This is a genomic window from Acinetobacter sp. CY73, assembly GCF_059515865.1.
In genome coordinates this window covers 1-57,671 of sequence record NZ_JCAKMZ010000005.1, presented here as the reverse complement: position 1 = coordinate 57,671, position 57,671 = coordinate 1, and the positions used below count along the sequence as shown (strand labels likewise).

Annotated in this window: 47 protein-coding genes and 4 tRNA genes (1 of these 51 running past the window's edge); 32 read left to right on the top strand and 19 right to left on the bottom strand. The window is 38.8% G+C overall.

All coding sequences use genetic code 11. From position 1 onward, the window contains the following. Positions 1-967, bottom strand: the 5' portion of a protein-coding gene (locus tag AC5YD2_RS04210; RefSeq protein ID WP_496125118.1) for a heavy metal sensor histidine kinase. 428 nt of this gene lie to the left of the window's left edge; the window shows 967 of its 1,395 coding nt (coding positions 1-967); the start codon lies at positions 965-967; its stop codon lies off the left edge, out of view. Continuing rightward, positions 964-1,635: a heavy metal response regulator transcription factor gene (locus AC5YD2_RS04205; protein WP_496125117.1), complete on the bottom strand. Its 672-nt coding sequence runs from the start codon at positions 1,633-1,635 to the stop codon at positions 964-966. The genes AC5YD2_RS04210 and AC5YD2_RS04205 overlap by 4 nt, the downstream gene beginning before the upstream one ends. Positions 1,636-1,754: 119 nt before the next feature. On the opposite strand from AC5YD2_RS04205, the gene AC5YD2_RS04200 reads away from it, so the two are divergent. The 5 genes from AC5YD2_RS04200 (at position 1,755) to AC5YD2_RS04180 (ending at position 6,183) form a co-directional block, all read left to right on the top strand. Then, complete coding sequence (locus AC5YD2_RS04200) at positions 1,755-2,234, top strand: heme-binding protein (RefSeq protein ID WP_496125116.1); 480 nt, start codon at positions 1,755-1,757, stop codon at positions 2,232-2,234. 24 nt (positions 2,235-2,258) lie between these two features. After that, entirely contained in the window at positions 2,259-2,657 is a 399-nt protein-coding gene (gene uraH, locus AC5YD2_RS04195; protein ID WP_496125115.1) for a hydroxyisourate hydrolase, read from the top strand. Positions 2,658-3,297: 640 nt separating this feature from the next. Beyond that, entirely contained in the window at positions 3,298-4,506 is a 1,209-nt protein-coding gene (gene ubiH / locus AC5YD2_RS04190) for a 2-octaprenyl-6-methoxyphenyl hydroxylase (RefSeq protein ID WP_496125114.1), read from the top strand. Continuing rightward, entirely contained in the window at positions 4,503-5,747 is a 1,245-nt protein-coding gene (locus AC5YD2_RS04185; RefSeq protein ID WP_496125113.1) for an FAD-dependent monooxygenase, read from the top strand. The genes ubiH and AC5YD2_RS04185 overlap by 4 nt, the downstream gene beginning before the upstream one ends. A 187-nt stretch (positions 5,748-5,934) precedes the next feature. Beyond that, positions 5,935-6,183, top strand: coding sequence for a hypothetical protein (locus AC5YD2_RS04180; protein ID WP_496125112.1), 249 nt, complete (start codon positions 5,935-5,937; stop codon positions 6,181-6,183). 145 nt (positions 6,184-6,328) lie between these two features. On the opposite strand, the gene rsmI is transcribed toward AC5YD2_RS04180, so the two are convergent. Beyond that, positions 6,329-7,177 (bottom strand): 16S rRNA (cytidine(1402)-2'-O)-methyltransferase, encoded by an 849-nt coding sequence (gene rsmI / locus AC5YD2_RS04175; protein WP_496125111.1) that lies wholly within the window; start codon positions 7,175-7,177, stop codon positions 6,329-6,331. A gap of 23 nt (positions 7,178-7,200) precedes the next feature. On the opposite strand from rsmI, the gene AC5YD2_RS04170 reads away from it, so the two are divergent. The 4 genes from AC5YD2_RS04170 (at position 7,201) to AC5YD2_RS04155 (ending at position 10,330) form a co-directional block, all read left to right on the top strand. Then, the gene (locus tag AC5YD2_RS04170) at positions 7,201-8,130 is read left to right on the top strand and encodes a penicillin-binding protein activator (RefSeq protein ID WP_496125110.1); all 930 of its coding nucleotides are present in this window, start codon (positions 7,201-7,203) and stop codon (positions 8,128-8,130) included. Between the two features lie 98 nt (positions 8,131-8,228). Beyond that, a complete protein-coding gene (locus AC5YD2_RS04165) occupies positions 8,229-8,684 on the top strand; it encodes a YraN family protein (RefSeq protein WP_496125109.1) in 456 nt (151 codons plus the stop codon). A gap of 61 nt (positions 8,685-8,745) precedes the next feature. Continuing rightward, positions 8,746-9,450 (top strand): BON domain-containing protein, encoded by a 705-nt coding sequence (locus tag AC5YD2_RS04160; RefSeq protein WP_496125108.1) that lies wholly within the window; start codon positions 8,746-8,748, stop codon positions 9,448-9,450. Next, entirely contained in the window at positions 9,437-10,330 is an 894-nt protein-coding gene (locus tag AC5YD2_RS04155) for an alpha/beta hydrolase (RefSeq protein WP_496125107.1), read from the top strand. Before AC5YD2_RS04160 ends, AC5YD2_RS04155 begins: the two co-directional genes overlap by 14 nt. 75 nt (positions 10,331-10,405) lie before the next feature. Here AC5YD2_RS04155 and nudC read toward each other — a convergent pair whose 3' ends face one another. The 3 genes from nudC to dnaQ all read right to left on the bottom strand — a co-directional run bounded on the left by nudC (position 10,406) and on the right by dnaQ (position 14,470). After that, complete coding sequence (gene nudC / locus AC5YD2_RS04150; RefSeq protein ID WP_496125106.1) at positions 10,406-11,167, bottom strand: NAD(+) diphosphatase; 762 nt, start codon at positions 11,165-11,167, stop codon at positions 10,406-10,408. Next, positions 11,167-12,810, bottom strand: a complete 1,644-nt coding sequence (locus AC5YD2_RS04145) for a chemotaxis protein (RefSeq protein WP_496125105.1) — start codon at positions 12,808-12,810, stop codon at positions 11,167-11,169. The genes nudC and AC5YD2_RS04145 overlap by 1 nt, the downstream gene beginning before the upstream one ends. A gap of 136 nt (positions 12,811-12,946) precedes the next feature. Beyond that, positions 12,947-14,470: a DNA polymerase III subunit epsilon gene (gene dnaQ / locus AC5YD2_RS04140; RefSeq protein ID WP_496125104.1), complete on the bottom strand. Its 1,524-nt coding sequence runs from the start codon at positions 14,468-14,470 to the stop codon at positions 12,947-12,949. 216 nt (positions 14,471-14,686) lie between these two features. Here dnaQ and AC5YD2_RS04135 point away from each other — a divergent pair, with 216 nt between their 5' ends. The 6 genes from AC5YD2_RS04135 (at position 14,687) to AC5YD2_RS04110 (ending at position 25,018) form a co-directional block, all read left to right on the top strand. Further along, on the top strand, positions 14,687-18,127 hold the full coding sequence (locus tag AC5YD2_RS04135) for a lytic transglycosylase (protein ID WP_496125103.1): 3,441 nt from the start codon (positions 14,687-14,689) through the stop codon (positions 18,125-18,127). Between the two features lie 52 nt (positions 18,128-18,179). Next, complete coding sequence (locus tag AC5YD2_RS04130; protein WP_496125102.1) at positions 18,180-20,006, top strand: extracellular solute-binding protein; 1,827 nt, start codon at positions 18,180-18,182, stop codon at positions 20,004-20,006. Positions 20,007-20,034: 28 nt separating this feature from the next. Further along, the gene (locus AC5YD2_RS04125; protein WP_496125101.1) at positions 20,035-21,117 is read left to right on the top strand and encodes a microcin C ABC transporter permease YejB; all 1,083 of its coding nucleotides are present in this window, start codon (positions 20,035-20,037) and stop codon (positions 21,115-21,117) included. Next, positions 21,117-22,130 carry an ABC transporter permease gene (locus tag AC5YD2_RS04120; RefSeq protein ID WP_496125100.1) on the top strand — a complete coding sequence of 338 codons (1,014 nt, stop codon included), beginning with the start codon at positions 21,117-21,119 and terminating at the stop codon, positions 22,128-22,130. Before AC5YD2_RS04125 ends, AC5YD2_RS04120 begins: the two co-directional genes overlap by 1 nt. Beyond that, on the top strand, positions 22,105-23,694 hold the full coding sequence (locus AC5YD2_RS04115; RefSeq protein ID WP_496125099.1) for an ABC transporter ATP-binding protein: 1,590 nt from the start codon (positions 22,105-22,107) through the stop codon (positions 23,692-23,694). Before AC5YD2_RS04120 ends, AC5YD2_RS04115 begins: the two co-directional genes overlap by 26 nt. Before the next feature lie 79 nt (positions 23,695-23,773). Further along, positions 23,774-25,018, top strand: a complete 1,245-nt coding sequence (locus AC5YD2_RS04110; protein WP_496125098.1) for an NADH:flavin oxidoreductase/NADH oxidase family protein — start codon at positions 23,774-23,776, stop codon at positions 25,016-25,018. A 119-nt stretch (positions 25,019-25,137) separates the two neighbouring features. Here the strand turns inward: AC5YD2_RS04110 and AC5YD2_RS04105 are convergent, their stop codons facing one another. Next, complete coding sequence (locus tag AC5YD2_RS04105) at positions 25,138-25,839, bottom strand: glutathione binding-like protein (protein ID WP_496125097.1); 702 nt, start codon at positions 25,837-25,839, stop codon at positions 25,138-25,140. A 245-nt stretch (positions 25,840-26,084) separates the two neighbouring features. Between AC5YD2_RS04105 and AC5YD2_RS04100 the strand changes: the two genes are divergently transcribed. Beyond that, positions 26,085-26,690 carry a YiiX family permuted papain-like enzyme gene (locus AC5YD2_RS04100; protein ID WP_496125096.1) on the top strand — a complete coding sequence of 202 codons (606 nt, stop codon included), beginning with the start codon at positions 26,085-26,087 and terminating at the stop codon, positions 26,688-26,690. A 115-nt stretch (positions 26,691-26,805) separates the two neighbouring features. Then, positions 26,806-27,186 (top strand): Imm41 family immunity protein, encoded by a 381-nt coding sequence (locus tag AC5YD2_RS04095; protein ID WP_496125095.1) that lies wholly within the window; start codon positions 26,806-26,808, stop codon positions 27,184-27,186. Between the two features lie 267 nt (positions 27,187-27,453). Here the strand turns inward: AC5YD2_RS04095 and AC5YD2_RS04090 are convergent. The 5 genes from AC5YD2_RS04090 to AC5YD2_RS04070 all read right to left on the bottom strand — a co-directional run bounded on the left by AC5YD2_RS04090 (position 27,454) and on the right by AC5YD2_RS04070 (position 29,644). Further along, positions 27,454-27,529 (bottom strand) — tRNA-Glu (locus AC5YD2_RS04090). Positions 27,530-27,590: 61 nt separating this feature from the next. Continuing rightward, positions 27,591-27,666 (bottom strand) — tRNA-Glu (locus AC5YD2_RS04085). A 26-nt stretch (positions 27,667-27,692) separates the two neighbouring features. After that, positions 27,693-27,768 (bottom strand) — tRNA-Glu (locus tag AC5YD2_RS04080). 275 nt (positions 27,769-28,043) lie between these two features. Then, positions 28,044-29,456, bottom strand: coding sequence for an amino acid permease (locus tag AC5YD2_RS04075; protein ID WP_496125094.1), 1,413 nt, complete (start codon positions 29,454-29,456; stop codon positions 28,044-28,046). Between the two features lie 112 nt (positions 29,457-29,568). Next, positions 29,569-29,644: transfer RNA gene (locus AC5YD2_RS04070), tRNA-Glu, on the bottom strand. Positions 29,645-29,892: 248 nt separating this feature from the next. On the opposite strand from AC5YD2_RS04070, the gene AC5YD2_RS04065 reads away from it, so the two are divergent. Continuing rightward, positions 29,893-30,366: a YaiI/YqxD family protein gene (locus AC5YD2_RS04065; protein WP_496125093.1), complete on the top strand. Its 474-nt coding sequence runs from the start codon at positions 29,893-29,895 to the stop codon at positions 30,364-30,366. A gap of 138 nt (positions 30,367-30,504) precedes the next feature. Continuing rightward, entirely contained in the window at positions 30,505-31,398 is an 894-nt protein-coding gene (locus AC5YD2_RS04060) for a DMT family transporter (RefSeq protein ID WP_496125092.1), read from the top strand. Between the two features lie 37 nt (positions 31,399-31,435). Here the strand turns inward: AC5YD2_RS04060 and AC5YD2_RS04055 are convergent, their stop codons facing one another. After that, positions 31,436-32,005, bottom strand: a complete 570-nt coding sequence (locus tag AC5YD2_RS04055; protein ID WP_496125091.1) for a PilZ domain-containing protein — start codon at positions 32,003-32,005, stop codon at positions 31,436-31,438. Positions 32,006-32,028: 23 nt separating this feature from the next. On the opposite strand from AC5YD2_RS04055, the gene AC5YD2_RS04050 reads away from it, so the two are divergent. The 3 genes from AC5YD2_RS04050 to AC5YD2_RS04040 all read left to right on the top strand — a co-directional run bounded on the left by AC5YD2_RS04050 (position 32,029) and on the right by AC5YD2_RS04040 (position 36,492). Then, positions 32,029-33,264: a lipoprotein-releasing ABC transporter permease subunit gene (locus AC5YD2_RS04050; protein ID WP_496125090.1), complete on the top strand. Its 1,236-nt coding sequence runs from the start codon at positions 32,029-32,031 to the stop codon at positions 33,262-33,264. Continuing rightward, complete coding sequence (lolD, locus tag AC5YD2_RS04045) at positions 33,257-33,934, top strand: lipoprotein-releasing ABC transporter ATP-binding protein LolD (protein ID WP_496125089.1); 678 nt, start codon at positions 33,257-33,259, stop codon at positions 33,932-33,934. The genes AC5YD2_RS04050 and lolD overlap by 8 nt, the downstream gene beginning before the upstream one ends. A gap of 110 nt (positions 33,935-34,044) precedes the next feature. Beyond that, entirely contained in the window at positions 34,045-36,492 is a 2,448-nt protein-coding gene (locus AC5YD2_RS04040; RefSeq protein ID WP_496125088.1) for a DNA internalization-related competence protein ComEC/Rec2, read from the top strand. A gap of 18 nt (positions 36,493-36,510) precedes the next feature. Here AC5YD2_RS04040 and AC5YD2_RS04035 read toward each other — a convergent pair whose 3' ends face one another. Continuing rightward, positions 36,511-37,503 (bottom strand): lysophospholipid acyltransferase family protein, encoded by a 993-nt coding sequence (locus AC5YD2_RS04035; RefSeq protein WP_496125087.1) that lies wholly within the window; start codon positions 37,501-37,503, stop codon positions 36,511-36,513. Between the two features lie 132 nt (positions 37,504-37,635). Between AC5YD2_RS04035 and sppA the strand changes: the two genes are divergently transcribed. Beyond that, entirely contained in the window at positions 37,636-38,652 is a 1,017-nt protein-coding gene (gene sppA / locus AC5YD2_RS04030) for a signal peptide peptidase SppA (protein ID WP_496125086.1), read from the top strand. Further along, positions 38,649-39,443, top strand: a complete 795-nt coding sequence (locus tag AC5YD2_RS04025; protein WP_496125085.1) for an alpha/beta fold hydrolase — start codon at positions 38,649-38,651, stop codon at positions 39,441-39,443. The genes sppA and AC5YD2_RS04025 overlap by 4 nt, the downstream gene beginning before the upstream one ends. Before the next feature lie 138 nt (positions 39,444-39,581). Here AC5YD2_RS04025 and purN read toward each other — a convergent pair whose 3' ends face one another. Both purN and purM read right to left on the bottom strand, forming a co-directional pair. Then, a complete protein-coding gene (purN, locus tag AC5YD2_RS04020) occupies positions 39,582-40,211 on the bottom strand; it encodes a phosphoribosylglycinamide formyltransferase (RefSeq protein WP_496125084.1) in 630 nt (209 codons plus the stop codon). Between the two features lie 9 nt (positions 40,212-40,220). After that, positions 40,221-41,291 carry a phosphoribosylformylglycinamidine cyclo-ligase gene (gene purM, locus AC5YD2_RS04015; protein ID WP_496125083.1) on the bottom strand — a complete coding sequence of 357 codons (1,071 nt, stop codon included), beginning with the start codon at positions 41,289-41,291 and terminating at the stop codon, positions 40,221-40,223. Positions 41,292-41,425: 134 nt separating this feature from the next. On the opposite strand from purM, the gene cxpE reads away from it, so the two are divergent. The 7 genes from cxpE to AC5YD2_RS03980 all read left to right on the top strand — a co-directional run bounded on the left by cxpE (position 41,426) and on the right by AC5YD2_RS03980 (position 50,902). Then, the gene (gene cxpE / locus AC5YD2_RS04010; protein WP_496125082.1) at positions 41,426-42,646 is read left to right on the top strand and encodes a chloramphenicol efflux transporter CxpE; all 1,221 of its coding nucleotides are present in this window, start codon (positions 41,426-41,428) and stop codon (positions 42,644-42,646) included. Between the two features lie 15 nt (positions 42,647-42,661). Continuing rightward, positions 42,662-43,369, top strand: a complete 708-nt coding sequence (gene hda, locus AC5YD2_RS04005; protein WP_496125081.1) for a DnaA regulatory inactivator Hda — start codon at positions 42,662-42,664, stop codon at positions 43,367-43,369. Between the two features lie 175 nt (positions 43,370-43,544). Then, a complete protein-coding gene (gene rbtA, locus AC5YD2_RS04000) occupies positions 43,545-45,344 on the top strand; it encodes a rhombotarget A (RefSeq protein ID WP_496125080.1) in 1,800 nt (599 codons plus the stop codon). A gap of 34 nt (positions 45,345-45,378) precedes the next feature. Next, on the top strand, positions 45,379-47,778 hold the full coding sequence (locus AC5YD2_RS03995; protein ID WP_496125079.1) for a CSLREA domain-containing protein: 2,400 nt from the start codon (positions 45,379-45,381) through the stop codon (positions 47,776-47,778). A gap of 233 nt (positions 47,779-48,011) precedes the next feature. Beyond that, a complete protein-coding gene (locus AC5YD2_RS03990; protein ID WP_496125078.1) occupies positions 48,012-48,809 on the top strand; it encodes a tellurium resistance protein in 798 nt (265 codons plus the stop codon). A gap of 9 nt (positions 48,810-48,818) precedes the next feature. Beyond that, on the top strand, positions 48,819-49,958 hold the full coding sequence (locus tag AC5YD2_RS03985; RefSeq protein WP_496125077.1) for a toxic anion resistance protein: 1,140 nt from the start codon (positions 48,819-48,821) through the stop codon (positions 49,956-49,958). A 23-nt stretch (positions 49,959-49,981) separates the two neighbouring features. Further along, entirely contained in the window at positions 49,982-50,902 is a 921-nt protein-coding gene (locus tag AC5YD2_RS03980; RefSeq protein WP_496125076.1) for a hypothetical protein, read from the top strand. A gap of 100 nt (positions 50,903-51,002) precedes the next feature. Here AC5YD2_RS03980 and AC5YD2_RS03975 read toward each other — a convergent pair whose 3' ends face one another. The 3 genes from AC5YD2_RS03975 to AC5YD2_RS03965 form a co-directional block, all read right to left on the bottom strand. Continuing rightward, on the bottom strand, positions 51,003-51,611 hold the full coding sequence (locus AC5YD2_RS03975) for a DsbA family protein (protein ID WP_496125075.1): 609 nt from the start codon (positions 51,609-51,611) through the stop codon (positions 51,003-51,005). Between the two features lie 512 nt (positions 51,612-52,123). Further along, complete coding sequence (locus AC5YD2_RS03970) at positions 52,124-53,920, bottom strand: DUF4116 domain-containing protein (RefSeq protein WP_496125074.1); 1,797 nt, start codon at positions 53,918-53,920, stop codon at positions 52,124-52,126. 230 nt (positions 53,921-54,150) lie between these two features. Beyond that, positions 54,151-55,950, bottom strand: a complete 1,800-nt coding sequence (locus AC5YD2_RS03965) for a DUF4116 domain-containing protein (protein WP_496125073.1) — start codon at positions 55,948-55,950, stop codon at positions 54,151-54,153. A 171-nt stretch (positions 55,951-56,121) separates the two neighbouring features. On the opposite strand from AC5YD2_RS03965, the gene ahpF reads away from it, so the two are divergent. Beyond that, positions 56,122-57,671: alkyl hydroperoxide reductase subunit F (gene ahpF / locus AC5YD2_RS03960; protein WP_496125072.1), on the top strand; the 1,550-nt coding region annotated here is incomplete at its 3' end.

Sequence of the window (57,671 nt, the reverse complement as noted above, 5' to 3'; positions counted from 1 at the left end):
GGACCAACTCTTGAATCAGACTGGCTAAGTCAATGTTTTGCTTTTCGATCAGATAATCACTGTGTTCAGAACGCGCAATAAACAACATATTGTCTATCATCTTGCTGAGCCGTTCATATTCCTCCAGATGAGAATACAAAAGCTGTTCCAATTCCTGTTGTGACCGAGATTGCATCAGCATGATTTGTGTTTGCCCGATTAAGTTATTTAAAGGGGTTCTTAATTCATGCGCAATATCTTCAGAAAAACGAGCCAATTGCTCATAATTCATTTGAATTTTTTCCAACATCGCATTCATGGCTGAACGGAGTTTTTCCACTTCAATGCTGGTGCTGTGAGCTTCAAAGCGCTGATGCGATTGAGTACCTTGAATTTGATAGGTTTGTGCAATCAAATCATTTAAAGACTTAAGTAAATAGCCACCCACCCAGCGGCCGAGCAGGCTTGTCATGATAATTCCGAGTACGCTATAGAGGATTAATTTCCATAAATATTGATCTAATGTCGCTTGGGCATCACTCAGTTGTGTGCCGGCAATGAGTTGATACTGCTGCTGATTAAAAATCACAGTTTTATAGGCTAAGCGGGTGGTGGCATTTTCAGATTGATTGTCTAAAAAGCGCATGTTTTTTGATTCGACCATCGCGGGAATATGGACGTTCAGTGGATTAATCTCAATTAAAGCCCGTTGCTGATTTCTTAAGATTAAAAGATTGTCTTCTTTGCCCAGCATATTTTCATACAGCCGAGGATGTTGAACCAGAATTTGAAAACTGTCTTGATCATGTAAAAATATTTCGATGCGTTCAACACGCGCAGTTAAGTTCTGATCGCGTTGTTGAGCCAGCAGATGCTGCATATTGTGATAAGAAAGCAGGCCAATACCCAAAAATACAGCGCAACAAATCATGCTAAAGGCCAGACTTAGACGTGTGGTTAAACTCAAATGCCTTAAGCTTGTTTTCATTTATCGAGACTTAAACGATAACCCATACCTCGAACAGTATGAATTAATTTGGGCTGAAAATGATCATCAATTTTGGCACGTAAACGTCGAATCGCGACATCGACTACATTGGTGTCGGTATCAAAGTTAATGTTCCATACTTCCGAGGCAATTTGTGAGCGGGTGAGTAATTCACCTTGATGCTGCATTAACACCTGTAAAAGTGAAAATTCTTTCGCGCTGAGCTCAATTTTTTGATGGTTCCGATAAACCGTGCGTTCAAGTCGATTTAACATTAAATCTTCAACTTGATAGCATTCAGAGTCGGCTTTTACACTGCGTTTCAATAGGCTTTTGACTCTGGCGAGTAATTCAATATAAGAAAAGGGCTTAATCAAATAATCATCTGCGCCCAGTTCTAAGCCTTTAACCCGATCCAACACATGATCTTTCGCAGTCAGCATCAGTACTGGCATTTGAGAAAAAGTCCTTAAGGTCTTGAGCACTTGCCAACCGTCTATTTCAGGTAACATGACATCCAAAATCACCAGATCAAATTTCTTGTTTTGCAGCAAGGTTAATGCGGTTAATCCATCATGAGCAATACTGGATAAATAACCCGATTCGTTTAAGCCTTTTGCTAGAAATTCAGCAATTTTGGTTTCATCTTCAATAATAAGTATCTGCATCTATAGCATAGTATAGGGTTTTATCTGTTTTTCACATTACCAATCCGTAATCTTATTGTCATGCAATCAGGAGCTTATCTTCGCTAAGCTAAGTTAACTTTGCATTTGGCACCATCAACATGATTAAAAAACTGCTCTGTGCTTCTATGGTTTTATTGAGTTCTGTGAGCTATGGCGCGCCTAAAACTGGCTATGTCATGGATTTGAAGCTGGCCAATCAACTGGCGATAAATGTCATGCAAGCTTGCACCGACAGTGCAAAACCTGCCGCTGTAGTGGTTCTTGATCAGGGAGGCAATGTACTGGCAAGTCAACGGCATGAAACCGTGGGCATACATAATTTAATTGCAGCGCAAAGGAAAGCCTTTACTGCATATTCAAGCAAGGTCAGCACCTTACAATTTATGCGCAATGCGCAAAAGAATCTGGATTCACAGAATTTAACCAGCTTACCTGAATTACTCCTTTTAGGCGGCGGAGTACCGGTTGTTTATAAAACTCAGCTCCTGGGCGCGGTTGGCGTAGCGGGGGCAGGCGGTTCGATTCAGGATGATCAGTGCGCACAACAGGGTGTGGAAATTACACTCAAACAAATCTAATTTAACTTTATGCAGGATGATGATATGAACAAGTTGTTTTTATTCGCGGGTAGTGTATTGATTTCAAGTGGCGTCATGGCGCAAAATCCTTTAAGCGTACATGTGCTTAACTTAGAAAATGGATTGCCTTCAGCTGAAGTCAAAGTGACCTTAGAAGAGCAAAACAATGGCAAGTGGACACAGATTGCAGAAGCTAAAACCAATGCGCAAGGTCGTGTAACCGCATTATTTCCAGAAAATAGAACTTTTGATAACAAGATATATAAAGTCACCTTCAAGACCGGAGACTGGTTTAAGCAAAATAAGCAAACGTCTTTCTTTCCAGAAGTACCTGTCATTTTTCAAACCGATGGTTCAGTCAAGCATTACCATATTCCATTGTTGATCAGTCCTTATGGCTATTCGACTTATCGAGGTAATTAAGTAAAAACCAGTTAAAAACAAACTAAAAAAAAGCTAAAAAAACTCAACAAATAGGAGCTTTAACCTTGATCAGTTAAAGCTTCTTCAAATCAATACTGTTAAAATTATGAATTAAATGATCTTCTGTTTGATCTCTCTACTACTCAGTAACTTATTGACGAATTATTGTTAAATGATCATTCACTGAGCTTGAATATTAAGCCAGTTTCTCATCAATTGTGTGCTGGGTATTTTTCCAGTTTTATATGATCAGTTCTCCAAAAGATATTTCATATGCATTGCAGATTCTGATGATTAGATCTCTTATAAAAGTCGAAGACTGTACAAAATTAGACAATAAAATGAATATATAAAAGCCCCTTACCCTTTTGCGATAAGCTTATGATGATGAGAATTTCCAATATAAAACCTCTCCCTAACCCTCTCCTTTAATAAGGAGAGGGAACTTCCATTATGAATTGAATTTTGGTTAAAATTTGATTTATGCAAGAAGTCTATTGACATCCTATTATAATTGAACCAGTCATGCTGCTTTCACGAATCCATTATAAAAAATCCAAGCCTTGATGTAAGATAAAACCAATACAGGTTTTAAGTATTTCGACAGTTAGAATCGAATACAACAGATAAGGAAGCAAGCATGCAACAAGAGGTCATCATCGTTGGCGGTGGAATGGTCGGACTCAGTTTGGCACTGATGCTGAGCAAAGCCACTATAAAAGTAAAACTACTCGAAGCGATTAAATATCCAGATTATGATGATGAAAATCTTGCTCCATATCATTCAAGTTTTGATGCTCGAAACAGTGCTTTGTCACGCCGCACAGTTCAAATTTATCAAGAACTCGGACTGTGGAATGCATTACAAGAACACGCAACGCCCATTTTAGAAGTCAACATCACAGAACAAGGCAGTTTTGGTAAGGCTCGTTTAAAAGCAGCGCAAGAGAAAGTCGAAAGCTTTGGACAAGTGATTGAGAATGCTTGGCTTGGTCGCGTGCTATTAGCTGAAGTTAAAAAGCAATCAATGATTGAGTTGATTGATGGCGTGCAAGTGACATCACTCACCCAAGATTCAGACCTCGCTTATATCGAAGCGGTTCGTTATGGTCAAAAACTTGAATTACAAACCAAATTAGTCATCGCTGCCGATGGTCGTGATTCATTCTGTCGTAAAGCTTTAGGTATTGGCGCATCAGAACATGACTATGATCAAGTCGCGATCGTAACAACTGTTCAAACATCTAAACCCCATGATCATGTTGGTTTTGAGCGCTTTAGCCCACTAGGGCCACTTGCACTTTTACCATTGCCAGGTGAGTATCGTCGTTCAGTGGTTTGGCCAGTACCAAAGGGAACAGAAAGTGAATGGCTCGGTGAAGAAAATGATCAGCACTTTTTAGATGCCTTGCAACAAACTTATGGTGACCGTGCAGGTAAATTCCAAAAAACAGGCAAACGCTTTAGCTTCGCGTTGTCTCAAGTACTTGCAGAAAAACAAGCGATTGGACGTGTAGTGCTGATGGGTAATGCGGCACATACGATTCATCCAGTCGCAGGGCAGGGCTTTAACTTATGTATGCGCGATGCTCATGTGCTTGTACGATATCTGACAGAACAACTTGAAAAAAATGCTGATTTAGGTGAAGCATCCGTGCTTCAAGCCTATGAACAAGCACGATTGAAAGATCAACAACGCGTGATTAAATTCTGTGATTCCGTGGTTCGTGGCTTCAGTAATCAAAACCTACTTCTTAGATTCATTCGAAACATGGGCTTAATGTGTTTTGAAAATATACCGGGTATAAAGCCACTCGTTGCCAACTATGCGATGGGGTTAAAGTCATGACAAATACTCAATCAGCCTTAAAAGAGGTTGTCATTATTGGTGGTGGCTTGGTGGGTGGCTTAACCGCATTATTGTTGGCTGACGGCGGTGTGCAAGCAACGGTGTTAGATGCTGCGCCAATTTTAGATGAAGCATTGGTACTTCAAATTGCCAATCCGCGTGTGCTGGCTTTAAGTCAAGCAACCATTCATTTACTTAAAACGGTTCAAGTCTGGGACAAAATTCAACGTCACATGCCCTACACAGGCATGCAAGTGTGGAACAAAAATGGTTATGGTGAAATTAACTTTGGTGAAGAGTCTACACAATTTCCAAGTGTTGAAAATAGCTTAGGGTCAATGGTTGAACCGAGTGTGCTCAATCTCGCGATTCAACAACAAATGTTAGCTGTCGTGAAAGACTATCGCACTCAAGTTAAAGTGGTACGGATTGAGCGCGGTGTAAAGTGTTGGATCGTCAAACTTGCTGATGGCACTGAGCTGAAAACCAAGCTACTCATCGGTGCAGATGGTGCAAATTCATTTGTGCGAGAGCAAGCGTATATCGATATAGATGTACTGGATTATAAACAAGCAGGTTTAACCTGTGCGATTCGTACAGCACAACCGCACTTGCATGTGGCACGTCAGATTTTTCTACCTACAGGACCTTTGGCATATTTACCCATGGCGAGTTTAAATGCAGAACAAGAGGGACATTGGCAGTCGATCGTTTGGACTTTGCCAGATGACTATGCGGAAGAGTATGCCAACCTAGATGATGCTGAATTTACAGCATTATTGACACGTGAAAGTCACCACATGTTAGGAGAGGTGTTAGAAGCAACGCCACGTGCACAGTTCCCATTAAAAGCACGAGCAGCACAGCGATATGTTCAAGATGGACTAGCCTTGGTGGGTGATGCAGCGCATGTGATTCATCCACTTGCTGGGCAAGGCGTGAATATTGGCTGTTTAGATGCAGCAATTTTGTGTGATGTGTTATTGCATGATCTTAAGCGAGGCGTTTGGGCACATGAACAGACCTTAAAGCGCTATGAGCATCAACGTAAAATTCAGAATGAAGCCATGATGCATGGCATGTCAGCCATTGGATGGTTGGAAACCACCGAATTATTTCCAGTGGTTTGGGCGAGAAATTTTGGTTTGAAGCAAGTTGAGCAGCTGCCTATTTTTAAAACGCGCTTTATGCAACAAGCTAACGGTTTATCAGTACTTAAAAATACTCGTTATCAAGCCTAATGGGTCGAAAATAAATGTCTGGATTAAATTTGCTCAATCATTAATACTTTTTTACGAATTTGATTGATAAATATACAAATCAAGTGGCTGAGACTCTAGTCGAAATCGTAATAGCTTGCTACATTCCTCATTAAATCGAATCTGATTTATCTGGGTTGCTATGGGTGTCATTAATGGGGAGTTTAAAATGACAGATTCAAATGATTTTGATGATAACGAAGATAACGTTGTTGATGATGATGAATCTCAAGCTGCCGAAAAAGGTGCAGCTATAAGTGATTCAATTGTTTCTGATGCCGATGTTGCTGAAGCAGAAACCTTAACGATCACAGCGAAATTAAAACAGCGTCAAGCTTTAGAAGATGAAGTTGCTGCTTTTTTAGCGCGTGGTGGACAGATCAAAGAAGTTCCTCCAGACGAGAGTGCACGAGATTAAAACAGATAGTCTGTATGGCATGAACGTTTTTAGCGTGCATTAAAAAAGCATCACATCAGTGATGCTTTTTTTCTTGAAAATTTAAATAAAATATCTCAACCAATGAATAGTCATAAAAAAATTTGAGTCAAATGAGATGTAATTTCTAATCATCATCGGCTTGAGCAGTCAATTCTAATGCACGTTGATAGGCAATTTTCTTTTTAATCCCCGTCAAATCAGCCGCAAGTTGTGACGCAGCCTTAACAGATAAATCTTGCAGTAGACGAAGCAATAATTTATCTAACTCTTCTTGCTCCATGTCCTTTTCTTCTGCTGCACCCGCGATCACCAGTACAATCTCACCTTTTTGTTGATTACGATCACTTTCGATAAATGCATGTAATTCAGCCAAAGTCATCTTTTTGATGGTTTCAAATGTCTTGGTAATTTCACGAGCAAAACCTACTGCGCGTTCCCCACCAAATACATCGACCATGTCTTTAACAGAATCCAAGATGCGATGAGGTGCTTCATAAATAATCATGGTATGCATGTTACTTTTCAATTTATTCAACTGAATCAAACGCTGTGATTGCTTAGAAGACAAGAAACCTTCAAAGCTAAAATGGTCACTGGGTAAACCAACTGAACTGAGTGCCGCAATGGCTGCACATGCTCCCGGTACAGGAGTAACACGGATGCCATGCTCTTGTGCGGCACGAACCAGTTTAAAACCTGGATCGCTAATCAATGGCGTGCCTGCATCACTGACAAGCGCAACATTCTCACCATTTTTTAATTTTTCGATAATTATATCAATTTTGTTACTTTCATTGTGATCATGACACGCGGTCAATGGAGTTGCGATATTATAGTGTTTCATTAAAAGAGCAGACTGACGTGTATCTTCAGCTGCAATAAGTGCGACAGACTTTAAAACTTCAATAGCGCGATAGGTCATGTCGTCTAAGTGCCCAATCGGGGTTGCTACTACAAATAACTGAGCACTCATAGGTTTTCTCCATGGTGGATAAATTGAACAATAAAAAAAGTTTGTTTTGCTTAGGATTACTTGGAATGATGATCCAAGCTCAAGCGGAGGTTTTGGTTATTTTACCTGAATCTGGCCCTATGGCGCGAGCAGGTAACAGTATTAAACTGGGGATTGTGTCTGCACAACAGTCATCCAACAGTCAAATCCCCTTAAAATTTGTAAATTCTGACCGTAAAATCATCAAAGATGTGTTGAGATCAAATGTTAATCGAAATACAAAAATGATTATCGGTCCTTTGGCACGTACTGATGTTGAGCGTTTAATTCAAGAAAATCCGAAACGACCCGTGTTGGCACTCAACGAAGTTGAGCTGTCACATCCCAATGTATGGCAGTACAGTCTGTCTAAAGATGCGGATGCAAGCGCATTGGTGAAGGTACTTGAGAAAGATAAAATTAAAAATGTCTATGTGATTCGTGAGCAGGGAACAGAAGCTGAAACCTTGAGTTTTGTAAATGCACTTTATAAAAAATACTCAAGTCATGTGTCGATCGTCGACCAAGTTCCAAAAATAAAATCTAAAGATGGTTTATTACTGTTAGGGAGTAATAGATGGATAAATTCATTAAAAGGATTACCATCTTCTAATCTTTATGTTCAAGCGATTTCGATTGAAGATAGTCAACCGATTCCATTGGGTGTGAAATTTTGTGATGTACCGGCTGTCTATCAAACCAAATGGCCGGATGTGATTAATGTCTATAAACAAAATCCTACCACATTAGCATTCCAGCGTTTATATGCGTTTGGAGGAGATGCATGGCATATTGCAGAGCAATTTGTATTAAACCCGAATGTTAAAAATTTAAGTTTTCAAGGTCGGACGGGTTTAATCAATATTGGCAGTGATCGTGTTGAGCGATTACCTACCTGCTTTGAAAAAACCAAAAAAGGTTTGGTTGCAATCTAAATTTGGGTAAGTGGAGCTTACTATTAATCGCCAACTGAGAGGTCATGGCTTAAGCATTTTTTGAATGAGGTCAACCTAAATAAAAGATTGTGATCATTATGCAAAATCTACAATTAGACAAAACACCTAAACTTCAATCCACGGCTAAACGTTTGGGTGTTTGGGCAGAACAGCAGGCTAAAACAATCTTGATTGAAGAACAATATCAGATTATTGCAACCAATTATCATTCACAGTATGGCGAGATTGATCTCATTGTGATTAAGGATCAAAGCTTAGTTTTTGTTGAAGTCAAAGCACGTAGCCTGACTCGACATGGTACTGCCAATGAAGTTATTACCTTGTCAAAGCAACGCAAAATTATTAAAACGGCACTGGTATTTATTAGTGAAAATGAACGATTTGAACAGTTTTATTATCGTTTTGATGTAATTTGTTTTGATTTCAATCAACAAATTGCAAAAAATCTACAGCAAGACTTTTCTAAGTTGGCGTATGATCAACAGTGGATTGAAAATGCATTTACATTGGATGCAGACTTGATTAATCTATAATTTGTAATTAGATCAGTCATTTAAATTAAAGAATATTGAGTTTCACGAGGAGACTTGCTGAGTGTTTAGCCGTATTGTGGTAACAATGATGTGTGTTGCAAGCCTTTCAGGTTGCGCGAGTTTTATTTCAAGCGGTACAGGTGCTGAGCCTGTCGGTGTTTCAAGCGGAACGCGTTCGCTTGGTCAGGTTTTTATCGATTCTTCAATTGAACGTACTGCAAAGATTAATCTTTATAAATTGGATGCACGTTTTAAGCAGTCGCGTGTCAATGTCAACAGTTTTCACAGTAACGTGTTGTTGACAGGCCAAGTTCCAGATGCACATTTAAAACAATTGGCTGAAGATAATGTCCGTGCAATGAGTGATGTAAAAACCATTCACAACTATATCACTGTTGGTAATCAGGTGAACTACACCACGATTATGCAGGATGCTACCGTGACGGCGAATACCCGCGGTCTGATCATGCGTGCGCCTGTTGTGGCTGAAAGCAAAGTTTTAGTTCATACAGAAGATGCTGTGATGTATGTGATGGGACGTTTAAATAACGCCGAAGAAAATGACTTGAATACGGTGCTTCAACAAGTAGGTAATGTCCAAAAAATTGTGACTTTGATTGATAATGTTGAACAACAAAGTACCGCAAATGGCATTCAATCTGCTTCTTTTACAACACCAATGGTCGGTGGGGCACAAACTCAACCTTTAGAGCAGACTCCAGTTGCCATTGATCCAGATGCAGTTGAGCCAAATGTCCAACCCTAAAATCAAAGTACTAAAAGAGCGATTAGAAAATAAATTCAAACCTCAACTTGAGTTTGTTCAACGTAAAATTGAGAACTTTCGCCCTTACGATTTGGGTGGTTTAGCGATCAATGGTCTTACTCCAAAGAAAGGCTATCAGATTCGTCCTAACATTGCCTATGGACTCGAGCCACGTCAACAGTTGGATTTGTACGTTTCAGATCATGCTCAATCTAAGTCTTTGATTGTCTTTGTGCATGGTGGGGCATGGAGTCGTGGCGATAAGAGTTCTTATAAGTTTGTGGGGGAAGCTTTCGCTCGTTTCGGACATGATGTAGCGGTTATTAACTACCATTTAGCCCCTGACCATATTTTTCCAAGCTATGTCGATGATTTGGTGGTTGCACTCAATTATCTAGATTCAAATCAAGATAGACTGGGTATATCGACGTCCAATATTATTATGATGGGACATTCAGCTGGGGCATTTAATATTGCATCACTGATTTATCATCCTAAAGCGGTTGAGTTTAAAAATAAGCAAAATATTAAAGCACTTATCGGGATTTCTGGACCTTATCATTTTGACTACAAAGGGGATGCTTTATCAGAGCATGCTTTTGACCAGACTGTTCATTATCAGCAAGTGATGCCGTATTATTTTGTTGATCAAAATCCGATTCAGCATTATCTATTATTGGCAGAGCAGGATAAATTGGTTAAGAACAGCAATACCTATGATTTAGAAAAGCAGTTAAAAGCTTGTGGAAATCACTGTGAAGTGATTACAATTCCCAAAACAGGACATGTTTCGATCATGGGCAGTATCTCGAGTTTATTTAGTCCATTCTTTAAAACCAGACAAACCATTTTAGATGCGATAGAACAATCACTGAAATAAAAAAGCTTATAACAATAAAAAGAGAATCAGGTTGCAACGTGATTCTCTTTTTTTATTTTTACTCTTATTTGGGTTTTAATCTGAATGCATTGATGTGTTATGAATCACATGCTGAATCATGGCATGCGCGATACTACCCGCAAAGGGAATTTCAGGAAGTTGATCAAATTTGAAGAATTGTGCATCACTAATTTCTTCTTCTTGAAGATTGATTTCACCTGACGCATATTCAGCTTTAAATGCAATCATAAGATTGCTTGGAAAAGGCCAAGGTTGGCTTGAAAGATATTGGATATTTTTCAGCTTTAGACCAATTTCTTCTGCTGTTTCACGCGCTACCGCTTCTTCAAGCGTTTCACCCACTTCTACAAATCCTGCAATCAATCCGTACATATTGGATTTATTTTTTGCATTTTTGGCCAATAAGATCTCATTGTCACCACGTGTAATGACGGTAATTACACAAGGCTGAACACGAGGGTATTGATGATAACGACAGGCTGGACAAACCATCGCATATTCAGAAGTATGGACTTCAGTTTCAGCACCACAATGGCTACAGAATTTATGATTTCTACGCCATTCTAACAGTTGGATCGCACGACTAGCTTGCTCAAACTCATGTTTGGTCCATTGCGTGATCAACTGTCGAATCGGGACAAGCTGATAGCCTTCAGGAATCGCTTCTTCAATATGCAAATCTCGGGCGATGACTTGTTCGTCCGAGATAAAATGCAGGTCGTCTGCAAGCTTTTCGACTTTTGGTAGTTGAAAATTTTCATCTACCAAAAGCTGTTGTTGCTTAAAGATATAAGCAATCGAGAGTTCTTTACACATTAAGCAGAGGCTTTTAAGTTTTGGCTACTAGTCAGGGCAATATCAAACATTTTTTGAATAATGGGCTGCTTATTCCGGATATTTTCAATCAGAATTTCTACACTTGCAAGTACATCGAGTAAGCGTTCAACTTGAGGTTTAGTCAGTGTTGACTCTTTCGCTATTTCGGCTTTTAAGAAGCTTTCACTATTGAGTAATGCAGTTTGACCATCTTTTGCGCTAAGGAAAAGTAATGCACCGCTAATTTCTTTAAATTGCGCTGGAATATTTTCAAGGCTCGTCGCTTGAGGATCTTGTAAATAATTCAACAGTATTGTGCTTGACTCTTCAACTAACGTTTTGGTTTGTGTTAATAATGCATCATGTGCTTCATCTAAACGATCTAATGAAATTTGCATGTTATTGACACGAAGCTGCAGGCGGCTAGAAGTAAAGTTACGCTCCAAAATGCCAATTGAATTCATTGCAGATAAAATACTATTCATCAATTGCTGTGCAAATTGTTGATTATTTTGCATATTGTCTTGCGTTAAATTTTCAGCTTGAATTTTCAATTCAACAAATGCTTCATTCAAATTCATCACTTTAAACACATTTGCTAAATTAAACAGTTTGGTTTTAATTTCAGCAATTTTGTCTTCTGGCATGTTTTGATAGTTAAACTCAATTTCATTACGAATTTGCGTCATCTCTTCAGTAATCAGTTTACTTGCGACATGTACAGTTTCAAAGTCAGGCCCAAATAAATGACGACTGAACACGTGAAGTTGTGAATCTGTAAGCAGGTCTTCACCAATATTGGCTTGCTCACGAATCTGATGTGCTTGATCATCATCTTGACTAATACAAATGCTCAATACGTTGGCTAAATCAATCAATTCAACATTGAAGTCATTTGGAGACTCGAAGAAGCTTGCAATATTAGTTTCAATACTAATTAATGTTCTTAAGCGTGCGTCACTTAGCGCTAAATTTTCGATTTGATTAAATGCCACATGAACTAAGCCCCAATATTGTTGGCTTGGTTGCGCTTGAGATAAATGTGCGAGATAAATCCCGACAATTTTTAAAGCTTGCTGATCAAGTTCAGTTTCCTGCTGATGAAGAAACTTCTGCAAACTTAATTTATAGAGTTTGTGAATGAAGATTGATTTTTCAAGTTCAGGGGCTTGAGGCAACGCAAAACGAGGTTCAATACATTCTAAAGAAGATAGAATAGGTTGACCTTCTGGCGTGACCGGTTTGCCTAATGCGATTTCAAGATTATTGATTGTGTCGAGTAAGAACTGGGGTACGCGGACTTCACGTAAACAAATAAACTCGATATAGCGGCGCAACATGGTCGTGCCTTCACTCAATGCAACTACATCTTGAGTCTTGATCTGACGTGGATTCAGCATGATTTTACGCATCAATTCGGCTGCATATTGCGTCAATTGAGACAAGTGTGGCATGTCAATGAGCATAAGAACTTGTGCACATTGCTCGAACTGAATTAGAGCATCATCAATACCGAAAGGCAGACTTTGATCTTCGACTAGACTATTAACAGCAGTTTCTACTTGTTGTATTGAATTATCGACTTCTTTTTTAATTATCAATAGTGCCGTAGGGTCAAAATGAATTGAGGTTTGGTAAGACATCTATCTGCACCTTTCCTAAGTATATATGAGTATATAAGTGTTCTAACTAGCCCCTAAAAGCGAGGCTAAATTGTTCTGTGTTTAATATAACTGAACTCAATATTGTTTACAAAAAATATCAAATCGAAACATGAATTTATTTTGCGAAAAAACAAGCTTCGCCATGTTTTTCTTGATATTGTTTGACCCAGTTCTCATGTTGTTCTAATTCATCTTCAGACGCCATAATCACGGGCAAATCAAATTCGATCTTAGCACGTTGAATAGATTGACTTGCAAAGTCTTGCTGAGCATTCGCACTATCCATATCAAAAGACACTTGACCACCGGTCATCGCCAGATATACGTCAGCGAGAATCTCGGCATCCAGTAATGCACCATGGAAAGTACGGTCTCGCTGAGCAATTTCATAACGGCGCACTAGAGCATCCAAAGAATTCTTCTGCCCCGGATGTTTAGACTTTGCCATCGCTAAGGTATCTGTGACTTCACAGACCTCTGACAGTGCCACAAAGCCTGCACGTTTAAACTCCATATCTAAGAAGTTCATATCGAAGCTGGCATTATGGGCAATGATTTCTGCACCTTTTAAATAATCAAACAGCACATCCGCAATTTCAGCATAAACAGGTTTATCTTTTAAAAACTCATCAGAAATACCATGGACGTTTTCAGAGTCGCCAACGGGTTTTTTCGGATTAATGTAAATATGAATCGAGCTACCTGTAAGTTTGCGATTGATCATCTCAAGCGCACCAACTTCAATGATTCGGTCAGTATCCTGATAATAGAAACCAGTCGTTTCAGTATCTAAGATCAATTGACGTGGTCCCTGCAGTTTTAATTTCGCAGGTGTAATCACAATATGTGGATGTTGCTTTGTCGTATTAGCGTTTGCATTTCCAACAGTCGGTGTTGAAGGATCAGCATCTTGAACGTCAGGAGTTATTAACTCATTTGGAGCATTGCTCATCATCGAAGAGTGATCAGATTCATTGGATTGCTCTTGATCAAAAGCATCCTGATTTGATTCAGTAGGGTTCACATGATGATTCATGGCTAAATGATCAGGTTCTACTTCATCAAAGCCTTCTTCAGCTAAATCAAAGCCAAAAGGGTCATCTAAAAGCCAGTCACTTTCAACTTTTTTTTTAACTTCAATCTTTTTTTCAATGCATTGTTCTGATGGCTGAGTTTTTTCTTGAGTTGAAGCTTTAGAAAATTCACCATTTTTCATTTTTTCTAAAGTTTGATCTGCACCCAGATTGGCCAATTGATCCGCCATTTCATTCCCTGGGTGTCCAGCATGACCTTTGATCCAATTCCATTCGATGTCACGCCCTTGGCAGGTTGCATCCAGTTTTTTCCAAAGATCTGGGTTTTTAACATCTTTCCAGTTTTTCTTTTTCCACCCTTGAATCCATTCGGTGATGCCACGTTTAACATAGATCGAATCTGTCCAAACGATCAGTTTTGTATCAATAGGACAAAATGCAATGCCTTCAATGGCAGCCGTTAATTCCATGCGATTATTGGTTGATTCAGGTTCGCCACCACACAATTTATGTTCTTCATTTTCGGTAACGATATAGGCACCCCAACCACCCAAACCTGGGTTTCCACGGCATGCACCATCAACATAAAGGGTGATTTCAGACATAGTTTGAACCAATAAAAAAGAATAAAGAGTTGAACAACAACATTTAAGAATTTATTGTATACGCAAATGGGGATCATCAGTGCTTTAACTGAGTATTTTTTAATTTCTTGTAACATTTATCAATAATGAGGATGCATTTGTAGGGTTGTCTCTGACGGTGTGTTCTCTAAAATGTCCTTTATAAAATAAATCTATTATTCGTTTTTCGGAATTTGTATGTATAAACCAACCACCACAGCGTGGAAGCCACCTGTTAATCTATTCTTTAAATTATCTGTAATTGCATCTGCGGTGGCAGGTTTAGGTTTAACAACGGGGTGTTCATCTACACCTGCCAAAGCAAAAGTTCAAAAGTCCCAATCTGGGTTGCTCGATGCCAACAGTTTGGATTCACTTGAAGACTTACTTTCTGCCACTGACATGCGTGCAGTAGAAGGCGATCGCTTACTCATTTTAAAACATGGTGATGTGTGGAAGCGCATGACGGTTGGTTTTAAAATGGATGAGAATAAATGGGACCCTCGTATTGAAGCACAACGCGGTTGGTTTATTACGCGTCAGCCCTATATCGAACGTTTAAGTGCGCGTGCATCTCGTTATCTTTATCACACCGTTAAAGAAGCAGAACGCCGTGGATTACCAACAGAATTAGCCTTATTACCGGTCATTGAAAGTTCTTACGATCCCGCGGCAACCAGTAGTGCGGCGGCGGCGGGGATGTGGCAATTTATTCCAAGTACGGGGAAAATTTACGGTTTAAGACAAACCAGTATGTACGATGGTCGTCGTGACGTGGTTGAGTCGACGCGTGCTGCTTATGAGTTCTTAGGGAGTTTATATAATCAGTTTGGTTCTTGGGAATTGGCTTTAGCGGCATACAATGCAGGACCAGGGCGTATTCAACAGGCGATTAACCGTAACCGTGCTGCGGGTCTACCTACAGATTACTGGTCTTTAAAATTACCGCAAGAAACCATGAATTATGTGCCACGGTTCATGGCAGTAGCACAAATCATTAAATCTCCGCATAAATATGGTGTGAACTTACCGCCCATTGCGAACCGCCCACACTTTCGAGAGGTGACTGTTCCTGCAGGCGCGAGTTTGAATGAAATTGCGTCTATTACAGGATTAAGTCGTGCCGAATTGTATCAATTAAACCCGGGACATCGTGGTGATATCGTCGATGCATCGAGCACAATGCGTATCTTGATTCCTGCGGATTTAAATCCGAATATTGATGCGCGACTTAAATCACTTAAGCCATCTGGTGGAAGTTATTGGGCCGGTGGAACATCGCCATCATCAAATGCAGTGACCACTAAAACATCGACAACGCCGATGGTCACTTCGACGAATATACCACCAGCATTGAATCAACCTTCACAGAACTATTCTGCACAAAGTAAAGCTCAAACTACAACGTCAACAGTAACAACGACGCCAGCAATTCAGTCTAAACCTCAAACTAAGCCCACTGAAACCATACGAACTGCTGAATCTCCAGCGACTGTAGCTACGGCGGTTAAGAGTCCAAATACGTCATCTACAGCAATAACTGTGAGTAAAACGCCAAGAGGTTCTGATGCTTTGGCAGCTTTTGCATCATCTGCTGTTTTACCGAGTGCGCCACGTATTCCAGTCGCAATTACGCCTGCAGTGAATGTGAAACCCGTATTGGTAGAACCGCCTATTTCTGCGGAAGAGCGTGAAAAGATTTTAGGTACGCTACCTGCACAGCCGAATTTGACGGCTGAACAAAATATTGAAAAAGCAGTTGAACCAGAAGCAACCCAAGCTGAAAAAGATGAAGTGGTCAAAGAGCTGACAGCACTTGCGCCTAAAGGTACCGAAGTGGTAGATCCGCTTGATGGCAAAATTAAACTTACAGCGATTCAAACCAGTCAGTCCGTTGCTGCTGAACAAGGAACTGAGGTAAAAGTTGGTTTCGCATATCCTAAGTCCGTTGCTGAAAATACATCAGCCTCTTCGGAAGAAGCGAAATTAAATCAAAATAAAAATTTCGAAAAAACTGAAAGTGAAGTCATCGTTACGCCTCCGAAAGGAAAACGCAGTACCTACACGGTTTTACCGGGCGATACTTTAGCTGTCATTGCAATGAAAAATGGCGTTAATTGGCGTGATATTGCTAAATGGAACCAAGTCGATCCAAATGGAACATTATTTGTTGGAACAACACTCTACCTGTATGACGCAAAACCACAAGCTGAAGAGTCCAAAGTAGTCGAGAAGAACACTGAGGATAAAGCTACGACTTATGTGGTAAAGCCAAATGATAATTTAACTGGGTTAGCCAATCAGTTTGATCTGTCCGTTCACGATTTAGCTGAATGGAATGGTTTAAACAGCAACAGTAATCTGTTTGTGGGGCAAACATTAAGCTTAGTGGAAAAGAAAGGTTCAACGACTAAAACTCCAGTTGCGTCTTCTAAGGCTCAATCTAACGCTAAAACAGCCGAATCATCGAGTTCAATTGCTTCTAAGATCAAAACTCAACCTTATGTGGTGAAGCGAGGTGAATATCTCAAGCTGATTGCGGATCGTTATGCGTTATCGAATCAAGAGTTAGCTTCGTTAACAGAAGGTCTAAAAGCAGATACTTTCCTCATCGCGGGTCAACGTATCAACGTGCCTGTAGATCAGCTTTCAGATGTGAAGGCAAATGCAGATAAAACTACGCCTAACCAAATCGAGAGGGTGAAGATACAGCCAGCTTACAAGACCGAAAATTATCGAGTTCAAAGCGGGGAAAGCTTATATAGCATCGCGATGAAATCGAATATCACCTTAAATGAGCTTGTTGAGCTAAACGACTTACAAGCAAATAAAGCGTTATTTGCAGGTCAAACCATCAAAGTGCCTGTCAGCAATAAAGTGCCTGATAGCTATACGGTTCAATCGGGTGATAGCTTGCACGCTATTGCAAGTAAATATAATTTAGGTCTCGTACACGTTGCAGAGTTGAACGGTTTAAAACCTTCAGCAGGTTTATATGTCGGACAAAAGTTAAAATTAGCAGGAGCTCCTGAAACAACCAAAGCAGTTGCTGAGCGAAGTTCAAAGTCCGAAGTAAAATCGACAAAATCTTCAAGTAAATCAACTGAAGTGGTCTCAGAGATTTATGCTGTACGTTCAGGTGAAACTTTAGCTTCGATTGCCCGTAAATTTGGTATGCAACTGGATGACTTGCTTGAGTTAAATGACCTCAATCGACAATCGACCATTCGTGTGGGACAGCGTTTAAAAGTCATTGGTGAAGATACATCCTCCAATGATCATTCATCTAAACCGAATAGAACATCTGCTGTAACTAAGTCATCAACTATGAGTAGTAGAGCTACAGAATCATATACCGTTAAAGCAGGTGAGTCTCTCAATGTAATTGCGAGTCGTATGGGAATTACGGCAAAAGAATTAGCAGATTTAAATAACATGAATACTCGTGCAGGCTTGCAACGTGGTCAAACTTTACAAGTGCCGAAATTGGTCACTGAATATAAAGTGCGTAGCGGTGATTCGATGATTCGTCTGGCCAATCGATTTGGGGTTGAAACTGATCAATTGGCGGAGATGAATGATTTAAAACCTCATGCAACGCTACAAGTTGGTGATATTCTCAAAGTTCCCAACTTTTAGTATTTGCTTGAGCAATTAAGGATTCAGCGCAAGGATGCAACCGCTTATTAAAATGTCAAGAATGACAATTCTTGCCGTTGTTTGCTTCAGTTCCATCAATGTCGTTTGGGCAGAAGTCCAAACGACGCCTTATATTTCGCTTTATGCCACGCCAAAATATGCCAATGCTAAAAGTATGCCTTATGCAAATCCAGATGCACCTAAAGGAGGGCTGATCAGTTATTCAGCCAATGGGACATTTGATAATTTAAATAGCATGAACGGCAAAGGCACGGAGGTAGATGGCGTCAGCTATTTATTTGATACCTTGATGGGAAGTTCGCTTGATGAACCGAGTGTGCTTTATCCATTGTTGGCTGAGAAAGTCACTTTTGATCCCAAGAAAACACAGTATGTAATTTTCCAACTCAATCCCAAAGCCAAATTCAGTAATGGTAGCAGCGTGACAGCTGAAGATATCAAGTTTAGCTTTGATGTATTTCAAACCAAGAGTAATCCGGGTTTGCAAATGTATTTATCAGATTTAGCGAAGACTGAAGTTTTATCTAAACACCGTGTCAAAATGACATTTAAATCGAATAACAATACTGAAATGCCGACGATTCTGGCGCAGATGCCAATTTATTCAAAAGCAGATTGGAAAAATAGAGATTTCACTAAAATTACTTTGCAACCGATCATAGGCTCTGGCCCTTATACCATTGATAAGATTGATGCTGGGCGAAGTATCACTTATAAACGAAATCCAAATTATTGGGCGAAAGATTTGCCACTCAACCGCGGTCGTTATAATTTCAATCAGATTAAATACATTTATTACCGCAATATGGATATTGCTTTTGAGGGATTCAAATCTGGACAATTCACTTTTCATGAAGAAAAGAAAGCCAGAACGTGGGTCACTGGATATAATTTTCCGGCTATAAAATCAGGAATGGTGAAGAAATATATTTCATCACCTGAAACGCCAGCACCGACTCAAAGTTTTGTTTTCAACACCCGAAAAGCGCCGTTCAATAATATTTATTTTCGTCAAGCGTTAACCTATGCCTATGATTTTGAGTGGCTGAATAAAGCGTTGTTCTATGGTCAGTATCAGCGATTACAAAGTCATTTTTCTAATAGCGAACTTGAGCCTAAAGGTTCACCGAGCTCAGCGGAACTCAAAATACTGCAAAACTATTTACCCAAATTGCATCCTCTACAAAGACAAGGGGCTGTAGCCAATTGGAAGTTTCCGGTTTCTGATGCCAGTGGATTTAACCGTCAAGGTTTAATACAAGCACGCTCAATTTTGTTAAAAGCAGGTTATCGCTTTAAAAATGGAAAATTGCATGATCAACGTGGTCAACCGATGCAATTTGAGCTGTTGATTCATCAGGATGGTTTACAACGAGCAATTCTGCCCTTTATTCGAAATGTAAAAAAGTTGGGTATTGATGTTCAAATTCGCCAAGTCGATGTACCTCAGTATTTAGAGCGTATGCGCCGTTCAGACTTTGATATGACTACCATGGTGATGCCACAGTCGTTAACGCCGCGCAATGAACAAGCGCAGTTTTGGAGTAGTAAGGCTGCAGACGAAGTCGGCAATTACAATTTCTCAGGCATCAAAAATCCAGTGATTGATGATGCTGTTCAACAAGTCATTCGCGCACCGAATCGTGAACAACTCATTATCAGAACCAAAGTGTTAGATCGATTGTTACGTGCAGGCTATTATCAAATCTTGACCTATGGCAATAATAAAAAATGGTATGCCTACTGGAATATGTATAAACAGCCGAGTGTGAAACCTAAGTTGGCATTAGGTGAACAATATTGGTGGGTGGATCAAAACGAAGCCCGAAAAGTTGCTCAATATTTACGTCGCCAATAAGACGTAATTAAAAAGGAATTGCGTAAATATGGGCATGTATATTTTAAAGCGCTTGTTATTGATTATTCCCACGCTGTTTTTGATTCTGTTAATCAATTTCGTTGTCATTCAACTGGCACCTGGTGGCCCTGTTGAACAAGCGATCCAACAAGCTGAAAATTTCCAAGGTGTGGGTGTGGCTACAGGTGGTGGAGAAGCTGGCTCTACAGGGACCAATGTAGGCGCACAGTATCAAGGTGCGCGAGGATTGAGCGAAGAAATGATCGCAAAAATCGAAGCACAATATGGCTTTGATCGACCTGCTCATGAACGATTTTGGTTGATGCTCAAAGGCTATGCCAGTTTTGATTTTGGTACCAGTTTCTTTAAAGATAAACCTGTCACTCAACTGCTATGGGAAAAAATGCCAGTGACCATTTCACTGGGACTTTGGAGTACTTTACTGATTTATCTGGTGTCGATTCCTTTAGGGATTAAAAAAGCTCGTCAACATGGTTTGTTTTTTGATAAATCAACCTCTCTGCTTTTGGCCGTGGGTTATGCCGTTCCATCCTTTGTTTTTGCAATTTTGCTTATCGTGTTCTTTGCAGGCGGATCTTATTTTCAATGGTTCCCACTACAAGGTTTAGTCTCTGAAAACTTTGCACAACTCAGCTTGTTTGGAAAAGTTGCCGACTATTTTTGGCATATGGCTTTACCGCTGACCGCATTGGTTTTAGGTGGATTTGCAGGTTTGACCTATCTAACGAAGTATTCGTTTATGGAAGAACTGAACAAGCAATACGTGCTAGCGGCACGTGCAAAAGGACTGAGTGAAAATCGAGTGCTGTACGGTCATGTATTTCGTAATGCGATGTTAATTGTGATTGCAGGATTACCCGAGGCACTGGTTGGAATTTTCTTTGTCGGTAATTTATTTATCGAAATTATCTTTAATTTAGACGGTATCGGTTTACTCGGTTTTGAGGCGATTCAACAACGTGATTATCCTGTGATTTTTGGCACATTGTTTATTTTCACTTTGCTCGGCTTAGTGCTTCGTCTCATTAGTGATGTGCTGTATCAAGTGATTGATCCTCGGATTAATTTTGATTCGAGAGGAGCAAAATAATGTCTCCAATCATGCGTGAGCGTTTCAATCGTTTTAAATCAAATCGCTTAGGATTTGGTTGTTTTATTTTATTCTCCATTATTTTTATAGCATCACTATTCGCTGAATTTATTGCGAACGATAAACCAATCGTGGTGCAGTATGATCAACAGCTGTATTTTCCTGTTTTTAAAACCTATGCTGAAACTGAATTTGGTGGGGTCTTCGAAACGGAAGCGGATTATCGTGACCCTGTAGTAGAACAGATGATTGAGGATAACGGTTGGGCAATTTGGCCGATCAGTCGTTATTCCTATCAAACCCCAAATTTCGATTTGACTGTACCAGTACCATCACCTCCAACTGCACAAAATTGGTTGGGTACAGATGACCAAGGACGAGATGTTTTGGCTCGAATTCTTTATGGTTTACGAGTTTCACTGTTATTTGGTTTAGCGCTGACTTTATTGGCCTCTGTGATTGGAATCATTGTGGGTGCAATACAAGGCTACTATGGTGGGTGGATTGATTTAATCGGTCAGCGGATTTTGGAAGTGTGGGGTGGGTTACCGACATTGTTCATGGTGATGATTTTAGTGAGTATGTTCACTCCAAGCGTGTATTGGTTATTCTTTATTATGTTGTTATTTGGTTGGACTGCATTGGTTGGTTTGGTTCGTGCAGAGTTTTTAAGAGCACGTAATTTGGATTATGTTCGAGCCGCTCGATCCTTAGGTGTAAAAGACGCTACGATTATTTTTAGGCATATATTGCCCAATGCCATGAGTTCAACCTTGTCTCAATTGCCTTTTATGCTTACCGCCAATATTACCGCTTTGACTGCACTTGATTTTCTCGGCTACGGATTACCGTCTGATGCAGCATCTTTAGGGGAGCTATTGCTTCAAGGGAAAAATAATTTAAGCGCACCTTGGTTGGCTTTATCGGGATTCTTTAGCTTAGCCATCGTCCTTTCATTACTGATTTATATTGGGGAGGCGACGCGAGATGCATTCGATCCAAGACAAAATTAAACCCCTATTGAGTGTTCATCATCTTCAAATCAACAATCAGCAACAGGTTTTGGTAGAAGATCTGAGTTTTGACCTTAAACAAGGTGAAACGCTAGCCATTGTCGGTGAAAGTGGTTCGGGAAAGTCGATCAGTAGTTTGGCTTTACTTGGTTTATTGCCGCAAAACTTACAGATTTCAGGTGAAGCTTTATTTCAAAATAAAAATCTACTCACCTTAAATCAACAGGCACTTCAAGCTATTCGTGGTCAACATATTGCCATGATCTTTCAAGAGCCGATGACTGCACTTAATCCATTGCATCGTGTTGAAAAAATAATCGGTGAACCTTTATTGCTCAAAGGGTATAGCAAGCAAGAGGTTCGCATTAAAACCATTCAATTGCTACATGATGTCGGTTTGAGTGATGCTGAAGCAAAGCTCAGACGTTATCCGCATGAGTTGTCGGGTGGTCAGCGTCAACGTGTCATGATTGCAGCAGCACTGGCACTAGAGCCTGATATATTGATTGCAGATGAGCCGACGACGGCATTGGACGTAACTTTACAAGCTCAGGTGCTTGATTTACTCAAGTCGCTCATTCAAAAACGAAATATGGCGATGATTCTGATTAGTCATGATCTCAACTTGGTTCGCCATTATGCACAGCATGTGATTGTGATGCATCAGGGACTTGTTGTAGAGCAAGGCGAAGTCGAAACAGTCTTTACCCAGCCAAAAGCCAGTTATACCCAGCATTTATTGGATCATGATTTTGGAACTGCAAATTTAGCATTAAACAACAGTCAGGAAATTTTAGCATTAAAGCAGGTTGCGGTTAAATTTCCCATTAAGCAGGGTTTGCTCAACCGTGTGAAAGATTATTTTGTCGCTGTTGAAGCATTGGATTTCAACATTCTCAAAGGTGAATCGATTGGTGTGGTCGGAGAAAGTGGTTCGGGTAAAACGTCTTTAGCGCTCGCAATCGCACGATTAATTGAAAGCGATGGCAATATTGTTTTACTAGGAAATGATCTCAATCAATTGAATGAAAACAAGCTTCGACCCTTACGCAGTGATTTTCAAATTGTCTTTCAAGATCCCTTTAGTAGTTTAAATCCGAGAATGAATGTCGAGCGGATTATAGGTGAGGGATTGGGAATTAAAAAAGTTCCTGCATCAAAAATCATTGAGTTGATTGATGAGTCATTAACGCGTGTAGGATTACCCACACATTTTAAATCTCGCTATCCCCATGAGCTTTCAGGTGGTCAACGTCAACGTGTGGCATTGGCACGAGCATTGATTTTGAAACCTAAACTCATCATTTTGGATGAACCGACTTCTGCGCTTGATCGAACGACACAAGGTTCAATTGTGAAGCTCTTGAGACAGTTACAGCTTGAAGATGCACTCAGTTATTTATTCATTAGTCATGATTTTCATGTGGTGAGGGCGCTTTGTCAAAAGATTTTAGTCTTGAAAAATGCCAAAGTAATCGAGTTTCAAGACACAGAACAATTATTTATGCGTCCACAAAATGAATATACAAAAAACCTGATTAAGGCGAGCCAATATTCATCTTAATCAAATTGACATTGTATATTGTCAAATTTACACTCAAACTCATAATTTATTTCATTGATTAAAATAAGAGATCGCCAGCATGAACCAGATTGCAGAACAGATTCAGATTCGAAAGACCACATTTAAAAATCGCGTGATTAAAGGTGCAATGAGCGAAGCACTGGCGAATGTCGCAGGTGAACCCAATCATCTTCATTTAGGTCTATATGAAGCATGGGCAAAAGGTGGTTTAGGCTGTGCAATCACGGGTAATGTCATGGTTGATGCTCGTGCCAAGAATGAACCAGGTGTGGTGATTATCGAGACTGAGCGTGATTTGGCAAAGCTGAAGCAATGGGCGGAGCTGGGTAAGCAACATGGGATGGTGCAGTTGATTCAGTTGTCACATCCTGGTCGTCAATGTCCTAAAGGATTGAATAAGGAAACAGTCGCACCTTCGGCTGTGCCTTTTAGTGCAATGTTGGCAACCACATTTGCGACACCACGTGCATTGCATGAAGATGAAATCTTAGATTTGATCCAACGCTTTGCAACCTCTGCTGCGATTTGTGAAAAAGCAGGTTTTGAAGGAGTGCAATTGCATGGTGCACATGGTTATTTGATCAGTGAGTTTTTGTCACCAATCACCAATAAGCGTACGGATCAATGGGGTGGGTCCATTGAAAATCGTACACGCTTCCTGTTAGAAATTTATAAGGCTGTCCGTGCGGCAACGTCTGATGATTTTATTATTTCAGTGAAACTCAACTCTGCAGATTTTCAGCGTGGTGGCATTACTGAGGAAGAAGTCATTTCTGTCTTTAAAGCGATAGATGAAGCTGGGATTGATCTGATTGAAATCTCAGGGGGGACGTATGAAGCGCCTGCAATGGCGGGTGCAAAATCCAGTCAGCGCAAAGAAAGCACCATTGCACGTGAAGCGTATTTCTTAGATTTTGCTGAGAAAATTCGTAAAGAAGTAAAATGTAAACTGATGGTGACGGGTGGATTCCGCACAGTCAAAGGTATGAATGCAGCGCTTGAAAGCGGTGCTTGTGATTTTATTGGGATCGCACGTCCACTTGCGGTTGAGACGGATTTAACGAATCGTTTGATCGCAGGTCAGGATGTTAAATATGCAATCAGCCCAATTAAAACAGGGATTCCATTTGTCGACAAAATGGCGATTATGGAAATTATTTGGTATGCAGCACAGTTTAAGGCGATTGGTGAGGGTAAAGCACCGAATCCTAAATTGTCGCCTTTAAAAGTATTCTTAAATTATGCCAAAGGAAATATCAAAGCCATCATTCAAGGTAAAGTGAATTCACGTAAAAGTTCTTAACGGCAAAGATTCACTTTTGATGAGTGTTGTAAATTAATTGAAATAGTCCAAATTTGAGCGTAATTTTTATCACCGTTTAATTTGGACAATTTTTTTTATCAACTTTTGTTGTGTAGCTCTCAAATATTCCAATATCCCTTAAATGTGGATTCAGACCATTGTCCTTTTTCTAAAGCATTTTGAAAGGCAGGTCTGCTTTCCAAATCTTGAAGATAACGCTGAATATTTGGATAAGTCTTAAATTTACGATTTGTCTCGACACAAGCTCTCAGCGGGAACCATAAAACAATATCTGCAAGCGTGAATATCGAACCTGTGATCCATTGTCGCTGACTGAGTTGAGTTTCAATCGCGTTCATTTGTGCTTCTAGTGCATGATTCAAAAAGCCTTTGTCAAAACCATATTTAAACAAGATGGAAATAGGTTTAGCGATGAAAGGGGTTTGATTGACAATCTGAGCAAAAATTTGTTTTAAAGCCAGATTGGGCATAAAATTGGATTCAGCAAAATTTTTCCAATAGAAGAAATCAATATGTTCTGCATCCGTTAAATTACCCCATCCAAATTTTTGATATTTATGACTGAGATAATCCGCAATTGCAGTTGTTTCACTCAGGAGAATATCTTTCTGAGCTTGGCTTTGGATATGCAGTAATGGAAATTTAGGATTGGGGCATAGCATTTTTAAATTTTGATAAGCTATATTGTTTTTATTGACTTTGCATATTTCTAATTGGTATTGAAGTTCAAGTTCTTCCATAAGCCAAATGATACGCTGAGATCGAGAGTTGGCTAAATGGTAAAGTGTAAATGTTGTCATTAAATCTGCTGATTGATTAAAATCTATAGCAAGGTTTTATCATGATTTGGAGGCTATCGGTGTTTATGGGCTTCATTTTTTATGAAATAGTTCTTGTACGGCTTGGTTTTCAATGCTTGGTAGTCTTTATCTACAATTTCGTGACTTTTAAAGCGCCTATTTAATTCGATCATCTTGTTTGGTGGAGCTCAGCATTTCAATGCTATGGTGCCAATAAATGACAAAAATCTAAGAGAAAAATAACAATGATCAAATCTCAAAATATGAATCGAATCTTTTTATTGATAATCAGCTGTCTATCAACCTCAAGCCTTTTTGCGCAAAACTTTCAAACGGGTGACATTATTTTTCATACCTCTAAGTCCTCACAAAGTATCGTGATTCAAAAAGCCACAGCTTCGCCTTATAGTCATATGGGGATGATTGTTTATAGAAATGGCAAACCTTGGGTTTTAGAGGCGATTCAACCTGTGAAATACACATCATTCGATGCTTGGACGAAGCGTGGTGTGAATCGACACTATGTCGTGAAGCGTTATCATAAAAATTTGAATACTGAACAACAGATGAAATTGGTTAAATCTGCCGAAAAGCATTTGGGTAAAAATTATGATCTGTATTTTGGATGGGGTGATGATGCAATTTATTGTTCTGAGATCGTATGGAAAGCTTATGATCAAGCACTTGGAATCCAGCTTACACCGCTACAAAAACTGAAGCAGTTCGATTTAACAGATCCAAAAGTAAAAGCGCTAATGCAAACTCGATATGGCAATAAAGCACCTTTAAAGGAAACAGTCATAGCACCAAATGCAATTTATAACTCAAAACAACTGATCACTGTTAAATGAATAGGTAATTGGGCAATTTAAACTAATATAAGACATTGAAATATATGGAATAGAAAATCAAACTCCGTATAACGTGTTTTATGTTAATTTTAGAAAAACTTTAAAGAATAAAAATATGCATGCAAAAGAAATTATACTACGTAACTTTCCTGGTAATAGTTTGTATGATGATTCATCATTCTTAGGAAAACTGCATGAAGAACAATTATGGGATGTTGAAGAATATTGGCTTTTAGAATGGGGAATTTATAATCTTGAAAAAAGCGGATCTGAAAAATTAGATTGGGCAGTTTTTAGAATTTTTAGCAATATTACGCTGTCTATTAGCTCTCATTTAGATAAGAATGACTATTTTAAAATCAAGAATTTGAATCATCCTAAACTTTATGATCTAAGGGAAAGAGTTCAACTGGTATTTGAAGGTTATTTCTCCAAAACAATGCCTGAACAGAATATTTTTGAAGAAGTTAACCCTTTACTAATACCCTTTATTTAACGTAATGGGTGTTATGTGAACTTTCAATGTTAGAACCCATTTAAATTTTTGGTTCGATAGGAGTCTTTGTTCATTTATCTGTGAGATTGAGTATCTATTTAAATAAGAATAATCTCATCACTTTAAGATGAATTTTAAGTGCAGAAGAACAGGGCGGCGATATGGGTGAATTGAAAAATGGAAGTTTAAATAGGTTATAGATATAAAATACAAAAAGCCCAAGTCATCATGCTTGGGCTTTTTGTTGAGACTTTTACATCTCGAATATGGCGTCCCTACGGGGATTCGAACCCCGGTTACCGCCGTGAAAGGGCGATGTCCTAGGCCTCTAGACGATAGGGACAGTGTCGAAGTAAATATATTTAAACCATTTCAAAACTTGAAATACAAGTACTGAAATTTAATGGCGTCCCTACGGGGATTCGAACCCCGGTTACCGCCGTGAAAGGGCGATGTCCTAGGCCTCTAGACGATAGGGACTAAATAAACATACATACTTCTGAAATTGGCGTCCCTACGGGGATTCGAACCCCGGTTACCGCCGTGAAAGGGCGATGTCCTAGGCCTCTAGACGATAGGGACGTTTCAGAGGTGCGCGTATATTAGGGTGGATTTGTAAGTGTGTCAAACCTTTTTGTACATGTATTTAAAGGAAAAGGGTGCGTTCGTATGAAAATAAATCAAAACTAAGTGTGGTGTCGAATATTCCATCAAGAAATATAAGATTAGGGATTTAAGAATTTTTATGATCTGTTTAAAGGTTAGGCTAGAGATTTACACTTTATATCGAAGTGGGGTTGTAGATAAAAGTAAGATCAAAAAGAGTGGCATTAGCCACTCTTAATCATCTGTTCAGGCTAATTTTTAGGATGATAAAACACATAATAACTGGCATAACATGTTGCAATAAATGCTAAACATCCAAAAAAACTAACACGCATCGTCGGATCGAACACCATACTGATACAGGTAATAAAACAGAAAATGAAACCTAAGATCGGTACGATTGGAAAAAGCGGTGCTGCAAATCCAAGATCTTTCGCAGCTTTACCTTGTTTGTACCATTGGCGACGGAAGTTATATTGGCTTAAGCAAATACTCATCCACACCACAACCATAGTAAATGCGGCAATTCCTAAAAGATTGGTGAAAATCGTTTCAGGGGCGAATTGCTCTGAAAGTAAACCGGGCATTGCGCCAATCATGGTGACCATAACAGCAATATATGGGATTCCACGCGAATTCACTTTTGAGAAGACAGCAGGAAGTTGCTTGTTAAAGGAAAGAGACCACATCATACGAGAGGCTGCAAACAGACCAGAGTTCGCAGCGGACAATAATGCGGTGATAATCACAAAGCGAATAATGTCTTCTGCATACGGAATACCGATATGTTGGAATACCGTCACGAATGGACTGCTACTGACACCTTCAGCAGCTAGCCCCGCTTCTTGATGAGGAAGTAGGGAGGTCACCACAACTATGGTTCCGACAAAGAAAATCAATAACCGGAAAATCGCGGTATTGATCGCTTTAGGGACATTTTTGGCTGGATCTTTGGTTTCACCCGCAGCAACACCAATCAACTCTGTTCCTGAAAATGCAAAGTTGACAATTAACATGGTGGCAAAGATGGGGAAAATGCCTTCAGGGAACCAACCCTCAGAGGTTAAATTGCTGAACAAAGGCGCAGATTCATAGCCTTGATAGCCGAGTACCCCAAAAATAGCCAATAAGCCCAATAAGATAAAAGCAACGACTGTAACGACTTTCACCAGTGCCAGCCAAAACTCTGACTCTGCAAACCAGCGTGTTGAAATCATATTTAACGTAAATACGAAAGCACCAAAGATGATGGTCCAAATCCACATGGATATATCTGGGAACCACTCTTGCATCAGTAATGCAGCAGCAGTGAACTCGGTACCGAGTGTCACAGACCACGTTAACCAGTATAACCATGTGATGGTATAACCTGTGCCTGGACCAATATAGCGCTTGGCATAAGCACCAAAAGATCCTGACTCAGGCATATGTACGGCAAGCTCACCCAAACACAGCATCACCATGTAAGCGATGATACCGCCAAGAAAATAAGCAAGAATGGCACCTACAGGCCCCGTTTGTGCAATGACTTCACCCGACCCTAGAAAAAGTCCAGTACCGATTGCGCCACCAAGCGAAATCATAACCAGATGTCGAGTACTCATAGCGCGTTTTAAAGGCGCAGAATTGCCCTGATGCGTAGCATCATTCGGAGATGAGTGCATAGGAATTGAATAGAATCAAAAGAATGAAGCGAGTTATTGTAGTGAAAAACTACAGATCTGCAATGAAATAATAGTAATTTTGGATATGCTTTGATCGTGTGCGATCAATAGATGGCGTCCCTACGGGGATTCGAACCCCGGTTACCGCCGTGAAAGGGCGATGTCCTAGGCCTCTAGACGATAGGGACGTTGCGAGGTGATGTGTATACTAAGGATTTAATATTTCTTTGTCAAAATAGATTTAACTATAATAGGTTTAAATGCTCATACATTGAACAAAAACAAGCAATTAATTTTATTTAAAAATGATATAACATCATTTTTTGTTAATCATAAAGTTCTTATTCATTTAAATTCATTTTCTTCATAGCTTTATGTCTATGAATCTTATTCAAATTTGATAAGATTGATTCACTTTGTACAGTAGGAAATTTTAGTGCTGCCTTTTAAACTTTGGGTCGATGCTGATGCACTTCCCAAAATCTTACGAGAAGTGATTCTACGCGCTTCTGATCGATACCAACTGGAAGTCACTTTCGTAGCAAACCAAAATGTCGGGATTACATCTTCCGTTCGTATCAATTCAATTCAAGTCATGAGTGGTGCAGATCAAGCAGATAAAGAAATCGTAGATCGCATGAAACAGCATGACATTGTCATGACGCAAGATATACCGCTAGCTGCACAAGTGATTGAAAAAGGTGGAATTGCCATTCATCCTCGTGGTGAAATCTGGACAGAATCTAATATCAAAGCCCGTCTACATTTACGCGATTTTATGGATACATTACGTGGTGCTGGAGTTAATACTGGTGGGCCTGCACCGATCTCTGAGCGTGATAAGCGTGAGTTTTCAAGTGCACTTGATCAAACCATTATGAAGCAAAAGCGTAAAACAGCTCAGCTTTAATCACTTATCTATTTAAATGTATTTATCCGATGTCTGATTTTAGATCACACAAAAGTCATTCTATTGATTCTGTTCAGATCTATAAAGTTTGGTTTTAGTTATTTTGAAACGATAACCCATTATTAAAGAAGAGAGTGAATGCCTTCAAAATCCAATATTGCACTTACCTATGCGTTACTGGTCTTGATTTGGGCGACTACACCTTTGGCAATCGTGTGGAGTGCAACTGACTTACATCCTTTATGGGCATTAGCACTTCGCTTCTTTCTCGCATTTCCCATTGCATTGATACTACTACTGATCTTAAGAGGGCGTTTACCGCTAGATCAGCGTTCAATTTTAAGTTATACCGCAGGCGCATTTAGTTTTATTGTTTCACAAGTTTTTACTTATTTAGCGATTGATTATCTGAGTTCTGGGCTGATTGCACTGATGTTTGGTCTAGCGCCATTAATCACGGGGATTTTAGGCGTTTTTATATTTAAAATACGTCTGTATTGGAGTCAATGGCTAGGCATGATGATTGCTTTGAGCGGTCTAGCGATTATTAGTCTCGGGGCAGATCAACACGTTGTACATCCTACCGGCATCATATTGATGTTGATCAGTGTCTTTATATATTGTGCTTCAATGTTTTGGATCAAGAAAATTAATGCACCATTGAAACCTTTATTTCAAGCAACGGGATCAATTACGGTTTCGACATTGATTGCACTTTGTATGTTGCCATTTATTTGGCAATACGTTCCAACATCACTGCCCGAATCCAAGTCTCTTATTGGCTTGTTATATGCAGTGGTGATGTCTTCGTTACTGGCAATGTTCTGTTATTTTAAACTGGTTAAAACTATTAAAGCCACCACATTATCATTGACCACGGTATTAACACCCATCATTGCTTTAGGTGTAGGTGCTTATTTTAATCATGAAGCTTTAACGACGATGACTTTCATCGGTGCGCTTGTACTACTTACGGGTCTATTGATTTACTTTTCTAAAGATTTTCTACTTGCCTATAAAATCAATCACTAAAAATTTCAGCATTGGGTTGAGGTGTAAATTTACAGCCTCAACATTCAGACTGGTGTTGAGTAACAGCATTGGCAAGTTTCACTCGATCCTGCGGATGCAAAGTAATGAAATATGCTCCTGTACGATATTTACCATTTTCTTCAGGACGACTATAAACAACGTGTGCAGTTGCAGCGATATGGAAGAAATTTTCAGGGTGGCTTAAGCTAATATGAATATATGAACCATTTGGAATTTCTTTATCGCTGTAAAAACTCAATCCAGTTTCTGATAGGTTCACTGAATCAGGAATGGGTAACATGGTTTGTACAATAGAATCGTATAGAGAACCATTAATGAGGTTTAATTTTTGGTTAAATAAGGATAAGATTCGAGCAATTTGTTGATCTTTTTGATTTAATTGTTCTAATTCGTATAGAAGCGCATGATCAAATTGATCTAATTCTGCAAGTAAGAGAAAATAACGCGGTAATACAAAATTTGAATCATATGGATCATTGAGAGCTATTTCCTCAGAAATGATCTGATAGTTAATCCTTAGCGCAGCATCAATACGGGACATGACGCGTCTTTCGCTTTCTCCACTTTGGTGCTGTAGAGCTTCCATTAAAACACCTCGGACTAGATGGTATGTTTAAACCGATCTCGCTGTATATAGGGTTGAGATACACTCGCGCACGGCGGAGTAATCACTTTATTTCTTTTATTGCTTTGGTATCAATGATCGGGTTGACTCTCGGGGTCGCTGTTCTTATTACAGTTTTATCTGTGATGAATGGTTTCGATCGCGAACTGAAAAACCGAGTTTTGGGTATGATACCTCAAGCTACTGTTTCTTCAACACAAATTTTAACAGACTGGCCAGAGCTTGCCAAGAAGATTGATACACACGAACATGTTGTCGGGACAGCGCCATTTACACAATTACAAGGCATGTTGACAGCCCAAGGGCAGGTTGCAGGAATCATGGTGACCGGGATTGAACCTGACTATGAAAAGAAAGTTTCAATCATTCAAGATCATATGGTGCAGGGCGATATTAACGCTTTGAAAAAAGGAGAGTTTGGTATTGTTCTGGGTAAACAAATGACGGATGCATTGGGCTTAAGTCTAAATGATAGTGTCACTTTAGTTTTACCTGAAGCTACGCCTTCACCGGCTGGTGTCGTACCACGTTTCAAACGTTTTAAAATTGTGGGTATCTTCAGTATTGGTGCTGAAGTTGATTCGATGATGGGATATATCGCCTTGAATGATGCTTCGACTCTGCTCCGTTTACCCGATGGTGCGCAAGGCGTACGCATGAAACTGGATGATATTTTTAAAGCACCTCAGGTAGCTGACGAGATTGTTCAGCAATTGCCAGGACAGTTCTATGCATCCAACTGGACTTATACACACGGCAACTTGTTTAGTGCGATCCAAATGGAAAAAGCAATGGTGAGTTTATTATTATTCCTCATTGTACTGGTTGCAGCGTTTAACATTGTTTCATCACTGGTCATGGTGGTGACCGATAAAAAATCGGATATCGCTATTTTAAGAACTTTAGGCGCATCACCTGTAACCATCACTAAAATTTTCATGGTACAGGGTACGGTGATTGGTGTAGTGGGAACACTTGCTGGTGCTGCTTTGGGTATTATTTTCGCAACAAACATCAGTGGCTTTATGGGATGGTTAAATACCACAATGGGTCTAAACTTGTTTGATGCATACTTCATTAACTATTTACCATCGTATTTAAGATGGCAAGATGTAGCCTTGATTGTCAGTGTTTCTTTAGTGCTGAGTTTCCTTGCTACCATTTACCCAGCATTACGTGCGGCTAAAATCCAACCAGCGGAGGCACTTCGTTATGAGTAATGTCGTGTTAGATGCCCAAAATATTCAAAAAAGCTTTACGGATGGTAAATCGACTGTAGATGTCATTAAAGGTTTATCGCTACAGGTTAACGCAGGTGAGTTCGTCTCAATTGTGGGCTCAAGTGGTTCAGGTAAAAGTACTTTATTACATGTCTTGGGCGGTTTAGAGCGTCCGACATCAGGTATTGTGAATCTGAATGGCAAACGCTTTGATAACTTAGGTGAAGCAGAGCGTGGTTTTTTACGCAATGAACACCTGGGTTTCGTTTACCAATTTCATCATCTTTTACCTGAGTTTACGGCATTGGAAAATATTTCGATGCCATTAATGTTGCGTAAAGGTGCTGAATTTAAGCAAGTTAAACAGCGCGCTGAATATTTGCTTGAACGTGTCGGATTGTCGCATCGTATGACCCATAAACCAGGAGAGTTATCTGGGGGTGAACGTCAGCGTGTCGCGCTCGCGCGTGCATTAGTGACACAACCTAAATTGATGATGGCTGATGAACCGACAGGCAACTTGGATCGTAAAACCGCATCTAGTATTTTTGAATTACTGACGGATCTACGCCAAGAGTTCAATATGGCGATGTTGATTGTGACGCATGATGAACAATTGGCGAAAGAAGCTGATCGTATTTTACATATGCAAGATGGTCTTTGGGTTTAAGCAAAGTGTCTAAATCATGTAATCAGTGTTTGAGATAAACCCGATCACTAACCTTTTAAAGCTCAAGAAATTGAGCTTTAATTGTTTCAAAATAACAATAAAGAATATCGATGATTTTTTTCGTTTTATTGATCGCTTGGATCTTAGGCATTTCTACAATGGGGCACATGTGGCCTGATCGCTTAGTTCTATTTGCACCTATTTTTTATGCTATTTCTTTCTTACTACTCATCATCGGCTTTTTTAAACTCCCATTGACGATGAAACTGTATTTTCAAGCTTTAAAAATGGGTTTCATAGCGCTGAGTGTATTTCTCATAGGGCATAATTTCGCTGTAGAATCTTTACAAGAGCGATTACAGCATCGAATAAATGCTGTCGAAGAACGAACTGAAATCGTTTATATCAGCCGTCTAAGCGAGCTAAATCGCAAAGATAGTCGTGAGTTCATCCAACAAATGGCTCAGCTTGCTCATAACGAGAATCAAAAAAGTCATGGCATCCTTTTATATCTCAATGATCGATTCAGTCAAAGTGATTTAAAACTAGGTCACTATTATCAAATCACAGGGACAGTTAAACCGGCTCATAGCTATGCGATACCGCATGTATTTGATCAAGAAAAATGGCTGATTCAACAAAATATCATGGGGACGATGCAAGTTAATCATATTACCCCAATCAGTAAAGGTGATCCTAGACTTGCTCCTTACAAGGGTTTTGTTCAATCTAACTCAAACTGGATCATTGATTTTAAGATTTCTACTGAACAGTTGAGATTGGATTACCGAAATTTCATTCAATCACAATCATTGACCAATAAAGGACTTCTATTAGCACTGCTCACGGGTGATGAAAGTCTGTTGTCAGATGTAGTCAAAGAGCAATTTAGGGTTCTGGGTATATCGCACTTATTGGCGATTTCAGGACCGCATGTTCTAATTTTTGCAGTCATCATTTGCTTCTTCATCAATCAAATTATTTCAAAATTTAAACCCCAAATATTCTTAAATATTCCACGCCCTTATCTTTTGGTTATTCCATTCTTAAGTTGTGTTTTGCTGTATACCGCATTTGTGGGTTTTGAAATTCCTGCAATGAGGACACTTTTAACTGTGACAATTATAAGTGTAGTGATCTTATTGAAGCAGCAGGTCAATGCACTAAAACTGCTATTCATGAGCGCGAGTATCTTATTGCTGATTGACCCATTTAGCATCTTATCGCCTGCATTTTGGCTTTCATATGGGGCTTGTTTTATTCTGATACGAGTATATCAAACCATGATGAAGCATCGTAATTGGATGGATGGCATAATGGTCGAATCGTGGCAAGTGAAAATATGGACATTCTTTAGAGTTTTAGTCGATTCACAATGGAAAGTCTTTATTGCCTTATTTCCATTGGTCGCGATTATTTTCCAACAGATCTCTTGGATTTCCCCATTAATCAATTTAATAGCTATTCCTTTAATCGGGATTGTTATTGTGCCATTGGAGGTCGTCGCTGCACTATTAAGCACCGTCAGTGAGCCACTCGGATTGTTATTGTTTCATTGTGCAGATTGGGTGCTGAGTTTTTTGTTATCCATCTTATCGCTACTTCAACGCATATTTGAGCCTCAACTGACTTGGTTGAGTCTTTCATCCTTATCCATTGTCAGTGTCGGTATTGGAATCATCATCTTGTTTTTACCGAAGCTGGTCATCCCCAAAGCTTGGGCTTTGATTTGTTTTTTACCCTTGGTGATTCCACTGGAAAGAGAACATGAGTTTGCTTTGACAGTATTGGATATTGGGCAAGGCCAAGCGATACATATACAAAGCCAAGATCAACAGCTTATGATTGATGTGGGTGGATATTATGACGAGTCTAAATTTAGCGTTGGTCGCCAACTCGTGATTCCCTATTTGATGGGTGAGGGAGTCTCAACACTTGATCAAGTTTATCTTTCACATTTAGATCAAGATCATGCAGGCGCATTTAACCAAATTGCTCAAACTTTAAAAATAAATCAAATTAGATCTAATCAGCAGGATGAACGCTTTCAAGGCTTTAATTTTGATTATTGTTATGCAGGTCAAACTCAGCATATTGGAAACATTCGCCTAAGTGTGCTTGCGCCGCAACGTGAAAATCTCACAGATGTTGATGAAAATAAAAACGAATTGTCTTGTGTGATTTATATTGAGGTACTAAACGCAACAGGGATGAAGAATTTTCTGATTATGGGCGATGCAGGTTGGCAAACTGAATATGAATTACTGCAACAATATCCAAATCTTCAAGTGGATGTGCTTATTCTAGGCCATCATGGTAGTCAACATAGTTCATCCTATGATTTTCTAAAGCGAATCAAACCAAAACTTGCGATTGCATCGGCAGGATTTAATAACCGTTATCATCACCCACACCCCATTGTGCTTGCTCGACTAGAAGCCTTGTCAATTCCATATAAGACCACCATTGATCATGGAAGTCTTCAATTCACTTTAAAAAATGGGGAGATCAACATTGAATCTTATCGTGACTCGAAGCTGTGGTTAAGACGCGAATAGTTAGCCTTTAATTTGCCTTCAGTGAGTTGAACATGCCTCAATCTCTGATGGGATTGGAATTGAATCAAGTTCCATTTGAGCCTGTTCTCGAACTTGGCTCACTTTTGATAGAGCCTCTTCATGCTCTATATTATAGATGTCATGTAAAACTGGATTGGCTCTAAAGCGTTTATAGCTCCAATGTGCATGTTCAGGATATCGCGCAATCAAACCTTCAATCGCTTGATGAATCACTAAAGTCCCATCCGTTGCCGAACCTTCATAGATTTGGGGATCGAGGGTTTCAATATGAATATCAAAATCTTCGGTTTCATTTCTGATGGCATAGATTAACAGTGCCACAGCTTTGGTTTTCTGGATGAGTTTAGAACTCAGATTGCTTGAGTCTAAGGGTAAGCCAAAATATCGGATCTTTTCAACGCCATGTTTAGGCGTGTGATCAGGCAGAATAACAGTTGTTCCACCTTGCTTTAAGGCTTTGAAAATTTGTCGTACACCCGATTCATCCGTTGGAACAAGATTGGCTTGTTCACGACTACGTGCGGCACGAACAAACCGATCTGCATCCTCATTTTTGATGGGCTTATACATGATGGTCATTTTAGAATGTTGAGCAAACCAAGCATTCATGACTTCCCAAGTTCCAAAGTGAGGGGCAAGTAACACAATCCCTTTTTGGGCTTGCATCGCGTCATGGAAATGCTCAGCACCATGAACCTTGCGTATACGTGAAATATTTTTCTCATTTGAGCTACCCCAAATGCTAAAGAACTCCATATAAGATTGCAGCTCATGAGAAATCGCCGCACGAGCAATTTGATTTTTATGTTCTGTTGTTAAATGGGGCAAACAAATATCAATATTTAAGCGCACTACGTTTGCAGTTTTGCCTATATGAAAATTATTAATTAACCCGGCAAGAATGCGTGCAAAAAGGCGTGAAAATCGAATGGGGCGACGGCTGAAAAAGTTTAGTAATCGTGTTGTCGTCGAAGGTGTATTTTCAGTCATCTTGTCAGTATGTAGATTATTTTCTAAGTGAGAGCGCTTGGTGAATATTATAATTTAAATTTGGCGTTTTAGGCAGTTTAATGCCATTACATGTATATAATGTCGCATTAATAACGAATTTGGATGGTAAATATGTCCGATTGGCCGCCACAACCTCATAATGATAATCGTAATTTAAACAAACAAGTTACTGGTAAAGAATGGGAAATTTTAGAAAAAGCTGTATTGGCTTCAGTTGAAGAGCAAAGACGTACACGTCGTTGGGGGATATTTTTTAAGTTTCTAACGTTTGCATATATTCTATTTATATTGGTCGTTATGGGACGCGGTTGTTCGACGACGAATGTCGATGCCAGCGCGACAACAGGTAATCATCTAGCTGTCGTGGATATTATCGGAACAATTGCTGCTGATGAGAAAAGCGTCAACAGTGAAGATACGATCAAGTCACTCAAAAAAGCATTTGAAAATAAACAAAGTAAAGCCGTGATTCTTAATATCAATTCACCAGGTGGTTCACCTGTTCAATCTGACGAAATTTGGCAAGAAATTCAAATTTTGAAGAAAGCACATACGGATAAAAAACTGTATGCGGTGATTGGTGATACGGGTGCTTCAGGTGCTTACTATATTGCATCTGCTGCGGATCAAATCATTGTTAATCCATCGAGCTTAGTGGGTTCGATTGGTGTGATTATGCCAAATTATGGTGTTAATGGTTTGATGCAAAAACTCGGTGTTGAAGATCGCACAATGACCTCGGGTGAAAATAAAGCACTATTGTCGATGACCCAGCCTGTCGATCCTGCTCAAAAGGCGCATGTTCAAGGGGTGTTGGATAATGTTCATGGACACTTTATTGACGCGGTGAAAAAAGGTCGTGGTGAGAAATTGAAATCTAATGATCCATCTATTTTCTCAGGTCTATTCTGGACCGGTGAGCAAGCAGTCACTTTAGGGATTGCAGATCGAATCGGTAGTGTAAATGCATTAAAACGTGAATTGAAAATTGATAAGACTGTGAACTATACGATTGAGCACAATCCACTGGATTCAATTTTGGGTCGAATGGGTGCAACAGTCGGACAGGGTATTGCATCATCTATTTCACAGCAAATTCAGTCTGAACAAACGACGAAGTTACAATGAAACCACTTATTCATTTCGCACATGCCAATGGTGTGCCTGCTCAAGTCTATCAAAAACTATTTGATGCTTTGAGTGGTCAATTTGATGTGATCTATGTGCCATTCATTGGAACAGATCAGCGCTATCCTGTGGATAATCATTGGGAAAGTATGACTCAACAAGTGATTGATCATATTGTCCAAAAAGCCAATGGTCGTAAGGTGATTGGCATTGGTCATTCGTTGGGCGCTGTTCTGACATTTAAAGCAGCTTTAAAGCGTCCTGATCTTTTTGAACGCGTGTTGATGATGGATCCTCCTTTGATTTTAGGCAAAGAATCCTTGATGCTGCACATTGCAAAAGTCTTGAAGCTCAAAGCTGTAGATTCAATGTCTCCAGCTGCTCTGTCATTGCGCCGTCGTGATCATTGGGAAAGTCGTGAGCAAGCTGCTGAATTATTGAGACCTAAAGGGTTTTATCAAGAATTTGATCAGCAATGTTTTGATGACTATATTCGTTATGCTTTGACAGATGATCATCTACGCGGTGGCGTTGAACTGACTATCCCGAAAATGACAGAAGTTGAAATTTTCAGGACCAATCCTTCCTTGTGGTGGATGCCTCAAGCTAAACCCATGATTCCTGTGGACATGCTTGTTGCTTCTCAAGGGCCATTTTTAGCACGTAAGTTTCCTCACAAAGCTGAAAAAAAATTCGGGATACCTTTTCATATTTTTGAGGGAGGGCATATGTTTCCTTTGGAGCATCCGATCGAAGTCGCGGAAAAAATTAAAACTTTGGTGCTTCAATAAAGTACATTAAACCTATTTGCTCCAGTCTAAGAAATAATGATCTATCAGTGTTATTTTGAGCAATAAAAAACGCATCTTAAGATGCGTTTTTTATGTGAAATCTATGGCGGGTTTAGATTTACCCATCATGATTTAAACTCATAATTTACAAAATTGAAGTGGTTCGACTAAGGCTTGACCACGGTATAAAACACCCTCTTGCGTGTATTTAACTGTTCCATTGCAAATCCATTCAACAGCTTGAGGATAAATCAGATGCTCTAGAACATGAACACGTGAAGAAAGTGTTTCAATATTGTCATTTAGCGCGACCTTGACGACACCTTGAGCAAGGGCTTGACCTGCATCAAGTTCAGCCGTGACATAGTGCACTGTGCATCCATGGAACACATCGCCTGTATTTAAAACACGTTGATGTGTGTGCATGCCCTTGTAATGTGGCAATAAAGAAGGGTGGATATTCACCATTTTCCCTTCCCATGATTTGACAAAACCTGCACTTAAGATGCGCATGAATCCAGCGAGAATAACCAGATCAACATCCCAGTCGATTAACTGTTGATGCATGACTGCATCAAAGGCTTCACGATTAGGATAATGCTTATGTTCAATCACAGCCGTCGCAATATTGGCTTTTTGTGCACGTTCTAAAGCATATGCTTCAGGCTTGTTGGAAATCACCCCGACAATTTGCCCTGAAAGATTGGCATCAATCAAGGCTTGAAGGTTGGAACCACTACCTGAAACAAGGACAGCAATTTTAATCATAATAGCGACTTAAGCAAAAACCACACGGATTTTTTCGTCAGCGCCTTCAACAGATTCTGCGTTGTCTACGATATGACCCATAGTCCAAGCTTTTTCACCTAAACCGTTTAAGAGTTCAACTGTTTTGTCGGCTTCACTTGCATCAACAACAAGCACCATACCTACACCACAGTTAAAGGTACGGTACATTTCGAACTGTTCAACGCCACCTTCTTTTTGAAGTAGTTTGAATAATTCTGGCCAATCCCAAGAGGACTCATTTACAACTGCTTGAGCGCCATTTGGGAGTACACGTGGAAGATTACCTGGTAAACCGCCACCTGTGATGTGCGCCATCGCGTGAACATCAACATGCTTAAGTAATTCAAGAATAGATTTTACGTAAATGCGCGTCGGTTCCATTGCAACATCTGCAAGAGGACGACCATCAACGATTTGAGTTAAATCAACATTTTTTACATCAATGATTTTACGAAGTAAAGAATAACCATTTGAATGAGCACCACTCGATGCTACACCAACTAAAACGTCTCCCGCTTTAACTTTAGTGCCATCAATAATTTTGCTTTGCTCAACTACACCGACACAGAAACCTGCAAGATCGTAGTCATCGCCTTCATACATACCTGGCATTTCAGCAGTTTCACCACCGACCAATGCACAACCAGCAAGCTCACAACCCGCGCCAATACCTGTCACTACATTAGCAGCAACATCGACATTTAAATGACCTGTTGCATAGTAATCAAGGAAGAATAAGGGTTCAGCACCACAAACCAGAAGATCGTTCACACACATGGCAACCAAGTCTTGGCCAATGGTGTCATGACGATTTAAATTCAATGCTAAACGTAATTTTGTACCAACACCATCTGTGCCAGATACGAGAACAGGTTCTTCATAACCTTTAGGGATTTTACAAAGGGCACCGAAGCCGCCAAGACCGCCCATCACTTCAGGACGTGTAGTACGCTTTGCAACAGATTTGATACGATCGACTAATGCGTCGCCCGCTTCAATGTCGACACCTGCGTCTTTATAGCTTAAACCAGTGTTATGGGTAGAGGTTGAGTTGCTCATAATGAAGTCTCCGCATTCGCGCGGAGATTATACCTGAATATACGAAACTCTTATGGTATTTATGCCTTAAAATGTTATCTTTAGCGAAATATTTTTATTTCAATAACGAATCACTTAGAAAAAGGCGAGATTGCATGCAAGATCGTACATTAAAACGAATTTTTATTATCGCTGGGCTAGCGCTTTTCCTATGGATTTTGTATCTATTAAAGCCTGTCGTCATTCCATTTATTATTGCTTTTCTTGTAGCTTACTTATTTAGTCCATTAGTCGATAAACTACAAAAGATGGGTCTGCCTCGATGGTTCTCGATTGGTGCGGTCTTTATCGGGATTGGTGTAGCGGTAACCATGGCGTTCTGGTACATCGTTCCATTGGTTTGGAAACAGTTGATTATTGCGCGCGATAGTATTCCTGTCGGTATTAATTGGATTAACTCCAATTTTCTTCCATGGGTATCCAATACCTTTAATGTCGAAGAAATGGAGATCGATACCAATCACATGTCGACGATCGTGATGGATTATATTCAGACCAACTACAGTACTGATAGTTTGCAAGCCATGGCACTCAGAGTGGCTCAATCTGGACTTAACTTTATTCAAGTGGGTGGTACTGTTGTCCTCATTCCGATCATCGCTTTCTACTTCCTCTTAGATTGGAGAAGAATGCTGGATAGTCTACATCGCTTAATTCCACGTCCATATGAGAAAACAACGCTCGAAATTGCAGGTGAATGTCACAGTGTTTTAGGTGCATTCGTTAAAGGGCAATTCTTGGTCATGATTTTATTAGGCATTGTTTACGCAGTTGGATTACAACTGATTGGACTTGATGTTGGTTTAATCATTGGAATGATTGCAGGTCTGGCAAGCATTATTCCTTACCTTGGTTTTGCTGTCGGTATTGTTGCAGCCGTGATTGCCACATTACTTCAGTTTGGTGTGGATTGGATGCAGCTTGCCTTGGTTCTGGTTGTATTTATGATTGGACAAGGCGTGGAAGGCTATGTATTACAGCCTTTCTTACTTGGCGATAAAATCGGTCTTTCTCCTGTAGCTGTAGTGTTTGCAGTGCTGGCAGGGGCACAACTTGCTGGATTCCTAGGAATGCTCATTGCATTGCCTGTCGCAGCTGTGATTGTTGTACTACTTAGACATGCTCGTGATAGCTATGAAAAAAGTCAACTTTATGGTTATAACAATGTTGAAATTCAAACGGATGCTTCTGGATCTGTGAGTATTCGTACTCAAGACGTGGATATTGATGTTGAAATTAAAGATCCAGTTGTAAATAATCAGCAAGTTACTGAAAATTCTAGTAACATGGATTTACCAGATCGAAAAGAACCATAAGGGCACTTTCATTAGATGCGTCAATTACAATTGAATATAGAACCCCAACTCGATGCTCGAATCAGTGATTTCTCTGGTCCGGGTTGGGGGCCTGTAATCGATGGCGTTAGACAGTTACATGCCGGACTGATGAACCGTTTTTATCTTTACGGTGGAGCAGGCACGGGTAAGAGTCATTTGCTGACAGCGATTTGTGATTCTTATTTGGAAGTGGGAAAGTCTGCAATCAAGGTTTCTCTACTCGAATTACTGGATGCACCGATTGAAGCAATTACTTCACTGGAAATGTATGATTTAGTTGCCTTAGATGATATTGAAGCGATTAGTGGTGTGCCTCATTGGCAAAAAGCAGTATTTCATCTGATTAATAATAATAATGAGGGAGGAGGACAATTGGTTTTCTCCTCTCGTGTTGCACCGATAGAGCTTAAGCTTGAGCTTCCTGATTTGCAGTCACGCTTAACACAGGCTGTCAGTGTGAAAGTGCCTACTGGACAGTCCTATGCAGATCGATTGGCATTACTGACCTCAGTAATAGAGCGTAAAGGTCTTCATTTTGATCCACAAATCATTGATTACTTACTGATGCATGGTCCGACTCAGACCAGCACCTTACTTCAATCCTTAGAGCAATTGGAAAAGTTGTTACAAGGGGAGAAAGTGAAACTGTCTAATGCGACGATCAAGCAAATCTATGCATTGATTGATGAATATAAGCAATAAAATATCTAAATTTAAATTTTTTTGACCATGAATTTCATTCGTCGAAAATAATAATCTGTAACCCAAAAAAAATTGTTTAAATTGACCAAATGTGACAAAGTACGCGAAAAGGAATAATAGTGTTACATTTTTATGTTGCGCTGATTATAAAAATAAAGAAAACAAGGAGTTCTCTATGCTTAAACAAAGCATAAGCTTGGTTTTATTGTGTTTCGCTGGTCAAACTTTCGCAGCGGATATCATTGTTAATACTACTGAAGACGTAACTGCTGCAGATGATAAGTGCTCACTGCGTGAAGCAATAGAGTATATCAATCAAGGTCGACCAGAAGCAGGCTACAATGGCTGTGGAGGTAAAGAAACAACAAACAATATTAATCTCGAATCTCTTACTTACCATTTAAATAAAGAAATCCTAATCTCGAAAGATGTGACGTTTAGAACTCGCTATGAATCTGATTTAAACAGCAACTTGTTGGGAAAACAGAATGCTGTGATCAAAATGAATGGTATAGATCGCATTTTCAATATTGATCGAAAATCAGAAACAACTGAAACAAAAGATGATGATAATGCTCCAATTCAGGTAAATTTTCATGAAATTACCTTAAAAGGTTGTGATGCCATACTTTGCAAAGAGCAAGGTGGTCTTATTTATAATAAAGAGGTATTGAATTTAAATAACTCACAACTGTTGAATGGAAAAGCGACGTTAGGTGGGGCAATTTACAGCGCAGGCAAATTTGATCTTCTAAAGACACCTGGTTTTGTCACCATTACGAATTCGGTGATGCAAGGCAATAAGGCTGAAACAGGGGCAGTTATATATAGTGTTACGCCACAGTACTTAGTCAAATCTTCTATTGTTAGAGATAATGAGGTGACCGGAGCATCTGCTGCATTATTTGATAGTTTGGAGGGATTTGAAAAAGATTCAATTCCAAATATTAAGAGTGATGCCAGAGGGATGGTAAACAGCACGATTTTTAACAATAAAGGTCATACCATCCGGGTCATGGATAAAATGTCCGTCAACAATATCACCATGATTTTTAACACCAAAGGATTGATTCTAGACGCGCCGCTAGAGCTTGGTTTTGTTGGCAACAGTATCTTGGCTAAAAATGGAACTGAAGATTGCACTATTCGCCAAGGGGGGATCGCCAATAATTTGAGTAATAACTTATATTCAAATGGTTGCGCTGGAACGCTTTCTCAAAGCTTGGGTAGCACTAATCTGATTGCTTCATCGTCTGTCGAAGGTACGTGTGATATTACATCAGATGGTATTTTATGTCCTTTTAAAGAGTATCCAGATTCAAGTTTAGGTTATTTTAGACCGAGATTATTAGAAAGTTATCGTAGTCTGAATGATTCACCTATCGTGAATAAAGGTCCGACATCAGGTATGACGTTTATTTCATGTGAAACGTCTGATCAAAGACCTTTTCCACGTAATAATATAAGAGATCTTTGTGACCGTGGGGCAGTCGAGCTTAAGGTCGATTTAAATAGCATTGAACTTGTTGGAGCTGATATCAAATACGGCGACGTTGCTAAAATGTCGATACGTGATCAACTGGTCGATGGAGAACTCATTACACCAGCACAGTGTCAAAATCTTTTTGGTAATGAACCGAACGGTGGAACTTGGCAACCTGGATGTTTAAAAATAATCCAATCAGATCATGTCCCATCCAAAGGGAAATTAACACTTACACAGGAAGGTGATATTAGTTATCAACCTGGCAGTGATTTTCATGGAAGTGATCAATTTAAGATTTCGGTCATTACAACCACAACTTACTTTAGTGATTCTTTAAATAAACGGATTGAGATCAAAACAAATGTCGTCCAAGATCCACCTGATACATTTAAAGATTATAGTGTGAAAACTTCTGGTGGTGGTTTTGGTGTTGCGGGTTTAATAGGGTTGTTGGGCTTGATTGGTTTACGTCGCCAAACAAAACGATAAAAGTATATCGACAAAATAAAAATAAGGATGAGTGATGAAAAAATTCACAAAAGGACTCTTAACAATGGCTGTATTGGCGGCGATGTCACTTATGGCAGCCGAGGATACTACCATTCTAGTGACCACCTTCGATGATGAGGATGGTGAAAATCCGAGTAAATGTTCGTTGCGAGAAGCTGTAACCGCAGCTTCGACTCATCAGCCGTATGGTGGCTGTCCAAAAGGGGATCGCTATGCTTCTAATGTTAAAAAGATTCAATTAGAAGCAGGAACTTATCTGCTCAAGCGAGAACTGACACCTAATTCTCCGCTTTATATCATTGGTAAAGAGCCTGCTGACTTTACAAGACCCAATACGATTAATAATGATTATCCAGCAAAAACACCATTAAAAACAACGATTTCAGGCCAAGGTTCATCGCGTTTATTTAATACCATCAATTTGGAAAAGCCGAGTTTAACCCTAGAGAATATTGTATTGGCTGATGGTTATAACGTGGGTGCTGGAGGCGCTCTTCTATTAGGTGGCAATGCTGAACTCATCAATGTGGTGATTCAAGGTTCAAAGGCTGATAAAGGTGGTGCGATATTCCTGAATGATATCAATAGTCATCTAACCATTACAGGTTCTGTACTCAAAGATAATAAAGCGGTGACTGGTAGTGTTCTAGCCATGACTTGTTTAGATGGGTTAAATTACACCACGAGAAATATTGCAATTAACCGAAGTAGTATCATTGCAAATGGTGATGCGAACAGCCAAAGCACATTGGCTTATTGTGGTCAACCCACAGCCCTTATTTCGACAAGTACCATCAGTAAAAATATAGTCAATTCAAATACAGGACGGATCATTGAATTTAGTGGATTTACTGGAGCAACTCTCAATAATCTAAGCCCAAATTCTAGTTTAGGTTTATTAAGCAATAGTATCGTAGAGAATACTGCTTCTACTGCACTACTTTATGATGCAACAGCGAAGAAAACTCTAAATTATAATATCCTTGCATTTAACTCAGCTAAATCGTGTAAATATAACAGTGGAGATATTGCCACTGTCAATAATGCGAATATAGAGACTGAAAAAAATGCAATGAATCTGAGTAATGCAGATTGCGAGTTACCTAAAACGAGTCTGGATTATGCAATCAAGAATTCAGTTGATATCAATGGATTAAAAATAAGTGACCTTTTAAGCTCACTACAAATAGATCAGGAATATACAGATTTTCTACCAATGTATTTTCCACTTGAAAAAACAGGTTTGAGTCTGATTGATGCAGGAGGTAATGGCGGTTGTTCTGAGTTTGATCAGAGAGGCATTAAACGGGCTTTATCATCACAGTCAACCACTGCAAGTATGAAGAGTAACAGCTGTGATATCGGTTCAACTGAAGTGTTACATCTAACAGTTCAAAATATTACGGATACCAATAAATCCGTAACAGGTTTAATTTCAAACTATCAAGCCAATTATGACTTGTTCAATGATCTGATAAATAATAAAGAAACCAAACCTGAATTATTAAAATATTATCAACTGCGCCGTGATGAATTTAGTAACTTAATTCGATATACACAATCAGATCAAAAATACAGAACTATTTTTATTGATCCTTTTACAGCCAATATGCCTGATGAATTAGTGGTGAATGGTGCGCGTCAAATTCAGCATTTAAATCCTGACAACTATGAAGTATCTGTAGTGAGAACAGGTGTCGGTAAACTGGGTTCAGATGGCTTATTTATCGGTCAGGATGACACACGATTAAAGTGTACTTGGAATAGTAATTTAAAACAGATCATGCTTTATAGAGAAGATGATCGTGTCACCGCAGACAGTGATTTTGAAGTATGTCAGTACACCCTTAAAAATAAGCAAACCTCTAAATCTGCAAGTGCTTATATTTTAGGTCGTTTTACCAATATTGCCCCAGTTGTTCCTGAGAAATTAGATATCACTGTTGATCATGGTGGAACTCAAAGTGTCAGTATTGATTTGCTCAAAGGTGCCAATGATGATGGTGATGGACTGGTGAGTACATTAACGAATTCAAACAAGTCTGCATTCTTTCTAAATCCTCAAGGTCAAACGCAAGCCATTCGTATTACGAACTTACCAGATCCAATCGCTATACGGGCAGATCGTTCAGGCCCATGTCCGAATTTAGACAGTAAATACACGTGTTATGGTGGTAATGTCACCTTACAATTGAAAAATACATTAGATGTGTTTTCTTATAAAGTCGATTATGTCGTTTACGACGCAGATGGCGCACCCTCAGGTACTGGAAAAATTCACTTAAATAATACGGCGACTGCTCCAGGTAGTGTGAGGAGCAATGGTGGAGGGGGTTCAATCAGTTGGTTCACATTGTTGGGATTGGCAGGTTTACTTGGGTATAGAGCGAGACAGGTATCACGTCGTCATTAAAGCAATAACAGTGATGTTTTTTTAATTGACCTCCTCAACGTTACATCAAACCCGCTGAATACAGCGGGTTTTTAATTCGATTTAGATGCGTTAACGATTTAAGTATTTGTGATTGCATAACGATTTGAGTAAATATAAAGTGAATGATAATTGCCGTTGTTTCATTGCAATTTGCTACATTAGAACGCATATAACTATTTACTATAAACAGATTACGAATTTATTTTAATGATATGAAGCAATTTTCTGAGCTTGTTCCACTTGATCAAATTACGGTGAGTCCCGATGAGCTTATCGCGATTAAACGCAATGATCTTGTACCCCTGTTGGATGATCAAGTTCGTCTGAATCATTATGCTGATCATTTGATTCAATCACAAGCAGCCTTGTTAAATGGGGTTGACCCTCAACTTACACAACAGCTGAGCCATGTCATTGCCGATATTATTCAACAACTGAATCAATCCAAAAAATCGCTCAAAGTTAAAAAATTTAATGCCCTGCAACGTTGGTTGGGTTTAGATTTAGAATTCAATGCTGGCAAAATTAAATATCTTAAAGATTTGGATCGTAATATTCATCAAGCCCAACAATTGAGTCAAAAGCTTCAAATTGAGATTCAAAAGTCACAATCACGCTTTCAACAAGCCAACGGTTTACGTGAACAAATGGCGAAATATATTCGTGCTGCACAAGAATTTCTAGTCGAATACCCTAATTTTGTGAAAAATTTGCATCCTTTAAACAATTTTGAAGATCGGCTCTCGAAGAAGATTAATACTTTGCAGACCTTGCAAGCCAGTAATGACATTGCTCTGGCGCAAATGCAACTTACACAACAACTTTCATTCAGCTTGATGGATCGTTTTAAAGAAGCTGAGCAAGTCCTCATTCCTGCTTGGCAATATCATTTAAAACAGAGTCAACAGCAAAAAAATAGTTCTGGAAACACACAGACTACTTTAGATGAGCTTGATAAAAGCCGAGAAAAACTCATTCAATCATTACAGAAATCATTAGATAAAAAATAAGGGGATATCATGTCAGATTCAAATTCAGAACTATTGGTGAAGTCATCCACTGAAGTATCTACAGAGCTTCAACAGCAAGACTTTGAAAAAATGAACTTGAAAGAAATTGGGTTGCAACCTCAAGATTTTCAAGCCGTACAGACAGCGCGTAAAGAGTTGGCAGATATGAATCATTCTAGTGTTGCTGAGTACGGTAAGAATATTGCAACCAAGACTTCAACGTATACTGATGAATTGCTTAACTTGGTCAAAAATAAAGACCTCGATGTAACGGGTCAAAAGCTCAATGAAGTCGTGAATGTGGCACAGCAACTGAATACGTCAAGTATTTTAAATAAACCGAAAAGTAGTGGTTTTTTGGGTGGAATTTTAAGTAAGTTTAGAGGTGCGAAGCAAAACTTTGATCAGCATTTTAATACCACGAAAGAGCAAATTGATGCTTTGGTGAAAGAAATAGAAACGTCGCAAAATGGTTTGAAGGCACGTGTGGGTACTTTGGATAAAATGTTCGAAGGCGTGCAAGATGAATATAAGCAATTAGGTGTCTATATCGCAGCAGGGCGTCTTAAACAACAGGAAATCCAACAAGAAATTTCGACACTTTCGGCACAGGAGCAAGATCAGCAAACCAATCAGCGTGTGTATGATCTGAATCATCTCGCCAATAATCTTGAAAAACGCGTCAGTGATTTGCAGGTATTACAGCAGTCTGCAATGCAAACCTTGCCGATGATTCGTATTATTCAGTCGAATAATATGATGTTGGTCGATAAATTTTACGCAATTAAAAATATTACCTTGCCTGCGTGGAAAAACCAGATCAGTTTAGCCATTTCGTTGAATGAGCAAAAGAATAGTGTGCAATTGGCAAATAGCATTGATGATGCGACCAATGATTTGTTGAAGCGTAATGCAGATTTACTGCATCAGAACTCTGTTGATACTGCGAAAGCCAATCAGCGTTCAGTGATTGATATTGAAACCCTTGAACATGTACAGAATACCCTCATTAATACCGTAAATGATGTGATTCAGATTCAGAAAGAGGGTATGCAGAAGCGTGAGGAGGCATCTACACGGATTCGTGCATTACAAACCAATTTGCAACAATTGGTTATTGACTCCAGTAATAACCAAACACATTCATAGGTCATATCGTCGAGGTCATTTGATTGAAAACTGTAGAAGATCATCCTGTTAAATCCGAACAGATCGCAACAGGTTTAAACGTATTACAAAAGCGTCAAAACAAGCTGAGTCTAATGAGTGTGTTGACCGGTAGTTTGTTTCTAGTCAGTTTTGTTGCGATTTTTATTCAGCAGGATGTTGTCTATAGTTTTTTTGGAATGACTCAAAGCGTTGAACAATTGCATGTTCCGTATTCGATTCAGGGCATTATTTCTCAATACCACAATCAACCGGATTATTTATTTAATTTATTGGGTTGGATGGGTTGGTTCATCTTGAAAATTTTTTGTTCGATGATCGGTGCATTTGTAGTCATTCATTTTTTGAAAAAGTTTAAGTTTTTTGCAATCAGATTTCAGTCTTTCATACTTAAATTTGTTGCTTGGCTGATTTCTATCATTCTGATTTGGTCTGCTTTGACTTATATTCAATATGATATGAGTGATGATGATGAACAAGATCAATATGAATTGACTTATTACAAACAACATATTCAAGAAAGTGAAATTGCACAAATTATGAATGAGGATAATAGCAATAATACGGTCAAAGCATATGTATTAGGGCAGGTCGCATTATTGCACAAGCCAATCGATAAGGATGTTGCTACTTCTTATGTGGCACAACTGGCGCAGGCTGAAAGAACACAACATAACTTTATTGAGTATGGTTTTAAACCTGAAGTGATTTGGACGATGCAGAAGCAAGTTTATGGTCAAGCGATGACACCTTTGGCGAAAAGTATTGAACCGAAAGTGTTAAAAGCAAATCAACTTTCTCTACTCGCAAATATTTCGTTCATTGCTCTGTCTGCATTGTTATTTTTATTCAGCTTAATCTTTTATTCGATATCTCAACGTTTAAAAGGTCGAATCAATCGTATTCAATATCAGATTGAGAGCTGATTGACGGTATTTAAAAAACAGAATATTCAGATATTATAAAAAAATCCCGAAGCTGATTCGGGATTTTTTTATAATGAGATGATTTATTTTTGTTTTTGACTTAGCTGGCTTGGCGTAATAAATCTTTAATCTGCTGAGTTGAAAAGCTTTCATCAGAGATTTCACCGTTGACAATAAAATAGGGTATCGGATGTTTTCCTAAGTTTTGAACATACTGGGTGATATCACGTTGATGATCTGCGATTTCTTTATGTTGTATTGAACGTAGAACATGATTGCCGTCTAAACCAATGCCTTCGATTATATTTTTCAAAACATCAGCATCGGAAATATCTTTACCGTGTGCAAATATGGCATGAAAAAGTGCTTGAGTCAGCGCAAACTTATCTAAGGTATTTTCCAAAGCCAAAATCGCTTGATGAGCTAAACGACTATTAGGCATACGTTTCATATGCTCAATATTCACTTCAATGTCTTCGCTATAAGCCTCAAATTTGGTCATTTCCAGTTTTCTTTGTGCTGCAGTTGAGCCATATTTTTCAGTAAGGTATTCAAGCACATTTAACCCTTGTTCAGGAATCTCAGGAACAGCTTGAATAGGTAGAAGTTCAATGCGCGAAGCAGTTTGTTCATTCCAGTTTTTCTTTAATTTTTGGAATGCGACATAACTCATGGGATAAACAATATCAAAAACAAATTCAATTTTCATGTACTTACTCTTTTTGTTGTGTAACGGAGGATATTGATTGAAGAGTCGAGTGTTTAGTTCGTATCGGGTATATGATTTGACAAATTAGAAGCTTTGAAGATTACATCTGAGATTTATGAATTTTTTCTTAAAAGATTGAGAGATAATTGTAAATTATCAGTTCACATTCCTATTCAAATCATCTCAGACCTAATGATAACTTTAACAATAATTTTATGAGCTTACTTTTATGGTATGCAGTAGCGATTAGATTGTGAATAATTGCCCTTTAATCCGGGTGTAGAAACTTTATGGATTTTTAAAGAACTGATTGAGTAATACTCTGTCATTAAAATTGCTTTTTTTGCATCTAAGTAATCACTAGAATTTAATTGAGATCTACTTTAGATTTTTTAGCATTCAAGTAATAGGCTCAGTTTTGCAATAGAGTGTTCTACAAATTTAACGATTGAATAATTTGGTTTAGATCATTTACTCATCTAATTTATAGATATTCATTATTTATGAAATTCTTAAGAAATCAATTGATTACAATTGTGTTTGAATATTTTCCATTGTCTTTTACATTCTTTACGGAAAATTTTATATACCTTTTCCATAAATTCGTCATTCTTCATCAGTGAAACAGGTAAAAAGTAAATATTGTCTATATCAACTTGAATAGAAATCAATGCCAAATCTGGGTCGGCTCGATCTTTTAAAGACAATTTATAGTAAAAGTTCTTTTTTTCAGATTGGCTTTCAAAGTAATCAGGTTGATCAAGTTCATTTGATAATTTAGGCACTAAAGCAGACGCGGTCATATCGCATTGTTCAAATATTTGTTTTTTTAAACTTAAATCACGTTTTAAATGATGCGGTAAATACACCCAAGCCAAACCATCTTTCATCAATGCCTGTAACAATAATTCCCTGTTAACTAAATTTCGTTTAGGCATAAATTCCATCATGCGTGGAAGCTTTGCGTATACATATTCACATATTTCGATGTCATTTTTAAATTCGGTCGGTAAATGTTCATAAATGGCGGGTTTATTTCTTAATGCTAACCAAATCATTTCACGATTCGATTTATAGGCCAATGGAATGTTTGTATACATTTCCCCAGCTTGCTTTAATGCAATTTTGATCCATTTTTCATTGTTCTTTAATTCATTACTAAAAGAACTGTAAGCGTAGCCAGCACTTTTGAGTGCGGTACAGATCAATTTATCTGTCCATAATTCTTTTGGAACACATTCAATCAAACCACCATCCAATTGTAGTGCTATTTTGAGATAGGCAAGATAATGCTGATGCGTTGGATTAATTTTTTGAATCATTCGAGGATATTTTCTTAGAGTGGTTCTAATAATCAGGTCATTATTTTTAAAACTGTCATCCAATGCATTGTAATTGATTGGATGAAGTTCAACCAATTTGCGTGCAATTTCAGCGCTCATCGGGCCTGTATAGCCCTCCAAGGTTGATAGTCCTAGTGAAGCTGCAAGATATAAATTGGGAAGGCTATGAAATTTTTCTGGAGCTGCCATCAGCACATCTCCAGGTGTCGTCGTTCTATGCACCCAAATGCCATACTTAGAATGATTAAAATGATAGATATCAGGTCGCTGTGCATTCAAGGCTATTTTCAGATATTTTTTCTTATTTTTAAATTTGATATCTAGGTATGGGTAAAGATCTGGATTGCGTGCCAATACATGCTGAACAAATTTGGCATCTGATCGAAATTTTTTAGCAATGACTTCAAATTTCTCTGCTTTATAAATCACGTACATTTGGCAAAATCTACGGTCATTCATCAGCTTATTACTAACATCAATATCATAAGCTTTAGTAATTGCTGCCATGGCTAGATAAGGATTGTTTTGCTGCTTTTGGGTGAGTTCAAAATAATTATAAGAATCATCGCTATTAAAGAAAAAACAAGTGATGTTATTAAATGCATATCTCCCTGAAAGATATTCTAATGTCCCTCCACGATACGCAACTGCATATGCGATATCTTTATCGTGGTAGCGGAAAGGTCGAGTTATGTCAAAATAATCGACATAACTTCGAATACAATGACAAAAAACATAACCTTTAATAAATTTTAAATAGGAGGGACTCGCACGTAATGAAGCATTCTTAAATACAAACTCTTCATCTTTTTTGAATTTTTCGTCGACATAAATAAAAATATCTCCAAACTCTTCATTACAGCATTTCTCAATGAAAGCCTTACTTTCGCGCAAGTGCTTAGGTGCTAAAAGGAAATGGCTCGGATCATTAAGCAGTTGGTGAATTTTGAATTTTTCGGTAGTCATTTGAATGAGTTATATTGTTATTGATTAATTTTTAAGTATAGCAAAGTTAAAAGTTGTTTCATAAGTATAAGGATAGTTAAGCAAACTTAGAGGCTTGAGTCAGCGCACTTTCTAAATCTTTGTTTTTGATGCTCGAATTGAATTGTAAAATTTCTCAATCTGTTTTACATAAACAAGATATTGTTAAACTTATTATAAAAGGTACATTCAATGCTTATTTGTGTATTCGACTATGCAATGAGTTGATCACAATTGTTCTTAAATAACTTCCACTGTCTTTTACATTCTTTACGAAAAATTTTATACACCTTTTGCATAAATTCATCATTTTTCATCAATGCAACAGGTAGGAAATATATATTATCAATATTGAGTTTGATTGCATCTAAAGACAACTCAGGATCATTACGAAAAACATGGGGAAGTTCAGCGTATAGGTCATGATTTTGATTTCTCCATTTAATATATTCCAACGGAAATTTTTCTTCTTTTTCATTAAGAATTTTAGCTAAAATCAAAGGATTTTGAGATTCGGCTACATTCATTAAACCATGATCTTGTTTCAACTTATAAGGTAGAAACGGCCACGCTAGGCCATCTTTTTCTAATGCTTCTTCAATTTTTAATTTATTTGTCAAACATATTCTTGGCATAAATTCCATCATACGTGGAAGTTTTGTATATACATATTCACATATTTCGATGTCATTTTTAAATGCAGTGGGTAAATATTCATACACTGCAGGTTTATTTTTTAATGCTAACCCAATGATTTCATGGTTAGATTGATGTCTTAATGGAATTTCTTTAAATATTTCGCCCGATTGCTTTAACGCAATTTTTATAAATTTCTCATTATCTTTTAATTGATCGTTTAAATAATTAAAACTATATCCTGAACTTTTCAGCGCAATGCAAATAAGTGCATCTGTCCATGTATTTTCATTTATGTACCTGAGTAAGCTACCATCTACTTGCAAGGCTATTTTTGCATAGGCTTTATAATTGGAGTGTTTTGGATCAATATCTACAATAATTTCAGGATATTTTCGGATTGTTGTCCGAATAATCAGATCATGACGTTTATAAATATCGCTTAAGGCATGAAAATTCCTCGGATTAAGCTCAACTAATTTTCGAGCAATTTCCAGACTCATTTTCCCTTTATAGCCATTTAAATTAGACAAACCTAGCATCGCAGCACGATAAAGATTTTTTGTAGTTTGAAACTTCTCTGGAGCGGATAGTATTAAATCTCCGGGCTGAGTAGATCGACGTGGTGTAATGCCATATTTGGAGTGATTGGATTCATAGATTTTTGGACGCTGAGCATTGAGTGCAATTGTGAGGTATTTTTCTTGAGCTTTAAATTGAGTATTTATGTGGGGGTAAAAATCTGGATTATGTGCCAATACGTGCTGAACAAATTTGGCTTCCATCTGGAACTTTTTTGGAATCTTTGAAATATTTTCGGCATCATAAATGAGGTACATTTGACAAAATAAACGACTTTTGATGATTTTTTTATATTGGGTGATATCAATAGCGCAATCATCAGTCAATGCCGCCATTGCTAAATAAATATTGTTCTGAAATTTTGGTTTTAAGTTTTCATAATTATTTGAAAAGTAACGAGCATAATGGAAAGCACTTGTTTTATTAAAAGCAAATTCTGGAGAATATTGATCAAGATTACGTCCTTCATAAGCAATTGCTAAGGCAATGTCTTTATCGAAATAGCGATATTTCCTGTGAATACTGAAATAATTTGCTCTCCCCCAAAGGCATTTGCAAAAGGTATAGCCTTTGTATTCTTTTAAGTATAAAGGGCTTGAATGTAGAGAAGAGTTTTCGAATACAAAATCTTCATCTTGTTTAAACTTATCTTCCACATAAACGAAAAAGTCTCCACCACTTTCATTTGAACACTTTTTGATAAACTCTTTATTTTCACGTAAATGTTGAGGTGCGAGGAGAAAATGATCTGGTTCTCTAAAAATACGATTAGCATCAAATTTTACTGTTTTCATTATGGCTAGATTTATTGTTATTTATTAGGTTTAAGTATAACCAATATTCTCAATAATTATAGAATTCAAAAAACCGATTGTTTGTATAAAAACAAACTGTTTTACCTGTTTATAAGATTTGGCTATGATTCATTTATCAAATAAACATTTACTCCTTTGGAGACGTTAGCAATGTTAGATCAAAATACTTCAGCACAACTCAAAACACTTCTTGAACGCCTTGAAAGCCCAATTGAAATCGTGGCAACCTTAAATGGCACAGATAAATCAAATCAAATTAAAGAACTGGTTGAAGAAGTGGCGGCATTGTCTGCACTGGTGACTGCGCGTTTTGACGGAACTAACAGCCGTGCACCAAGTTTCGGAATTGCAAAAGTAGGTGAACAACCACGTGTATTCTTTGCGGGTCTTCCAATGGGTCATGAGTTCACCTCTTTGATCTTGGCCTTGCTACAAGTTTCTGGTTATGCACCGAAAGTTTCTGATGAAGTGTTGGCTCAAATTAAAGACTTAGGCATTAAATCAAACTTTGATGTGTTTGTATCACTCAGCTGCCATAACTGTCCTGACGTGGTTCAAGCCTTGAACTTAATCGCGATCAACAACCCAGGCACTACAGCTACCATGATTGATGGTGCATTCTTCCAAGACGAAGTCGAAGAACGTAAAATCATGGCCGTTCCAATGTTGTTCCAAGATGGCGCACACATCGGTCAAGGGCGTATGACTTTGGAAGAAATCATTGCCAAGTTAGACACCAACGCTGCTGCGAAAGATGCGGAGAAGCTCAATGCCAAAGAAGCCTTTGATGTATTGGTGATTGGGGGTGGTCCTGCGGGCAATACCGCAGCCATCTATGCGGCTCGTAAAGGCATTCGTACTGGGATCGTGGCTGAGCGCATGGGCGGTCAAGTGATGGATACCATGGACATTGAGAACTTCACGTCAGTTCAAAAGACTCAAGGTCCTAAGTTTGCAGCTGAAATGGAAGCACATGTCCGTGAGTATGGTGTCGACATCATGAATCTACAACGAGTGAAATCGATTGTGGGTGCAGACCAAACCACTTACGGTAATGTTGAAGTGACTTTGGAAAATGGTGCAAAACTTGAATCGAAAACCGTGATCCTGTCTACAGGTGCGCGTTGGAGAGAGATGAATGTACCGGGTGAAGCTGAATACCGTACCCGTGGTGTGGCGTACTGCCCACACTGTGATGGTCCACTGTTTAAAGGCAAACGTGTTGCAGTGATCGGTGGGGGTAACTCGGGTGTAGAAGCGGCAATTGACCTTGCGGGTATTGTTGAGCATGTAACCTTGGTTGAGTTTGATACCAAACTACGTGCGGACCAAGTACTTCAAGACAAATTGAACAGCTTACCGAACACCACTGTGATCAAAAATGCCTTATCGACTGAAGTGGTCGGTGATGGCAAACAAGTCACAGCACTAAAATACAAAGACCGTACAACTGATGTTGAGCACACTGTAGAGCTTGCCGGGATCTTCGTTCAAATTGGTTTGTTGCCAAACACGGATTTCTTAAAAGACTCGAAGGTTGAGTTAAGCAATCGTGGTGAGATCATCATCAACGAGCGCAACGAAACCAATGTCAAAGGTGTGTTTGCTGCGGGTGACTGTACCACTGTGCCTTATAAGCAAATCATCATTGCAACGGGTGAAGGTGCAAAAGCGTCTCTGTCTGCTTTTGATTATATGAT

Excerpts from the sequence above, each read along its gene's own strand:
- AC5YD2_RS04205 (WP_496125117.1), bottom strand. The coding sequence starts at position 1,635 with ATGCAGATACTTATTATTGAAGATGAAACCAAAATTGCTGAATTTCTA.
- AC5YD2_RS04200 (WP_496125116.1), top strand. The coding sequence starts at position 1,755 with ATGATTAAAAAACTGCTCTGTGCTTCTATGGTTTTATTGAGTTCTGTG.
- uraH (WP_496125115.1), top strand. The coding sequence starts at position 2,259 with ATGAACAAGTTGTTTTTATTCGCGGGTAGTGTATTGATTTCAAGTGGC.
- ubiH (WP_496125114.1), top strand. The coding sequence starts at position 3,298 with ATGCAACAAGAGGTCATCATCGTTGGCGGTGGAATGGTCGGACTCAGT.
- AC5YD2_RS04185 (WP_496125113.1), top strand. The coding sequence starts at position 4,503 with ATGACAAATACTCAATCAGCCTTAAAAGAGGTTGTCATTATTGGTGGT.
- AC5YD2_RS04180 (WP_496125112.1), top strand. The coding sequence starts at position 5,935 with ATGACAGATTCAAATGATTTTGATGATAACGAAGATAACGTTGTTGAT.
- rsmI (WP_496125111.1), bottom strand. The coding sequence starts at position 7,177 with ATGAGTGCTCAGTTATTTGTAGTAGCAACCCCGATTGGGCACTTAGAC.
- AC5YD2_RS04165 (WP_496125109.1), top strand. The coding sequence starts at position 8,229 with ATGCAAAATCTACAATTAGACAAAACACCTAAACTTCAATCCACGGCT.
- AC5YD2_RS04155 (WP_496125107.1), top strand. The coding sequence starts at position 9,437 with ATGTCCAACCCTAAAATCAAAGTACTAAAAGAGCGATTAGAAAATAAA.
- nudC (WP_496125106.1), bottom strand. The coding sequence starts at position 11,167 with ATGTGTAAAGAACTCTCGATTGCTTATATCTTTAAGCAACAACAGCTT.
- AC5YD2_RS04145 (WP_496125105.1), bottom strand. The coding sequence starts at position 12,810 with ATGTCTTACCAAACCTCAATTCATTTTGACCCTACGGCACTATTGATA.
- dnaQ (WP_496125104.1), bottom strand. The coding sequence starts at position 14,470 with ATGTCTGAAATCACCCTTTATGTTGATGGTGCATGCCGTGGAAACCCA.
- AC5YD2_RS04135 (WP_496125103.1), top strand. The coding sequence starts at position 14,687 with ATGTATAAACCAACCACCACAGCGTGGAAGCCACCTGTTAATCTATTC.
- AC5YD2_RS04130 (WP_496125102.1), top strand. The coding sequence starts at position 18,180 with ATGTCAAGAATGACAATTCTTGCCGTTGTTTGCTTCAGTTCCATCAAT.
- AC5YD2_RS04125 (WP_496125101.1), top strand. The coding sequence starts at position 20,035 with ATGGGCATGTATATTTTAAAGCGCTTGTTATTGATTATTCCCACGCTG.
- AC5YD2_RS04120 (WP_496125100.1), top strand. The coding sequence starts at position 21,117 with ATGTCTCCAATCATGCGTGAGCGTTTCAATCGTTTTAAATCAAATCGC.
- AC5YD2_RS04115 (WP_496125099.1), top strand. The coding sequence starts at position 22,105 with ATGCATTCGATCCAAGACAAAATTAAACCCCTATTGAGTGTTCATCAT.
- AC5YD2_RS04110 (WP_496125098.1), top strand. The coding sequence starts at position 23,774 with ATGAACCAGATTGCAGAACAGATTCAGATTCGAAAGACCACATTTAAA.
- AC5YD2_RS04105 (WP_496125097.1), bottom strand. The coding sequence starts at position 25,839 with ATGACAACATTTACACTTTACCATTTAGCCAACTCTCGATCTCAGCGT.
- AC5YD2_RS04100 (WP_496125096.1), top strand. The coding sequence starts at position 26,085 with ATGATCAAATCTCAAAATATGAATCGAATCTTTTTATTGATAATCAGC.
- AC5YD2_RS04095 (WP_496125095.1), top strand. The coding sequence starts at position 26,806 with ATGCATGCAAAAGAAATTATACTACGTAACTTTCCTGGTAATAGTTTG.
- AC5YD2_RS04075 (WP_496125094.1), bottom strand. The coding sequence starts at position 29,456 with ATGCACTCATCTCCGAATGATGCTACGCATCAGGGCAATTCTGCGCCT.
- AC5YD2_RS04060 (WP_496125092.1), top strand. The coding sequence starts at position 30,505 with ATGCCTTCAAAATCCAATATTGCACTTACCTATGCGTTACTGGTCTTG.
- AC5YD2_RS04055 (WP_496125091.1), bottom strand. The coding sequence starts at position 32,005 with ATGGAAGCTCTACAGCACCAAAGTGGAGAAAGCGAAAGACGCGTCATG.
- AC5YD2_RS04050 (WP_496125090.1), top strand. The coding sequence starts at position 32,029 with ATGTTTAAACCGATCTCGCTGTATATAGGGTTGAGATACACTCGCGCA.
- lolD (WP_496125089.1), top strand. The coding sequence starts at position 33,257 with ATGAGTAATGTCGTGTTAGATGCCCAAAATATTCAAAAAAGCTTTACG.
- AC5YD2_RS04040 (WP_496125088.1), top strand. The coding sequence starts at position 34,045 with ATGATTTTTTTCGTTTTATTGATCGCTTGGATCTTAGGCATTTCTACA.
- AC5YD2_RS04035 (WP_496125087.1), bottom strand. The coding sequence starts at position 37,503 with ATGACTGAAAATACACCTTCGACGACAACACGATTACTAAACTTTTTC.
- sppA (WP_496125086.1), top strand. The coding sequence starts at position 37,636 with ATGTCCGATTGGCCGCCACAACCTCATAATGATAATCGTAATTTAAAC.
- AC5YD2_RS04025 (WP_496125085.1), top strand. The coding sequence starts at position 38,649 with ATGAAACCACTTATTCATTTCGCACATGCCAATGGTGTGCCTGCTCAA.
- purN (WP_496125084.1), bottom strand. The coding sequence starts at position 40,211 with ATGATTAAAATTGCTGTCCTTGTTTCAGGTAGTGGTTCCAACCTTCAA.
- purM (WP_496125083.1), bottom strand. The coding sequence starts at position 41,291 with ATGAGCAACTCAACCTCTACCCATAACACTGGTTTAAGCTATAAAGAC.
- cxpE (WP_496125082.1), top strand. The coding sequence starts at position 41,426 with ATGCAAGATCGTACATTAAAACGAATTTTTATTATCGCTGGGCTAGCG.
- hda (WP_496125081.1), top strand. The coding sequence starts at position 42,662 with ATGCGTCAATTACAATTGAATATAGAACCCCAACTCGATGCTCGAATC.
- rbtA (WP_496125080.1), top strand. The coding sequence starts at position 43,545 with ATGCTTAAACAAAGCATAAGCTTGGTTTTATTGTGTTTCGCTGGTCAA.
- AC5YD2_RS03995 (WP_496125079.1), top strand. The coding sequence starts at position 45,379 with ATGAAAAAATTCACAAAAGGACTCTTAACAATGGCTGTATTGGCGGCG.
- AC5YD2_RS03990 (WP_496125078.1), top strand. The coding sequence starts at position 48,012 with ATGAAGCAATTTTCTGAGCTTGTTCCACTTGATCAAATTACGGTGAGT.
- AC5YD2_RS03985 (WP_496125077.1), top strand. The coding sequence starts at position 48,819 with ATGTCAGATTCAAATTCAGAACTATTGGTGAAGTCATCCACTGAAGTA.
- AC5YD2_RS03975 (WP_496125075.1), bottom strand. The coding sequence starts at position 51,611 with ATGAAAATTGAATTTGTTTTTGATATTGTTTATCCCATGAGTTATGTC.
- AC5YD2_RS03970 (WP_496125074.1), bottom strand. The coding sequence starts at position 53,920 with ATGACTACCGAAAAATTCAAAATTCACCAACTGCTTAATGATCCGAGC.
- AC5YD2_RS03965 (WP_496125073.1), bottom strand. The coding sequence starts at position 55,950 with ATGAAAACAGTAAAATTTGATGCTAATCGTATTTTTAGAGAACCAGAT.